General features: G+C 66.3%; 53 protein-coding genes and 1 pseudogene (1 of these 54 cut by a window edge). 16 read left to right on the forward strand and 38 right to left on the reverse strand.

Annotated features, from left to right (window positions below; translation table 11 throughout):
* The 4 genes and pseudogenes from CF68_RS38535 to rng all read left to right on the forward strand — a co-directional run.
* Nucleotides 1–350, forward strand: a pseudogene (locus CF68_RS38535) (ribosome silencing factor); the annotation flags it as partial.
* Between the two features lie 53 nt (nucleotides 351–403).
* Nucleotides 404–883, forward strand: a complete 480-nt coding sequence (rlmH, locus tag CF68_RS20410; protein WP_035822259.1) for a 23S rRNA (pseudouridine(1915)-N(3))-methyltransferase RlmH — start codon at nucleotides 404–406, stop codon at nucleotides 881–883.
* 33 nt (nucleotides 884–916) lie between these two features.
* A complete protein-coding gene (locus CF68_RS20415) occupies nucleotides 917–1,531 on the forward strand; it encodes a nucleoside triphosphate pyrophosphatase (RefSeq protein WP_035822261.1) in 615 nt (204 codons plus the stop codon).
* Nucleotides 1,532–1,618: 87 nt separating this feature from the next.
* Entirely contained in the window at nucleotides 1,619–3,085 is a 1,467-nt protein-coding gene (gene rng / locus CF68_RS20420) for a ribonuclease G (RefSeq protein ID WP_035822263.1), read from the forward strand.
* 70 nt (nucleotides 3,086–3,155) lie between these two features.
* Here the strand turns inward: rng and CF68_RS20425 are convergent, their stop codons facing one another.
* The gene (locus CF68_RS20425; protein WP_035822265.1) at nucleotides 3,156–3,467 is read right to left on the reverse strand and encodes a hypothetical protein; all 312 of its coding nucleotides are present in this window, start codon (nucleotides 3,465–3,467) and stop codon (nucleotides 3,156–3,158) included.
* Between the two features lie 269 nt (nucleotides 3,468–3,736).
* Between CF68_RS20425 and CF68_RS20430 the strand changes: the two genes are divergently transcribed.
* Nucleotides 3,737–4,252 (forward strand): hypothetical protein, encoded by a 516-nt coding sequence (locus CF68_RS20430; protein ID WP_035822267.1) that lies wholly within the window; start codon nucleotides 3,737–3,739, stop codon nucleotides 4,250–4,252.
* A 12-nt stretch (nucleotides 4,253–4,264) separates the two neighbouring features.
* Here the strand turns inward: CF68_RS20430 and CF68_RS20435 are convergent, their stop codons facing one another.
* Nucleotides 4,265–4,855 carry a peroxidase-related enzyme gene (locus CF68_RS20435; protein WP_035822428.1) on the reverse strand — a complete coding sequence of 197 codons (591 nt, stop codon included), beginning with the start codon at nucleotides 4,853–4,855 and terminating at the stop codon, nucleotides 4,265–4,267.
* A 181-nt stretch (nucleotides 4,856–5,036) separates the two neighbouring features.
* Here CF68_RS20435 and waaC point away from each other — a divergent pair, with 181 nt between their 5' ends.
* Nucleotides 5,037–6,023, forward strand: a complete 987-nt coding sequence (gene waaC, locus CF68_RS20440; protein ID WP_035822269.1) for a lipopolysaccharide heptosyltransferase I — start codon at nucleotides 5,037–5,039, stop codon at nucleotides 6,021–6,023.
* A gap of 58 nt (nucleotides 6,024–6,081) precedes the next feature.
* On the opposite strand, the gene msbA is transcribed toward waaC, so the two are convergent.
* Nucleotides 6,082–7,812, reverse strand: coding sequence for a lipid A export permease/ATP-binding protein MsbA (gene msbA, locus CF68_RS20445; RefSeq protein WP_200872576.1), 1,731 nt, complete (start codon nucleotides 7,810–7,812; stop codon nucleotides 6,082–6,084).
* Nucleotides 7,813–7,903: 91 nt separating this feature from the next.
* Nucleotides 7,904–8,677: a glycosyltransferase family 25 protein gene (locus CF68_RS20450; protein WP_035822274.1), complete on the reverse strand. Its 774-nt coding sequence runs from the start codon at nucleotides 8,675–8,677 to the stop codon at nucleotides 7,904–7,906.
* Between the two features lie 299 nt (nucleotides 8,678–8,976).
* Between CF68_RS20450 and CF68_RS20455 the strand changes: the two genes are divergently transcribed.
* Both CF68_RS20455 and CF68_RS20460 read left to right on the forward strand, forming a co-directional pair.
* Nucleotides 8,977–9,756: a glycosyltransferase family 2 protein gene (locus tag CF68_RS20455; protein ID WP_035822276.1), complete on the forward strand. Its 780-nt coding sequence runs from the start codon at nucleotides 8,977–8,979 to the stop codon at nucleotides 9,754–9,756.
* 38 nt (nucleotides 9,757–9,794) lie between these two features.
* On the forward strand, nucleotides 9,795–10,868 hold the full coding sequence (locus CF68_RS20460) for a glycosyltransferase family 4 protein (protein ID WP_035822279.1): 1,074 nt from the start codon (nucleotides 9,795–9,797) through the stop codon (nucleotides 10,866–10,868).
* Nucleotides 10,869–10,887: 19 nt separating this feature from the next.
* Here CF68_RS20460 and dnaE read toward each other — a convergent pair whose 3' ends face one another.
* Nucleotides 10,888–14,400 (reverse strand): DNA polymerase III subunit alpha, encoded by a 3,513-nt coding sequence (gene dnaE, locus CF68_RS20465; RefSeq protein ID WP_035822430.1) that lies wholly within the window; start codon nucleotides 14,398–14,400, stop codon nucleotides 10,888–10,890.
* 207 nt (nucleotides 14,401–14,607) lie between these two features.
* On the opposite strand from dnaE, the gene CF68_RS20470 reads away from it, so the two are divergent.
* On the forward strand, nucleotides 14,608–15,456 hold the full coding sequence (locus CF68_RS20470) for a sulfurtransferase (protein ID WP_035822281.1): 849 nt from the start codon (nucleotides 14,608–14,610) through the stop codon (nucleotides 15,454–15,456).
* A gap of 12 nt (nucleotides 15,457–15,468) precedes the next feature.
* Here CF68_RS20470 and CF68_RS20475 read toward each other — a convergent pair whose 3' ends face one another.
* The 5 genes from CF68_RS20475 to rpsP all read right to left on the reverse strand — a co-directional run bounded on the left by CF68_RS20475 (nucleotide 15,469) and on the right by rpsP (nucleotide 18,586).
* Nucleotides 15,469–16,149 carry a CoA pyrophosphatase gene (locus tag CF68_RS20475; protein WP_035822284.1) on the reverse strand — a complete coding sequence of 227 codons (681 nt, stop codon included), beginning with the start codon at nucleotides 16,147–16,149 and terminating at the stop codon, nucleotides 15,469–15,471.
* 153 nt (nucleotides 16,150–16,302) lie between these two features.
* Nucleotides 16,303–16,695 (reverse strand): 50S ribosomal protein L19, encoded by a 393-nt coding sequence (gene rplS / locus CF68_RS20480; protein WP_013955882.1) that lies wholly within the window; start codon nucleotides 16,693–16,695, stop codon nucleotides 16,303–16,305.
* Nucleotides 16,696–16,770: 75 nt separating this feature from the next.
* Entirely contained in the window at nucleotides 16,771–17,553 is a 783-nt protein-coding gene (gene trmD / locus CF68_RS20485) for a tRNA (guanosine(37)-N1)-methyltransferase TrmD (protein WP_035822286.1), read from the reverse strand.
* 43 nt (nucleotides 17,554–17,596) lie between these two features.
* Nucleotides 17,597–18,220 (reverse strand): ribosome maturation factor RimM, encoded by a 624-nt coding sequence (rimM, locus tag CF68_RS20490; RefSeq protein ID WP_051591612.1) that lies wholly within the window; start codon nucleotides 18,218–18,220, stop codon nucleotides 17,597–17,599.
* 111 nt (nucleotides 18,221–18,331) lie between these two features.
* Nucleotides 18,332–18,586: a 30S ribosomal protein S16 gene (gene rpsP, locus CF68_RS20495; RefSeq protein ID WP_010812927.1), complete on the reverse strand. Its 255-nt coding sequence runs from the start codon at nucleotides 18,584–18,586 to the stop codon at nucleotides 18,332–18,334.
* A 162-nt stretch (nucleotides 18,587–18,748) separates the two neighbouring features.
* Between rpsP and CF68_RS20500 the strand changes: the two genes are divergently transcribed.
* From CF68_RS20500 to CF68_RS20510, 4 genes are all read left to right on the forward strand, one after another.
* Nucleotides 18,749–19,876, forward strand: coding sequence for a sorbosone dehydrogenase family protein (locus CF68_RS20500; protein ID WP_035822288.1), 1,128 nt, complete (start codon nucleotides 18,749–18,751; stop codon nucleotides 19,874–19,876).
* Between the two features lie 153 nt (nucleotides 19,877–20,029).
* On the forward strand, nucleotides 20,030–20,431 hold the full coding sequence (locus CF68_RS20505; protein ID WP_035822290.1) for a hypothetical protein: 402 nt from the start codon (nucleotides 20,030–20,032) through the stop codon (nucleotides 20,429–20,431).
* 298 nt (nucleotides 20,432–20,729) lie between these two features.
* Nucleotides 20,730–20,885, forward strand: a complete 156-nt coding sequence (locus CF68_RS37755; RefSeq protein ID WP_013955876.1) for a hypothetical protein — start codon at nucleotides 20,730–20,732, stop codon at nucleotides 20,883–20,885.
* A gap of 136 nt (nucleotides 20,886–21,021) precedes the next feature.
* The gene (locus CF68_RS20510; RefSeq protein WP_035822293.1) at nucleotides 21,022–21,513 is read left to right on the forward strand and encodes an NINE protein; all 492 of its coding nucleotides are present in this window, start codon (nucleotides 21,022–21,024) and stop codon (nucleotides 21,511–21,513) included.
* A gap of 430 nt (nucleotides 21,514–21,943) precedes the next feature.
* Here the strand turns inward: CF68_RS20510 and CF68_RS20515 are convergent, their stop codons facing one another.
* On the reverse strand, nucleotides 21,944–23,164 hold the full coding sequence (locus tag CF68_RS20515) for a PA0069 family radical SAM protein (protein WP_235205839.1): 1,221 nt from the start codon (nucleotides 23,162–23,164) through the stop codon (nucleotides 21,944–21,946).
* Between the two features lie 11 nt (nucleotides 23,165–23,175).
* Entirely contained in the window at nucleotides 23,176–23,679 is a 504-nt protein-coding gene (locus tag CF68_RS20520) for an Lrp/AsnC ligand binding domain-containing protein (RefSeq protein WP_035822295.1), read from the reverse strand.
* A gap of 108 nt (nucleotides 23,680–23,787) precedes the next feature.
* On the opposite strand from CF68_RS20520, the gene CF68_RS20525 reads away from it, so the two are divergent.
* The gene (locus CF68_RS20525) at nucleotides 23,788–25,092 is read left to right on the forward strand and encodes a D-amino acid dehydrogenase (protein ID WP_035822298.1); all 1,305 of its coding nucleotides are present in this window, start codon (nucleotides 23,788–23,790) and stop codon (nucleotides 25,090–25,092) included.
* A 77-nt stretch (nucleotides 25,093–25,169) separates the two neighbouring features.
* On the opposite strand, the gene CF68_RS20530 is transcribed toward CF68_RS20525, so the two are convergent.
* The 8 genes from CF68_RS20530 to CF68_RS20565 all read right to left on the reverse strand — a co-directional run bounded on the left by CF68_RS20530 (nucleotide 25,170) and on the right by CF68_RS20565 (nucleotide 33,400).
* Nucleotides 25,170–26,954 carry an acyl-CoA dehydrogenase gene (locus CF68_RS20530; protein ID WP_035822300.1) on the reverse strand — a complete coding sequence of 595 codons (1,785 nt, stop codon included), beginning with the start codon at nucleotides 26,952–26,954 and terminating at the stop codon, nucleotides 25,170–25,172.
* A 98-nt stretch (nucleotides 26,955–27,052) separates the two neighbouring features.
* Entirely contained in the window at nucleotides 27,053–27,988 is a 936-nt protein-coding gene (locus CF68_RS20535) for an electron transfer flavoprotein subunit alpha/FixB family protein (protein WP_013955866.1), read from the reverse strand.
* A gap of 18 nt (nucleotides 27,989–28,006) precedes the next feature.
* A complete protein-coding gene (locus tag CF68_RS20540; RefSeq protein ID WP_035822303.1) occupies nucleotides 28,007–28,756 on the reverse strand; it encodes an electron transfer flavoprotein subunit beta/FixA family protein in 750 nt (249 codons plus the stop codon).
* 218 nt (nucleotides 28,757–28,974) lie between these two features.
* A complete protein-coding gene (locus CF68_RS20545) occupies nucleotides 28,975–29,772 on the reverse strand; it encodes a MetQ/NlpA family ABC transporter substrate-binding protein (protein ID WP_010812939.1) in 798 nt (265 codons plus the stop codon).
* A gap of 46 nt (nucleotides 29,773–29,818) precedes the next feature.
* The gene (locus tag CF68_RS20550) at nucleotides 29,819–30,472 is read right to left on the reverse strand and encodes a methionine ABC transporter permease (RefSeq protein WP_035822305.1); all 654 of its coding nucleotides are present in this window, start codon (nucleotides 30,470–30,472) and stop codon (nucleotides 29,819–29,821) included.
* On the reverse strand, nucleotides 30,462–31,496 hold the full coding sequence (locus CF68_RS20555; protein WP_035822307.1) for a methionine ABC transporter ATP-binding protein: 1,035 nt from the start codon (nucleotides 31,494–31,496) through the stop codon (nucleotides 30,462–30,464). Before CF68_RS20555 ends, CF68_RS20550 begins: the two co-directional genes overlap by 11 nt.
* A 167-nt stretch (nucleotides 31,497–31,663) precedes the next feature.
* The gene (locus CF68_RS20560) at nucleotides 31,664–32,464 is read right to left on the reverse strand and encodes an enoyl-CoA hydratase (protein ID WP_200872575.1); all 801 of its coding nucleotides are present in this window, start codon (nucleotides 32,462–32,464) and stop codon (nucleotides 31,664–31,666) included.
* A 12-nt stretch (nucleotides 32,465–32,476) separates the two neighbouring features.
* On the reverse strand, nucleotides 32,477–33,400 hold the full coding sequence (locus CF68_RS20565) for a histone deacetylase family protein (protein ID WP_035822312.1): 924 nt from the start codon (nucleotides 33,398–33,400) through the stop codon (nucleotides 32,477–32,479).
* A gap of 149 nt (nucleotides 33,401–33,549) precedes the next feature.
* On the opposite strand from CF68_RS20565, the gene mltB reads away from it, so the two are divergent.
* On the forward strand, nucleotides 33,550–34,656 hold the full coding sequence (gene mltB, locus CF68_RS20570) for a lytic murein transglycosylase B (protein WP_035822314.1): 1,107 nt from the start codon (nucleotides 33,550–33,552) through the stop codon (nucleotides 34,654–34,656).
* A gap of 70 nt (nucleotides 34,657–34,726) precedes the next feature.
* On the opposite strand, the gene cysM is transcribed toward mltB, so the two are convergent.
* From cysM to cmk, 11 genes are all read right to left on the reverse strand, one after another.
* Nucleotides 34,727–35,629 carry a cysteine synthase CysM gene (gene cysM, locus CF68_RS20575; protein ID WP_010812945.1) on the reverse strand — a complete coding sequence of 301 codons (903 nt, stop codon included), beginning with the start codon at nucleotides 35,627–35,629 and terminating at the stop codon, nucleotides 34,727–34,729.
* Nucleotides 35,630–35,764: 135 nt separating this feature from the next.
* Nucleotides 35,765–37,066, reverse strand: a complete 1,302-nt coding sequence (locus tag CF68_RS20580) for a solute carrier family 23 protein (protein WP_035822436.1) — start codon at nucleotides 37,064–37,066, stop codon at nucleotides 35,765–35,767.
* A gap of 237 nt (nucleotides 37,067–37,303) precedes the next feature.
* Complete coding sequence (locus tag CF68_RS20585) at nucleotides 37,304–37,684, reverse strand: helix-hairpin-helix domain-containing protein (protein WP_051591609.1); 381 nt, start codon at nucleotides 37,682–37,684, stop codon at nucleotides 37,304–37,306.
* Between the two features lie 155 nt (nucleotides 37,685–37,839).
* Complete coding sequence (gene rfaD / locus CF68_RS20590; RefSeq protein ID WP_035822316.1) at nucleotides 37,840–38,835, reverse strand: ADP-glyceromanno-heptose 6-epimerase; 996 nt, start codon at nucleotides 38,833–38,835, stop codon at nucleotides 37,840–37,842.
* A gap of 28 nt (nucleotides 38,836–38,863) precedes the next feature.
* Nucleotides 38,864–39,811: a D-glycero-beta-D-manno-heptose-7-phosphate kinase gene (rfaE1, locus tag CF68_RS20595; protein ID WP_010812949.1), complete on the reverse strand. Its 948-nt coding sequence runs from the start codon at nucleotides 39,809–39,811 to the stop codon at nucleotides 38,864–38,866.
* Nucleotides 39,812–39,891: 80 nt separating this feature from the next.
* Nucleotides 39,892–41,274: a UDP-glucose/GDP-mannose dehydrogenase family protein gene (locus CF68_RS20600; RefSeq protein ID WP_035822319.1), complete on the reverse strand. Its 1,383-nt coding sequence runs from the start codon at nucleotides 41,272–41,274 to the stop codon at nucleotides 39,892–39,894.
* 37 nt (nucleotides 41,275–41,311) lie between these two features.
* Nucleotides 41,312–42,550: a lipopolysaccharide assembly protein LapB gene (gene lapB, locus CF68_RS20605; RefSeq protein ID WP_035822322.1), complete on the reverse strand. Its 1,239-nt coding sequence runs from the start codon at nucleotides 42,548–42,550 to the stop codon at nucleotides 41,312–41,314.
* Nucleotides 42,551–42,553: 3 nt separating this feature from the next.
* Nucleotides 42,554–42,910 (reverse strand): lipopolysaccharide assembly LapA domain-containing protein, encoded by a 357-nt coding sequence (locus tag CF68_RS20610; protein WP_035822325.1) that lies wholly within the window; start codon nucleotides 42,908–42,910, stop codon nucleotides 42,554–42,556.
* A gap of 285 nt (nucleotides 42,911–43,195) precedes the next feature.
* Nucleotides 43,196–43,615, reverse strand: a complete 420-nt coding sequence (locus CF68_RS20615; RefSeq protein WP_035822442.1) for an integration host factor subunit beta — start codon at nucleotides 43,613–43,615, stop codon at nucleotides 43,196–43,198.
* Between the two features lie 30 nt (nucleotides 43,616–43,645).
* Complete coding sequence (gene rpsA, locus CF68_RS20620) at nucleotides 43,646–45,340, reverse strand: 30S ribosomal protein S1 (RefSeq protein ID WP_010812954.1); 1,695 nt, start codon at nucleotides 45,338–45,340, stop codon at nucleotides 43,646–43,648.
* Between the two features lie 166 nt (nucleotides 45,341–45,506).
* Nucleotides 45,507–46,175, reverse strand: coding sequence for a (d)CMP kinase (gene cmk / locus CF68_RS20625; protein WP_035822328.1), 669 nt, complete (start codon nucleotides 46,173–46,175; stop codon nucleotides 45,507–45,509).
* 125 nt (nucleotides 46,176–46,300) lie between these two features.
* On the opposite strand from cmk, the gene CF68_RS20630 reads away from it, so the two are divergent.
* Nucleotides 46,301–46,537 carry a DUF2061 domain-containing protein gene (locus CF68_RS20630; RefSeq protein ID WP_035822330.1) on the forward strand — a complete coding sequence of 79 codons (237 nt, stop codon included), beginning with the start codon at nucleotides 46,301–46,303 and terminating at the stop codon, nucleotides 46,535–46,537.
* Here CF68_RS20630 and aroA read toward each other — a convergent pair.
* From aroA to gyrA, 7 genes are all read right to left on the reverse strand, one after another.
* Nucleotides 46,534–47,838, reverse strand: coding sequence for a 3-phosphoshikimate 1-carboxyvinyltransferase (gene aroA / locus CF68_RS20635; protein WP_035822332.1), 1,305 nt, complete (start codon nucleotides 47,836–47,838; stop codon nucleotides 46,534–46,536). The genes CF68_RS20630 and aroA overlap by 4 nt on opposite strands.
* A gap of 41 nt (nucleotides 47,839–47,879) precedes the next feature.
* Complete coding sequence (locus CF68_RS20640; protein ID WP_084187349.1) at nucleotides 47,880–48,776, reverse strand: prephenate dehydrogenase/arogenate dehydrogenase family protein; 897 nt, start codon at nucleotides 48,774–48,776, stop codon at nucleotides 47,880–47,882.
* 118 nt (nucleotides 48,777–48,894) lie between these two features.
* On the reverse strand, nucleotides 48,895–50,022 hold the full coding sequence (hisC, locus tag CF68_RS20645) for a histidinol-phosphate transaminase (RefSeq protein ID WP_035822338.1): 1,128 nt from the start codon (nucleotides 50,020–50,022) through the stop codon (nucleotides 48,895–48,897).
* A gap of 28 nt (nucleotides 50,023–50,050) precedes the next feature.
* Nucleotides 50,051–51,211, reverse strand: coding sequence for a prephenate dehydratase (gene pheA / locus CF68_RS20650; protein ID WP_035822341.1), 1,161 nt, complete (start codon nucleotides 51,209–51,211; stop codon nucleotides 50,051–50,053).
* Nucleotides 51,212–51,319: 108 nt separating this feature from the next.
* Nucleotides 51,320–52,477, reverse strand: coding sequence for a 3-phosphoserine/phosphohydroxythreonine transaminase (gene serC, locus CF68_RS20655; protein ID WP_051591610.1), 1,158 nt, complete (start codon nucleotides 52,475–52,477; stop codon nucleotides 51,320–51,322).
* A gap of 159 nt (nucleotides 52,478–52,636) precedes the next feature.
* On the reverse strand, nucleotides 52,637–53,200 hold the full coding sequence (locus CF68_RS20660; RefSeq protein ID WP_010812962.1) for a DUF2059 domain-containing protein: 564 nt from the start codon (nucleotides 53,198–53,200) through the stop codon (nucleotides 52,637–52,639).
* Between the two features lie 94 nt (nucleotides 53,201–53,294).
* Nucleotides 53,295–55,677, reverse strand: partial view of a DNA gyrase subunit A gene (gene gyrA, locus CF68_RS20665; RefSeq protein ID WP_035822345.1) — the 3' portion only. Its footprint extends 284 nt past the window's final position; 2,383 of the gene's 2,667 nt are visible here — the last part of the coding sequence; its start codon lies beyond the right edge, outside the window — the gene reads right to left on this strand; it ends in the stop codon at nucleotides 53,295–53,297.

The following is a 55,677-nucleotide window of genomic DNA, read 5'->3' on the forward strand; positions in this document are numbered from 1 at the left end:
ACGAGGACGAAGCTCCGGTGCGCACCGTGCGCCGCGCCAGCAACCTGCGCCCCGCCCTGGCCCGCCTGCCCGAAGGCATGAAGGAGCCGTCGCCGCCGATGGGCCATGAGGACACCGACGCCGACGCCATCGCCACCATCCGCAAGCCGGCCCGCAAGACCGCCACCAAGACGGCAGCCACCAAGACCGCCGGCACCCGCGCCGCTGCGCCGCGCAAGACCGCTGCTGGCACCACCGCGCGCAAGACTGCAACCAAGACCGCGGTCAAGAAGGCCCCGAGCAAGACCGCTGCCAGCAAGACCGCAGCAGCCAAGCCGGCCGCGCGCAAGCGCACCACCCGCTCGGCCTGAGTCCCGGCGCGCGGCCGCCCGGCGGCCGCGCAGCATGACCCGTCCCCTGCCCCATGCAACTGGTGATCGTGGCCGTCGGCCACAAGATGCCCGGCTGGATCGAAACCGGCTTCAGCGAGTACGCCAAGCGCATGCCGCCCGAGCTGCGCATCGAACTGCGCGAGGTCAAGCCCGAAGCCCGCTCGTCCAGCAACAACGCCGCCACCGTGATGCAGCGCGAAGCCGCGCGCATCGAGGCGGTGCTGGGCTCGCTGTCGAAACAGTGCCGCATCGTCGCGCTGGATGAGCGCGGGCGCGACTTCACCACCGTGCAACTGGCCGCGCAGCTGACCGACTGGCAGCGCGAGGGCGGCGACGTGGCCTTCCTGATCGGCGGCGCCGACGGGCTCGACCCGGCCCTGAAAGCCCGCGCCAGCACCCTGATCCGGCTGTCCAGCCTGACCCTGCCGCACGGCATGGTGCGAGTGCTGCTGGCCGAGCAGCTGTACCGCGCCTGGTCCGTCACACAGAACCACCCCTATCATCGGGCCTGATCCCGGCTGTCGCCGGAAGGCCCCTCCGCCGCGATGCCCGACACCTTGCACGACTATCTTTACCTCGCCTCGCAGAGCCCGCGCCGCCGCGAGCTGCTGACCCAGCTCGGCGTGCGCTACGAACTGCTGCTGGCCGATGACGACGAGGATGCCGAAGCGCTCGAGGCGGTCCAGCCCGGCGAGACCCCCGACGACTACGTCCAGCGCGTCTGCGCGCTGAAGGCCGAAGCCGCGCTGCGCCGCCGCGAACGCCGCGCGCTGCCCGATGCGCCGGTGCTGACCTCCGACACCACGGTCTGCCTGGGCGGCCGCATCCTGGGCAAACCCGCTGACGGCGCCGATGCCGCGGCCATGCTGGGCGCGCTCTCGGGCAGCACCCACCGCGTCCTGACCGCCGTGACGATCGTGTCGACCACGGGCATGCGGCATGCGCTGTCGATCTCAGAAGTCACCTTCCGCCCGATGCAGCCCGCCGAGATCGAGCGCTACGTCGCCAGCGGCGAGCCGCTCGGCAAGGCCGGTGCCTACGGCATCCAGGGCCGCGCGGCGGAGTTCGTCGAGCGGATCGCGGGCAGCTATTCAGGTATCATGGGCTTACCCTTGTTTGAGACGGCGGCGTTACTTCGCCAGGCCCATCTGCAGTTCTGAGCCGCGCCCTCCGTGCCCAGACAAGACCCGGCCCCCGCGCCGGGCCACCCTATACAGCCGGGCCACCGGCGACGCGTTTCACCCGCTATGACTGAAGACATCCTCGTCAACATCACGCCCCAAGAGACCCGCGTCGCCATCGTGCAGCAGGCCGCCGTGCAGGAACTGCATGTCGAACGCACGCTGACCCGCGGGCTGGTCGGCAATATCTACCTGGGCAAGGTGGTACGCGTGCTGCCCGGCATGCAATCGGCCTTTATCGACATCGGCCTGGAACGCGCCGCCTTCCTGCACGTGGCCGACATCTGGCATCCGCGCGATGCCGACCGCAACAATTCCACCCCGCAGCTGGCCATCGAGAAGACCCTGTTCGAAGGCCAGGCGCTGATGGTGCAGGTGATCAAGGACCCGATCGGCACCAAGGGCGCGCGGTTGTCCACCCAGGTGAGCATCGCCGGGCGCACCCTGGTGTACCTGCCGCAGGATCCGCATATCGGCATCTCGCAGCGCATCGAGGGTGAAGTGGACCGCGAGGCGCTGCGCAGCCGCGTGCAGGGCCTGGTGCCCGACGACGAGCGCGGCGGCTTTATCGTGCGCACCATCGCCGAGGAAGCGACCGACGAAGAACTCGGCAACGATATTGCCTACCTGCGCAAGATCTGGGGCGCGATCCGCCAGAACGCCACCACCCTGCCCGCGCCCAACCTGCTCTACCAGGACCTGAACCTGGCCCAGCGCGTGCTGCGCGACTTTATCAACGACGCCACCGGCGTGATCCAGATCGACTCGCGGGAGAACTACCAGATGCTGCTGGAGTTCGCCAAGGAATACACCCCGGCGGTGCTGCCGCGGCTGTCGCACTACACCGGCGAGCGCCCGATCTTCGACCTGTTCAATATCGACGCCGAGATCGAGAAGGCGCTGTCGCGCCGGGTGGACCTGAAGTCGGGCGGCTACCTGATGATCGACCAGACCGAGGCGATGACGACCATCGACGTCAACACCGGCGGCTACGTGGGCGCGCGCAACTTCGACGACACCATCTTCAAGACCAACCTGGAGGCGGCCCACACCATCGCGCGGCAGCTGCGCCTGCGCAACCTCGGCGGCATCATCATCATCGACTTCATCGATATGGAGAACGTCGAGCACCGCGACGCGGTGCTGTCCGAGCTGAAGCGAGCGCTCGCACGCGACCGCACCCGCATCACGGTCAACAGCTTCTCGCAGCTGGGCCTGGTCGAGATGACGCGCAAGCGCACGCGCGAGTCGCTGGCGCATGTGCTGTGCGAACAATGCCCGGTGTGCCAGGGCAAGGGCCAGGTCAAGACGCCGCGCACGGCCTGCTACGACATCCTGCGCGAGATCATGCGCGAGTCGCGCCAGTTCAACCCGCGCGAATTCCGCATCCTGGCCTCGCAGGAAGTGATCGACCTGTTCCTGGAAGAAGAAAGCCAGCATCTGGCGATGCTTGGCGACTTCATCGGCAAGCCGATTTCGCTGCAGGTGGAATCGACGTTCCACCAGGAGCAGTACGACATCATCCTGATGTGAAGATGCCGGCGCAGGCATGGAAAGGCCCGCTCACTGGCGGGCCTTTCTGCATTCTGGCCGGAACAAGACACTAGGGCCGGATCACGACTTGCGGGCTCACCACGAAGGCGGGTTCGGGCTGGTAATACACAGCCGGCGGCGGCTGGTACATGACCGGCCGGTCCTTGCACTTGCGCTCTTCCTTGTACTCGCCATTGTCTTTCCACTTGCGCTTGATCTTGCAATTGCCGACCCAGAACTCTTCCTTGTAGTCGCCGCCCTTGTACCGGCGCGCGTAGCGGTGATCGTCATCGTCCCAGTCGTCGTCGGCATGGGCGGCGGCGGAAATGGTGCCAAGGAGCACGGGCAATACAACGAGGGCAACAAGGGTGCGGGGCTTCATTGTGGGGGCGGCGAGCGATGGTTGAGGAAGGCTAGCACGCCGCATCCCGCATCTGTGTATCAGGCTGTTTACGAACGTAACCACGTTGCAGCGCCTGCGCCTGTCCGCTTGCGTCCGCCACCTTACGGACTCGGGGATGGTCCTACCCCAATTCCGTTTGCCATCCGCTATAACTAAGCCAAGGTAGTCAGCGGCATCCGCACGGATGCCGCGCCCGGCTTGCCGCCCCGATGCGAGGCGCGGCCCGGTCGGCAAGCAAGGAGTCCGGCATGAACGCCACGAACCATGGGGCCTGTCTGCTGGCCCTCCTGTTGTCGGTGGCGTGCGCGCCATTGCCATTGCCGATCGCCAAGCGCGCCCCCGTACCGCCACCCGAGGCGAAGGGCGAAGCGCCCGCCGCGCCCAAGGAGCGCGCCACCCCGATCGCAAACAAGACCATCAACATTGCCGCCGCCTGCAAGCGCACCGAGGAAGACGGCTTCCGCGAAGACGCGCTGATGGACGTCAGGGCCAACGAGGTGCGTGCGCTCAAGTGGAAGCTGTGGGTATCGCGGCGCGGCAGTTGCGAATTCAACCTGGCCGAGTTCCGGCAGGTCCGCGAGACCCCGCACATCGAACTGCAGGCCATCGACGGCAGCCAGTGCAAGCTGCTGGTGTGGCAGGACCCACGCCGCGTGACGCTGGCCCATAACCGCTGCGAGAAGCACTGCACGCCCGGCATCTACGAGCAGGCGTGGCCGGTGCTGTTCGACCCCAAGAGCGGGGCCTGCGCCGAGGTGCGCTGAGCCGCTGCGGCGTTACTTCGCTTTCGGCACCCGGCCCATCAGGTAGAACTCGTCGTTCGGGCGCATGCTGACGGTATTGGCCATCCGGTTCGACAGGCCGAAGAACGCCGTGATCGCGGCAATATCCCAGGCATCCTCCTCGGAAAAACCGTGCTCGCGCAGCGCGGCAAAGTCGGCATCGCCCACTTCATGCGACGCCTTGCACACCTTCATCGCAAAGTCGAGCATCGCGCGCTGGCGCGGCGGAATATCCGCCTTCAGGTAATTCACCGCCACCTGGTCCGCCACCAGCGGCTTCTTCTCATAGATGCGCAGGATCGCGCCATGCGCCACCACGCAGTACAGGCACTGGTTGGCACCGGAAGTCGCCACCACGATCATCTCGCGCTCGCCCTTGGTCAGGCCGCCCTCCTTGAGCATCAGCGCGTCGTGGTAGGCGAAGAACGCGCGGAACTCGTCGGGGCGGTGCGCCAGCGCCAGGAAGACGTTGGGGACGAAGCCGGCTTTTTCCTGGACTTCCAGGATGCGGGCGCGGATGTCGTCGGGGAGGTCGGTCAGCGCGGGGATGGGGTAGCGGCTGATGGGGAATGCCGTGTCGGACATGGTGGTCTCCTGTTGGATATGCGTCATCGATCGTGAGCTTCTGATGCAGATACTAACGGATCGGCATGGGCGTTGCGGGCGCCATGTCGCCCATGCATCGCACGGACCATGTCCGATGGTTCTCAGGCATACTACGCACCTTCCGAACCAGGCGGGCACACTGCCCGCCCTACTGTTCCTGATGAAACGTATTCTCATCGTCAAGCTGACCTCCCTCGGCGACATGGTGTTCACCCAGCCGCTGGTCGCAGACCTGCAGCGGGCCTTTCCCGGCGTCAAGATCGACTGGATCGCTGACTCATATTGCGCCGACGTGCCGCGCTGGAATCCGAATATCGAGCGTGTGATTTCCGCGCCGCTGCGCGGCTTCAAGAAGGCACGCAACTGGGCTGGCTTGCGTGCGATCTTCAGTGCGCTGCGTGAACTGCGCCGCGAGAAGTACGATGCGGTGCTGGACGTCCACGGCGTCTACAAGAGCGCCATCGTGACGTTCCTGGCACGCACCCGCAATCGCTATGGCTACCCCGTGGCAGAGTTGGGCGAGAGCGGCGCCCGCTTCGCCTACAACCATGTGTTCCAGCCATTTGTCGAAGAAGATTGCGCGCGGCAGCGGATGCGCCGCGCCGTCAGCCGCGCCTTGGGCTATGAGCTGACCAAAGAGATGAACTACGGCCTGGAGATGCCCGCAGACACGCCGGCGCCGGCCGCCAAGGGTCCGTACGCGATGCTGTTCCATGCCACCTCGAGCGAGGAAAAGAAGTGGCCGGTCGCCGACTGGATCAGCGTGGGCAGCGCGATCTCGGCGCGCGGGCTGCGCGTGCTGGTGCCCTGGGGCAACGACGCGGAGCGCAAGGAAGCCGAAACCATCGCCGCCAGCGTGCCCAACGCCGAAGTGATGCCGCGCCTGAGCATCACCGGCGTGGCGCAGATGGTAGGCAAGGCATCGCTGGTGGTTGGCATGGACACCGGCTTCGTGCATATCGCCGATGCGCTGCGCCGCCCGACCGTGATCCTGTTCACGACCACGTCGCGCCACCTGTACGGCGTCGATGCGCCGGGCCGCGCGGTCTCGCTGGGCGGCGGCGGCGTGGTGCCGCGGCGGGACCAGGTGCTGGCTGCCATCGATGAAGTGCTGGGCGTGCAGCCGCCCGTCACCTCGCCAAGCTGAGCACGAAGGAAACGACAAAGGCCGGCGCAAGCGCCGGCCTTTGTCGTTGGTAGGTCCGTTACCCTTGCTGCGTCGCGAACTGGATCCGGTGCAGCCCGGCGTACAGGCCGTTGGCCGCCAGCAGCTGCGCGTGCGTGCCCTGCTCCGCCACGCGGCCGTGGTCCAGCACGGCGATGCGGTCGGCGTTCTCGATGGTGGACAAGCGGTGCGCAATCACCAGCGTGGTCCGGCCCCTCATCAGTTCCTCCAGCGCCGCCTGCACCTGGCGCTCCGACTCCGAATCCAGTGCCGAAGTCGCCTCGTCCAGGATCAGGATTGGTGCGTCCTTGTACAGCGCCCGGGCAATCGCCAGCCGCTGGCGCTGGCCACCGGACAGCTTCATGCCGTTGTCGCCGATATTGGTGTTCAGGCCCTCCGGCAGCCCCTTGACCGTTTCCGTCAGGTAGGCGGCCGCCAGCGCGCGCTCAACGCGGGCCATGTCGATCTCGCTGTCGGATTGCGCGCCATATGCCACATTGGCGGCGACGGTGTCGTTGAACAGCACCACGTCCTGGCTGACAAAGGCAATCTGGTTGCGCAGGTCCTTCAGCGACAACTCGGTCAGCGGCGTGCCGTCCAGCAGGATGCGCCCGCCAGTGGGGTCGAAGAAGCGCGGCACCAGGTTGACCAGCGTGGTCTTGCCGCTGCCCGACGGGCCCACCAGCGCCACCACCTCGCCTGGGCTGACGCGCAGGTCGATGCCCTCCAGCGCGGCGCGCGATGCTTCACCGTAGCGGAAGCCGACTTGCTCGAAGGCCAGCTCGCCACGGGCACGACCCAGCATCTTGCCACCGTCCTGCGGCTCGATCGGTTCATCGATCAGCCGGAAGATCATCTCGGCTGCGGTGAGGCCGCGCGTCAGCGGCTGGTTGATGTCGGTCAGGTGCTTGAGCGGCGAGATCAGCAGCAGCATCGCCATCACAAAGCCGGTAAAACCGCCCACCGTGGTCTGGTTCGCCTGCGCCTGCACCATCGCAATGGTGATGATCACCGACAGCGCCAGCGCGGCCAGGAAGGCCGTGACCGGCTGGGTCAGCCCGCCGGCAACCGCCATGCGCATCGAGTAGTTCTTGAGCCGCTCGGCCACGGTGCGGAAGCGGCCCATCTCGTAGGCTTCGCCGCCGTGCAGCTTGACCACCTTGTAGCCGCCCACGGCCTCTTCCACGACATAGGCAGCGTTGTTGGTAAAGGACTGGTGATCGCGGTTGAGCTTGCGCAGCCGGCGGTTGATCTTCGACATCAGGTAGCCGATCACCGGCAGGATCACCGCCACGATCAGCGTCAGGCGCCAGTTGGTATAGAACAGGTAGATCAGCAGCGCGACAACCGTCAGCGAGTCCCGCACCAGCGTGATAAAGACGCTGGTCAGGATCTGCAGCACCTGGTTGACCTCGAAGATCACGGCATTGATCAGCGAAGCCGCCGTGTTGCGGTGGAAGAACGACGCCGGCGCCTGCAGCAGGCGCTCGAACATCTGCAGCCGCATCTTCAGCAGCACGCGGTTCGAGATCAGGTTCAGCAGGTAGCCCGAGGCAAACTGCGCCACGCCGCGGATCAGGGCCACGCCGGTCAGGATGGCGGGGACATGCCACAGCGTGCCGGCGTAGTCGCCGCCGAAACCCTTGTCGAGCAAATCATTGACGACCTTGGGAATCACCCCTTCGCTGCCCGCCACGACCGCCATGGCAAGGATGGCGCCGATGAAGATGCGCAGTTCAGGGCGCAGGTAAGACCAGAGCCGGCTGGCCATGCTGGACGGCACGGCGGCACCTGGCGAAATGGGCGGTTTGGATGTGGTCACTGATATTTCTTGTGTGTGGAGGCGGCGTGCCGGCCCGGCGCTAGCCCGGCCGCTTCTGCCGGGCTACCCGAAGGAAGGGCCTGACGATGAGCTGGAACAGGAAGCGCTGATAGACGTAGCGGCGCAGATAATAGCCGATGCTGCGCTGAGCCTTGTCGGTGGCGTCCAGGTCGGCGCGATGCGTTTCGAGCGACGAGGTCTCGGCCAGCTCGGTCAGGCCGATGCAATATGGCACCACCGCACTGACCGACACCAGGCCCTGCTTTTCGAAGGCCGACCAGTAGTCGGCCGCGCACCACATCGGCTGCAAGCCCGCCAGCAGCCGCTGCGCTGCGGCGCGCGTCACCACGTAGCCGTGCGCGCGCCACCATTCGCCATAGCGCCTGACCAGGCGTCGTTCGCCGCCGAGCCTGCGGGCACCCCAGCGGGTGTACTTGTCGACATGGGACAGCAGCACTACCTCGGCCCGGTCCGGATCCAGGCGCGACTCCAGGTCGGCCAGCACGGTTGCCAGGTCGGGGCCAGGCGAAGCATCGTCTTCCAGCACCAGCGCAAAGGCGGCGCCGTCGTCCAGCATCTGGCGGTACACACCGAGGTGGCTCAACCCGCACCCGACCTCACCCCGGCTCATGGGCCGGTAGCGCGCGGCGGCGGCGGCGGCATCGTACTTGCTGGCCAGTTCCTCCTGCGCCAGCACGCGGCCATCCACGGCCCGGAACACCTGGAACGGGATGCCAAGGCCGGCCAGCTGGCCGGAAATGCGCTCCCGGCGCTCCCGCGCGGTGTCGAGATTGATGACGTAGGCGCTGATCATGCGGCCAGCGCCTGTGGGTCAGGTCTTGCCCGGATTGCAGCCGGCAAGAGAGAGACCAGTGCTGCACGCGCAGGCAGAAGGAAGACTTCTTCCATCCCGGCAGAACGGGACAATTGTGCTCGTATCATCAATTTGAGAATCAGGAAACGGCCCGCTAGCCGACTCGGGGGCATCAGGGTGCGCGAAGGGCGTCATGCGCCAGTGCGGTAGAATACGCGGTCTCGATCCAGCGCCTGGCGCCGTGGGCGACTCCGGCGGCCCGTCGGTCTTGTCCGACCTGCGTGCCTCCCCTATGTTCCATGAGAGTCTCGGCCGTCATCATTACCAGGAATGAAGCTCACAATATCGGGCCATGCCTCGAAAGCGTGTCCTGGTGCGAAGAGGCGATTATAGTGGATTGGGCCAGCACGGATGACACGGTGGCGATTGCGCGTGCCGCTGGCGCCACTGTCATCCAGACTGAGGACTGGCCTGGGTTCGGCCCGCAGAAGAACCGCGCGGTTGACGCCGCCACCGGCGACTGGATCCTGAGTCTCGATGCCGATGAACGTGTCACGCCCGCGCTGCGCGACGAGATCCTGGGCCAGCTTGAGCGCGCCGACGCTCACGCGCTTGCGCTGCCGCGCCTGTCAGCGTTCTGCGGCACCTTCGTGCGCCACGCAGGCTGGTATCCGGACTATGTGACCCGCGTCTTCCGCAAGGGCCGCGGCCGCTTCACGGATGACCTGGTCCACGAACACCTGAAGGTGGACGACCCGGTCACCCATCTGCGCGAGCCGCTGATCCATTACAGCTACCGCACACTGTCGGACGTGCTGCGCAAGATCGACAGCTACTCCAGCGCAGGCGCGCAGCAGGCCTACGCGCGGGGCAAGCGTAGTTCGGTGGCGTCCGCCGCGGGCCACGGCCTGTGGGCCTTCATCCGGACCTACCTACTCAAGCGCGGCTTCCTGGACGGCAGTGCAGGCTTCGGCGTGGCGCTGATGAACGCACAGGCAAGCTACTACAAGTACGCCAAGCTGGCGCAGTTGCAGGCCGACGCCGATCTCAAGGCAGCAGCCCCTGAGGTCACCCGTTGAGGCGGCCGGCCGCCCCTCTCCCCTTATTCCATGCATCGATGAAAGTTGGCATCTCCTGCAATCGATTCGGCGCTGGCGGCGGCCTGGAACGCTATGCGCTCGACATCAGCCGGGCAATGGCAGGCCGCGCCGGCACCGAGGTATCGGTCTACGCGCGCCGCTTCGACGCCGGCGTGGCGCAGGCGGCCGGCATTGCCCCGCACCGGATCGTGGTGTCGTGGCTGCCCGGCAAGCTGCGCGACCGCTACTTCTCGTGGCGGCTGCAAGCGCGCCGTCCCGCGGACGAAGTGCTGATCGGCTGCAACCGCGTGCGCGGCTCCGATATCGCCATCTGCGGCGGCACCCATCGCGGCTATCTCGCCGCACGCGGCACGCCAGCGCGCCGCTCGGACCAATGGCAGATCGAACTGGAGAGTGCGCAGTATGCTGGCGCGCACCGCGTGGTGGCGCATTCGGCGCTGATGCGCCGCGAGGTGATCGAGCTGTACGGGATGCCGCCGGATCGCGTGGAACTGATCTATCCGCCGGTCGACACGCAGCGCTTCACGCCGGTGGACGCCGACGCGCGCACCGCGTTGCGCCGTGAGTTCGGTTTCGGTGACGATGAGGTCGTGTTCCTGTTCCCGTCTTCGGGCCATGCCCGCAAGGGTTTCGACCTGCTTGCCGACTATTTCTCTAAATCGGACCTGCCGATCACGCTTGCCGTGGCCGGCCGTCCGGTCGGGCGCACCATCCCGCGGGTACGGGAACTGGGCTACAGCAGCCGCATCGACGCGCTCTACCGCGCCGCGGACTTCACCATCCTGGCTTCGGGCTATGAACCGTTCGGACTGGTCGGCGTGGAATCGGTGTTGTGCGGCACGCCGCTGGTCTTTGCCGACAATATTGCCTGCCTGGAGGTGATCCGGACGCAGGCGGTGCATGCCTTCGCACGCGATCGCGCCGAGACCCTCGACCGCGCGATTCGCGCCGCGGTCGACGCAGCACGCAGCGGCCAGGGCCGGCTGGCGGATCCGATGGCGATGCTCAACTACGATCCGGGCATCGAGGCCCACGTCGACGCGCTGCTAGCGCTGGCGGCCAGCGCGCGTGCCGCCCGGCAGGCGGCCTGAGACCGCCGCTGCCGTTGGCTTATTCGTAGAGGGTGCTGACGCCGTCCGGCGACAGTGCCAGCCGCAACGCGGTCAGCGCCTCGTCGGAGGGCACCACCTTCCAGTCCGCTCCGAGCATGGCCTCGCACGAAGCCGCCGCCGACTGGTAATGGATGCGCACCGGCAGCCCCTGCGCACCGCTGGCGCGGGCCAGGTGCGGCATCAGCAGTTCACGCAAGATCCCGGTCGACGAATTCCCATTCATCGACAACCGCACGGCGCTGGCAAACTTGACGCGTGCGGCCACCAGGTCCATCACGGACTCCGCCGTAAACCTGACCCCGCCGGTAAACGTATCGTGCCGCGCATTCCCCGTGGCGATCAGCAGCTCGTCCTCGCCGAACATGTGCCGATTGGCGTCGAACAGCTCGTTGAACACCGTCATCTCGACCAGCCCGGTGCCGTCGTCCAGCGTCACGATCAGCATCTTGCCGCGCTGGGTCATCTGCGTGCGGATGCCTGAGATCACGCCGGCGATGGTCTTGCCGCGCACGTCGCGGCCGAAGCCGCCGCCGTTGCCCTGCACTTCCTTTTCCAGCGCGGCCAGCGTGCCCTTGTTGAAGCGGCGCACCTCGTCGCGGTAGGCGTCGAACAGGTGGCCGGAGAAGTAGTAGCCGAGCGCCTGCTTCTCTTCCTGCAGCGTGCGCTTGGGGCTCCAGCGCGGTTCGTCGAGCAGCTCGGGGCGGTGCGCTTCGCCGGCATCGCCCATCAGGTCGAACAGCGACACCTGGTTGGCGGACTCGGCCTTCTGCTCGGCGGCCTCCATCGCGATCGGCACCGATGCCAGCAGCTGGGCGCGGTTGTCGTTCAGGCTGTCGAAGGCGCCGGCGCGGATCAGGGCCTCGATGGTGCGACGGTTGACCTGGCGGCGGTCGACGCGCTCGCAGAAGTCGAACAGATCGGCGAAGGGCCGCTCCTCGCGCGCGCGCAGGATGTCTTCGATCGCGCCCTGGCCGCTGCCCTTGATGCCACCCAACCCGTAGCGGATGGTCTTGGGGTCGGTCGGCGCGAAGCGGTATTCGCTGGCGTTGACGTCAGGCGGCAGCACCGCGAGCTTGTTGAGCTTGCAGTCCTCGTAGAGGATCTTGACCTTGTCGGTGTCATCCATGGCCAGCGACATGTTGGCTGCCATGAATTCGGCCGGATGGTGGGCCTTGAGCCACGCGGTGTAGTACGCCAGCAGCGCGTACGCGGCCGCGTGCGACTTGTTGAAGCCGTAGCCCGCGAACTTCTCCATCAAGTCGAAGATATCGTCGGCCTGCTGCGCGGAGAGACCATTCTTGTCGGCACCTTCGCGGAACATCACGCGGTGCTGCGCCATTTCCTCGGGCTTCTTCTTGCCCATGGCGCGGCGCAGCAGGTCGGCGCCGCCAAGCGAGTAGCCGCCGATGATCTGCGCCATCTGCATCACCTGCTCCTGGTAGACCATGATGCCGTAGGTCTCTTTCAGGACAGGCTCGACGCGCGGATCGGGATACTCCACCCTTTCGCGGCCGTGCTTGCGCGCGCAGAAGCTGGGGATCAGGTCCATTGGGCCGGGGCGGTAGAGCGCCACCAGCGCGATGATGTCCTCGAAGCGGTCAGGCTTGGCGTCCTTCAGCATGCCCTGCATGCCGCGGCTTTCCAGCTGGAACACAGCGACGGTGTTGGCAGTCTTCAGGATGTCGAAGGCGGGACTGTCGTCGAGCGGGATATGGCTGCAGTTCCAGTCGGCCTTGCTGGGGTCCAGGCGGCGGATATAGCGCTCGGCCCAGTCCAGGATGGTCAGCGTGGTCAGGCCCAGAAAGTCGAACTTGACCAGGCCCGCGGCCTCGACGTCGTCCTTGTCGTACTGGCTGACCACGCCGCTCATGCCGTCGTTCTGCGCGCCCTGCGTGTACAGCGGGCAAAAGTCGGTCAGCCTGCCGGGCGCGATCAGCACGCCGCCGGCGTGCATGCCGACGTTGCGGGTCATGCCTTCGACGCGCTGCGCCAGTTCCAGCAGCTGGCGCACTTCTTCCTCGTTGTTCTCGCGCTCGGTCAGCAGCGGCTCTTCCTTCTTGGCCTCTTCGATGGTGACCAGCTTGCCCGGCTTGAACGGGATCAGCTTGGCGATACCGTCGACAAAACCGTAGCCGAGGTCGAGCACGCGACCCACGTCGCGCACCGCGGCCTTGGCCGCCATGGTGCCGAAGGTGGCGATCTGCGATACCGCGTCCTTGCCGTACTTCTCCTTCACGTACGTGATCACGCGATCGCGGCCGTGCTGGCAGAAGTCGATGTCGAAGTCAGGCATCGAGACCCGTTCCGGGTTCAGGAAACGCTCGAACAGCAGCGCGTACTTGAGCGGATCCAGGTCGGTAATGCCGAGCGCATAGGCCACCAGCGAACCGGCACCCGAGCCCCGGCCCGGACCCACCGGCACGCCGTTGTTCTTGGCCCAGTTGATAAAGTCCGCCACGATCAGGAAGTAGCCGGGGAAGCCCATCTTGATGATGGTGCCGGTCTCGAACTCCAGCCGTGCGTAGTATTCCGGGCGCTTCGATTCGCGCACCGCCTCGTCGGGGAACAGCACCGCCAGGCGCTTCTCCAGCCCGTCCTTGGCCATGTAGACGAGGTAGTCGTCCAGCGACATGCCGTCGGGCGTCGGGAACAGCGGCAGGCGCGGCTTGCCCAGCTCAAGCGTCAGGTTGCAGCGGCGCGCGATCTCGACCGCGTTCTCCAGTGCCGAGGGAATGTCCGCGAACAGCGCGCACATCTCATCCTGGGTCTTGAAGTACTGGTCGGTGGTAAAGCGCCGGGTTCGGCGCGGATTGGCCAGCAGCTCGCCCTCGGCGATGCACACGCGCGCCTCGTGCGCGGTGTAGTCGTCCGGCGTCATGAACTGCACCGGATGCGTGGCCACCACCGGCAGTTGCAGTTCCGCCGCGAGCTGCACGGCCTGCTGCACGTAGGCATCGGTGCCGGCATTGCCGGCGCGCTGCAGTTCGATGTAGAAGCGCTGCGCGAATACCGTGGACCAATGCTGTGCCGCGCGGCGCGCACCGTCGGCATTGCCGTTGGCCAGCGCCATGCCGATATCGCCACCCATTGCGCCCGACAGGGCGATCAGGCCGGTGGCCAGCGGCAGGTCGTCCTCGCCGGGTTCCAGGAACCAGGCCGGATCGATCTCGGCGCGGCCGCGGTGCTGGTTGCCCAGCCATGCGCGCGACAACAGCATGCACAGGTTCAGGTAGCCGCGGCGGTCCTGCACCAGCAGCAGCAGGCGCGACGGCTTGTCGCGGTCCTCGGCGTTGGTGAGCCAGACGTCGGCACCGACCACCGGCTTCACGCCGCCGCCGCGCGCCTCCTTGTAGTAACGGATCAGCCCGAAGGCGTTGGCGAGGTCCGTCAGGGCGAGCGCGCCCATGCCATCGGCGGCAGCGGCCTTGACGGCGTCTTCCAGGCGGACGATGCCGTCCACGATGGAGTATTCGGAATGCAGGCGGAGGTGTACGAAGCGGGGTGCGGACATGGGCGACATTGTACCGGCTCAGCCCGCTGGCATGCCTCCAATATTGCGTGCAGCCAGCGCCCCGCGGGATCATCGCAAAGCTGAATGGCGCGCTGGGGATTGCGCCTCGGCAAGCGCCGTGCGCGGTATAATTTCGCCTTTCCAATCAGGCAGTTATTGCCGGCCGTCAGCGCCTTGCCAGGCGCCGCCGTACGCGCGCAGCCTCCCATGCAGATCGTCAATATTTCCGCTTACAAATTCGTCTCGCTGGACGACATCGAGACCCTGCGCCCGGCCATGCGCGAGCGCTGCGAAGCGGCCGGCCTGAAGGGCACGATCCTGCTCGCGCCGGAAGGCATCAATATGTTCCTGGCCGGCCCGCGCGCGGCCATCGACGGTTTCATGGCCTGGCTGCACGCCGATGCGCGCTTTGCCGATATCGCGCCCAAGGAAAGCCCGTCGGAACACCAGCCCTTCAAGCGCATGCTGGTGCGCGCCAAGAAGGAAATCATCACCATGAAGATGCCGCTGATCCGCCCCGAGGAAGGCCGCGCGCCGTCAGTGCGGCCGGCCGACCTGAAGCGCTGGCTGGACCAGGGGCACGACGACGAAGGCCGCCCGGTGGTGATGCTGGACACGCGCAATGATTTCGAAGTCGCGGTTGGCACGTTCGAAGACGCCGTCGAATACGACATCGCCAAGTTCAGCGAATTTCCCGAGGCAGTGGCGGCCCACAAGGCGGAGCTGGAAGGCAAGACCGTGGTGTCGTTCTGCACCGGCGGCATCCGCTGCGAGAAGGCGGCGATCCATATGCAGGAAGCCGGTATCGAGCGCGTGTACCAGCTTGAGGGCGGCATCCTGAAGTACTTCGAGGAAGTCGGCGGCAGCCACTATCGCGGCGACTGCTTCGTCTTTGACTACCGCACCGCGCTGAACCCCAACCTGGAGCCGGCCGGTCCCAAGCAGTGCTTTGCCTGCCGCGCGGTGGTCACGCCGCAGGAGCAGCAAAGCCCGCACTACGTGGTCGGCAAGAGCTGCCCCCACTGCATCGGCAGCAAGGACCAGGCCGCAGCGTAAGAAGCCGGCGGCTCAAGCCGCCAGCAGGTGGTAAAGATTGCGCAGCATGCCCGCGGTGGCGCCCCAGATAAAGCGGTGGCCGCCGGTCTCACGCGGATAGGGCATGGCGTAGAACACCCGCTCGCCGTCGACCCAGCGGAACAGGCGCCGTTCATGGTGGGACGGGTCCATCAGGAACGCGAGCGGCACTTCGAAGACATCGGCGACTTCCGAGGCATCCGGGCGCAGCGTGAAACCGTCACGCACCAGCCCTACCACGGGGCTCACGTGGAAACCGGTGCCGGTGATGTAGTCCGGCAGCGCACCCAGCACTTCCACATAGTCGCGCGCCAGTCCCACCTCTTCTTCAGTCTCGCGCAGCGCCGTGTCGATCCGGTTGACATCCCATGACTCCTGCCGCCCGCCCGGGAAGCTGATCTGCCCGCCATGCGCGCTCAGGTTGGCATTGCGCTGCGTCAGCAGCACCGTCAGGCCGTCATGGCGCTCCACCAGCGGCACCAGCACGGCGGCGTCGCGCAGCCCGCGGCTGCGGTCATAGACGCGCGATTCATCGGTCAGCTCCGGCGCCCAGGCCGGCGGCACCCGGAAGCGGTGCCGGATAAAGTCCACCTCAAGCCGCGGCGCGCTCAGGGCGCCGTTGCGCAGGTCGGTGTCGATGACGGGGAGGGATTCGGGATCGAAGGCAGGACGCATAACATCGCAAGTATGACAGAAGCGCGCATTCTGGCGCTGCAGCAAAAGCGCCTGCCGCTTCCACCGTTTGCGCCACGCCAATGCAAAAAGGGCACCCTGGGGTGCCCTTCCTGAGGAAACGCTGGCCGGGCTGCCCCGGCCGGCATGCCCAGCTTACTGCGCAGCCTTGGCAGCGACAGCAGCCTTCGACACCAGCTTTTCCTTGATACGTGCGGACTTGCCCGAACGCTGGCGCAGGTAGTACAGCTTCGCGCGACGCACGTCGCCGCGACGCTTCACTTCGATGCCGGCGATCAGCGGCGAGTACAGCTGGAACGTACGTTCCACGCCTTCACCCGACGAGATCTTGCGCACGATAAAGGACGAGTTCAGGCCGCGGTTACGCTTGGCGATCACCACACCTTCATAGGCCTGCACGCGCTTGCGGGTACCTTCCACCACGTTCACGTTGACGATCACGGTGTCGCCAGGTGCGAATGCGGGGATGGTCTTGTTCGCGGTCAGACGCGCGATCTCTTCCTTCTCGATCTGCTCGATGATGTTCATCGTTTTTTCTCCGTAACCATCGTGCCGGCGTTGTATGCCCCAGGCATTGCCCGGGCCCCGGCAGAGGATGGGGTTTTACCTGGCGGGAGTTTCCCCCCGCCCTTCCTTCGCCGCCCATTCCGACAAGAATTTCTCGTCGGCGCGGGTCAGCAAACCTTGTTCGCGAGCGGCCTCGATCAGGTCGGGGCGCTTGCTCGCGGTGTTGGCCAGCGCCTGCTGGCGCCGCCATTTCTCGATCTCGGCGTGATGGCCCCCGAGCAGGATCTCGGGCACCCGCACGCCTTCATATTCTTCCGGCCGCGTGTAGTGCGGACAATCCAGCAGGCCGTTGACGAAACTGTCCTGCACCGCGGACTGCGCATCGCCCAGCACGCCGGGCAGATGCCGCACCACCGCGTCGATCAGCGCCATCGCCGGCAGTTCGCCGCCTGACAGCACAAAGTCGCCGAGGCTGATTTCTTCGTCCACGCGGCGGTCGATCAGCCGCTGGTCGATGGCCTCATACCGGCCGCACAGCAAGACCAGGCCTGGCCGTTCAGCCAGTTCCATCACCTTGGCATGCGACAGCGTCTTGCCCTGCGGCGACATCAGCACCACATGCGGCTTTGGCACGCCGGCCTGCGCCTGCGCCGCCACCGCGGCATCGATCGCGTCATCCAGCGGCTTGGCCAGCATCACCATGCCGGGGCCGCCGCCGTAAGGACGATCATCGATGGTGCGGTAGTTGTCGACCGTGAAATCACGCGGATTCCAGGTACGCAAGCCATAGCGCTGCTGCTTGGCCGCCCGGCTGGTAATGCCCCAGTCGGTCAGCGCGCGAAACATGTCGGGAAACAGCGTGATCACATCGAACTGCATCCGCTCTCTCCCAATCCCAATCCTGCACCGCATGGGCACAGGCTCAGTAGTCGAGCCCCCAGTCCACCACGATGCGCCTGCCCGCGGTATCCACCGAGCGCAGGAACGCATCGACAAACGGGATCAGCCGTTCGCCGGCCTTGCCGTCAGGGAGCACGCAGGCCACCTGCAGGATCTGGTGGGCACCGTTGTCGATCAGCCCGGACACCTCGCCCAGCAACTCGCCTTGCTCGTTGCTGACGGTGCAGCCGATCAGGTCGACCCAGTAGAACTCATCTTCTTCCGGCGCGGGAAAATCCGCACGCCGGATCCACACGCGACGGCCCTTGAGCGCTTCCGCAAGATTGCGGTCGGCCACGCCGGACGCTTGCGCCACGACGGTGCCGCTGTGCTCGCGCGACTGCGCGATCTTTACGCAGACGGGCTGGGCACGCGACGCATCGGCCGCCACCAGCCCCGCCTGCGGCGGTGCCAGCAACCACCAGCGGCGGGCATGCAGCAGGGCCGAAGCATCATCGGCATGCGGCAAGACCTTGATCCAGCCACGGATGCCGTAGGCAGCGCCAATATAGCCGACCTCCACCAGGTCTTCCGGCAGGGGGTCGGCATACAGGAGCGCCGCGGGCAGTTTGCAAGCCTTTTGCGGCTCGCCCTGGGGCTGAACCAGCGGTCGGTTCAGCGGCCGGGCGGCGCCCTGCTTTCGTTCAGTCACGTGTGCAATAAGAACGCGCCCGGCCGGCCGTAAAAACGGTTCGACGGGGCGCGCTGCAGGCGACTATCAGGCAGCAGCCTTGGCGGCGCCTTGCTTGACCAGGCGGGCAACGGTCGGCGACAGCTGGGCGCCAACGCCTTGCCAGTAGGCCAGGCGGTCTTGCGCCAGGCGCAGGCCTTCTTCACCTTCCGTAGCCAGCGGGTTGTAGAAACCAACGCGCTCAATGAAACGACCATCGCGACGGTTGCGCGAGTCGGTGGCGACGATGTTGAAGAACGGGCGCTTCTTGCTGCCGCCGCGAGCCAGACGGATAACGACCATGGAATGATTCCTCAGAAAACGGGGTGTTCGAGGACGTTCGAACACGAAACGCAAGAGTATAGCCCAATTACCGAGGCCAAACAAACACTTAGGTGAACTTAGGTGATTGACGCGCGCCTGCCGCGCAGGCATCGTGGTAAAAACCGCGACAGGAGGCCCGACATGCGCCCGGTTCTGCACTTCATGGCACGCACCGTACGGCCTACGTCCCTGCTCGCCATTGTACTGCTGGCAGGCACCGGGTCCGCACCGGCCGCCCTGCCGCTGGACCAGGTCCGGCTGCCGCCTGGTTTCCGCATCGAGGTGCTGACGCAGGACGTGCCAGGCGCACGCGCCATGGCGATGTCGCCGTCGGGCACGCTCTTCGTCGGCTCGCGCAGCGAAGGCAAGGTCTACGCGGTGACCGACGCGCTGGGGGCCCGGCCGCGCGTGCGCACGGTCGCCACCGGGCTGCGCATGCCGGTCGGCGTGGCCTTGCACGACGGCAGCCTGTATGCGTCCTCGGTGTCGAAGATCGTGCGGATCGACCATGTCGAGGCCAGCCTCGACAAGCCGCCGGCACCAACGGTGGTGAGCGACCGCTTCCCGACGGACGGGCACCACGGCTGGAAATTCATCGCCTTCGGTCCCGACGGCTACCTCTACGTGCCGGTCGGCGCGCCATGCAATATCTGCGCGCCCGACGAGAACCGCTACGCCAACATCATGAAGATGAAGCCCGACGGCAGCGACCTGCAGGTGGTGGCACGCGGCGTGCGCAACACCGTCGGCTTCGACTGGCACCCGGCCACGCGCGAGCTGTGGTTCACCGACAACGGCCGCGACCGCATGGGCGACGACGTGCCCGACGACGAGCTCAACCGCGCCACCGCCGCCGGCCAGCATTTCGGCTACCCGTACTGCCATGCCGGCGCGGTTGCCGATCCCGAATACGGCAGCCAGCGCCCCTGCGCCGAGTTCGTGCCGCCGGTCGCCCGCCTGGGCGCGCACGTGGCGGCCCTGGGCATGCGCTTCTACACCGGCACGCAATTCCCGGCGGCCTACCGCAACAACGTCTTCATCGCCGAGCACGGCAGCTGGGACCGCAGCGAGCCGTCCGGCTACCGCGTGGTCCGCGTGACGCTGGACGATGCCGGCAAGGCTGTGCACCAGGAGGTGTTCGCGCAAGGCTGGCTGCGCGGCGGCAGGCCGTGGGGCCGCCCGGTCGACGTCCTGGTTGCGCCGGACGGTTCGCTGCTGGTCAGCGACGATCTTGCCGGGGCCATTTACCGCATCCGCTACCGACCCTGAAACCCGCTGAAAACCCCACGGAACGGGGGTCTGGGTGGCCGAAACAATCCGTTACACCGGTAACGGGATTGGCATAGGCGCCCCGATGGCCCATGCGTACCATGAACCCATCTTCCAAAAGCAACACAGCGCGTCAGGAACCTGGGAATCCGCATGCTCACCCGCTCTCTCCTGCGCGACCTGGTGGCTGGCATCCTGGTGGCCTCGGGCCTGGTCGGCGCGGTTGCCGCCAGCCATGCCCAGGTCGCGTTCTGGCAACAAGTACGTCCCGATGGCCGCTCCGCACGGATGCAGCCGCAGCCCCGCGACGGCTGGCAGATGGCCAGCGTGCGCGCCGAGAGCCGCGAGCACGTGCAAGCCCAGATCGACCGCATGGAGGCACGCGCCCGTGCCGACGACCGCCTGAGCGGGCGCCGCGCCGCGCTGGCTGGCGCCCGCGACGATAACCGCGGCCGGGGCCAGGAACGCGACAACCCCAATGAAGCCCGCAACGACTCCCGGCCCAGCAACGTCGGCCCCGGCTGGCAGGCACGTGGCCGCGACAATAGCCGATAAAGGTCGCTGCTGACGGCTGTCGGCGCAACCCCGCCCATCGCTGCACTGCCCAACTGTCTTTCGGCTGTTCGCGGAACTCCTCCCCCGCTCCCCCTGTCTCTATTTGAGTGTGTGCCCCGCTTTCCGGGTGCCACGCACAGGCTGCCGCCCGGCGCTGTCCGGGGCTCACAGCGTGCCGTCCAGTGCAGACGGCAATCGAACTGACCTGCCTCTGCCCGACACCTCCTGCCGGACCCGATCCAGACGGCCCGGGCGCAGCCTCCAGAAAGACAAAAACAATAATTCTGTGAGGTTTATCATGTCATCCCTTCTTAGCGACCTGGCCGAACACGCCGGCCAGTTATCGCTGTCAATCCTGTTCATGGGCATCCTGACCCTGGTCCTCTACGGCGAAACCCATATCAGCGAGCACGCGGTGGCCTTCCTGGACGGCCTGCAGTCCGGCTGGCATTAGCGCCGTCCTGCGCGTCTTCTGACGCACTTCCCTTTCTTGCGCTGACTGCCGGCGTACAATGTGGGCCGGCCGGTACCCGTGTGCCGCCGCTCCCGTGCCGGTGCATTGCCGGCCCGCAACCGCCGGATATCCGACCATGCCTGCAGCCACGCCAGCCCGCCCTGCCCCCACGCTCGCCTCGCCGCCCGCCCGCGGCAAATCGAAGCTGCTGACCGTGGCGCTGGCGTTCCTGTGCGGCAGCCTGGGCGCGCATCGCTTCTACCTGGGCGGCCTGCGCGACCCGTATGGCTGGGCGCACCTGCTGGCGCTGCTGGCGGGCGCGATCGGCGTGACCTCGATGGCGACCGGCGCGGGCACCCCGGCGCTGAACTGGACCTTCGCCGTCGCCGGCGGAACCTCCGTCATCAGCGCCTTCCTGGCGGCCATCGTCTACGGGCTGCGCCCGGACGACAAATGGGACGCACGCTTCAACCCGCACGGCAAACCCACGCGCTCGGGCTGGCCGGTGGTGATCCTGGTGATCCTGTCGCTGCTGATCGGCACCGGCTTGCTGATGGCCGGTCTGGCGATCAGTTTCCAGACCTTCTTCGAATCGCAGGTCGAGGCCGCCCGCGCGTTGTCGCAATAGCGGCCACGGCAGCAGTGCCGATCTGGGCAGTGTCTCCCAGCCGGCACCTGGTACCGCCCAAGACCCGGGCATTCGTCGATTTCTTCGCCGGGCGCTTCGGCAACCCGCCCTACTGGGACCGGCCCGGTACCTGGAGCGCGCTGCGCGCTTGCGCACGATCAAGGCCGGCGTAAACGGCGGCTCCCCTTTCTGCCAATTCGCCCATACTGGTAGAGCCGTCCGATTCCGGCGGCGTCACGCGCGGCGGGGCCACGCCCGCGCGCAAAGGAGCAAGCATCGACATGCCAACCTATGAGGAAGGACGCCTGGCGGCGATCGCTGTCAGGCTGGCGCTGTCCTCTGGACTGCCGCCATCGAGCGCGAAGGCCGCGCTGGAACTCGCCAGCAGCATGATCGGCGACCAGCTGGCCACCGAGCGCGCTCAGATGACTCAGAACAGCGAACCCTGCGGATCGTCCTTGCCGCGGGGCCCCCTGACTGGCGGGCGGAAACGCGACGCATCCAGCTCGAACCGGTTGTAACGGAACCCTAGCCGTTCGGCGGCCTTGTAGAAACGCTGGCGCAGCAAGTCCGCCCACACGCCCGTACCGCGCATGCGCGAGGCAAAGCTGGCATCGTAGGCTTTGCCCTCGCGCATGTCGCGCACGCGGTTCATCACCCGTTCCGCGCGCTCGGGAAAATGCGCCAGCAGCCATTCCTCGAACAGCGGCCGCACTTCCCAGGGCAGCCGCAGCACGATGTAGTTTGCATAGACGGCGCCCGCTTTGTGCGCCGCTTCCAATACACGCTCCAGGTCGGGTTCGGTGATGAACGGGATCACCGGGGCGATGCTCACACCCACCGGGATGCCCGCGTCGGTCAGCGTGCGGATGGTGCGCAGCCGGCGTGACGGCGTCGCCGCGCGCGGCTCCAGTGTGCGCGCGATGCCGGCGTCCAGCGTGGTGATGGTGACCGCCGCCACCGCCAGCCGCTTCGCCGCCATCGGCGCGAGCAGGTCGATATCGCGCTCGATCAGCGACGACTTGGTGATCAGCGCCACCGGGTGGTCGCACTCGCTCAGAACCTCCAGCAGGCCGCGCGTGATGCGATGTTCGCGCTCGATCGGCTGGTAGGCGTCGGTGTTGACGCCCAGCGCGATGGTCTCGCAGCGGTACGACGGCCGTGCCAGCGCCTCGCGCAGCCGCTCCGCGGCATTGGTTTTGGCATAAAGCTGCGTTTCAAAGTCCAGCCCCGGCGACAGGTCCAGGTAGGCGTGCGTCGGGCGGGCGAAGCAGTAGATGCAGCCGTGCTCGCAACCGCGGTAGGGGTTGAGCGAGACATCGAACGGGATGTCGGGCGATGCATTGCGCGTCAGGACCGAACGGGCGCGCTCGATATGGACTTCCGTGCGCAGCGGCGGCAGCGGGGCGGCTTCCGGCGACGGTGCGGCCTCGATGGTAAGCGGTGCGTCTTCCGGTGCACTGCCCCAGCCATCGTCGAACGCCTCACGCTGGTCGCGCTCGAAACGCCCCTGCAGGTTGCTCACGGCGCCCCGGCCCTTGCGCGCCACCGGCGGCCGCGGGCCTGCCTGCGGCGCGAGCGCGTCCGGGTCGGCATCGGGCCGCGTCGGGCGGCTGCTGGCAGGCTTGGGTTTCTGCGGGGGGCGCTCCATGCTGGCCTTGGTCACACTGACTGGCTCTTCTCCTCGACGGAAATCGCCAGTGTCTCCTTGATCTCTTCCATCACCACATAGCTCTTCGACTGCGCTGCGCCGGGCAGCTGCAGCAGGATATCGCCCAGCAGCCGGCGGTATTCGCCGATCTCGCGGATGCGTGCCTTGATCAGGTAGTCGAAATCGCCCGAGACCAGGTGGCATTCCAGCACTTCCGGGATGCGCAGCACCTCGCGCCGGAACTGCTCGAACATATTGCCCGACTTGTTGCCCAGCGAGATCTCGACGAACACCAGCAGCGCGCTCCCCAGCAGCGCCGGGTTCAGCCGCGCGTAGTAGCCCATGATGACACCATCGCGCTCCAGGCGCTTGACGCGCTCGATGCAGGGCGTGATGGTCAGCCCGACCGCCTCGGCCAGGTCCTTCATCGACATCCTGCCGTCGCTTTGCAGCGCCATCAGGATCTTGCGGTCGAGCCGGTCGAGGGTGCGGGTCGGCTGGCGGCTCGTTCTCATGAGTTTTTCCTGTTTTCCTGAGAAATTCGATAACAATGACTGGATTGGATTCAATAGTATAGAGATAAATCCTCTATCAACTTGTTATCGCAGTTGGAGCCCCCGGACATGCGCGTTCTCGTACTCGGCAGTGGCGTTATTGGCGTCACCAGTGCGTGGTATCTGGCCAAGGCCGGTCACGAAGTGACCATTGTCGACCGCGAGGCCGGGCCCGCGCTCGGCACCAGCTTCGCCAACGCCGGGCAGATCTCGCCCGGCTATGCGTCGCCGTGGGCGGCGCCGGGCGTACCGCTGAAGGCGATCAAGTGGATGTTCCAGGAACACGCGCCGCTCAGCATCCGTCCGGACGGCACCCTGTTCCAGCTGCAGTGGATGTGGCAGATGCTGCAGAACTGCAGCGCCGAACGCTACGCCGTCAACAAGGAGCGCATGGTGCGGCTGGCCGAATACAGCCGCGACTGCATCCGCGCGCTGCGCGCGGAGACGGGCATCGCTTATGAAGGCCGCCAGCAAGGCACGCTGCAGGTGTTCCGCACCGACGAGCAGTTGCAGGGCGCGGCCAAGGACATCGCCGTGCTGGAAGAAGCCGGCGTGCCCTATCAGTTGCTTTCGCGCGACGAACTCGCCGCGAGCGAACCGGCGCTGGCCGCCGTCCGCCACAAGCTGGCCGGCGGCCTGCGCCTTCCCAACGATGAAACCGGCGACTGCGCGCTGTTTACGCAACGGCTCGCAGGCATGGCCCAGATGCTGGGCGTGAAGTTCCTGTACAACCGCTCGATCGACAGCCTGATGACTCAGGGCGATGCCGTCACTGGCGCCGTGGTCGACGGCCAGCCGATGGACGCCGACCTGGTGGTGGTGGCGCTGGGCAGCTGGACGACGCAACTGGTCAAGCCGTTCCTGCGTGGCATGTCCAACCTGCCGGTGTACCCGCTCAAGGGCTTCTCGATCACGGTGCCGCTGAGCGATCCGTCGCGCAGTCCGGTGTCCACCGTGCTGGACGAAACCTACAAGGTTGCCATCACCCGCTTCGACGACCGCATCCGGGTGGGCGGCATGGCGCAGATCGTCGGCTACGACCGCAGCCTGGATCCGGCCAAGCGCCGCACGCTCGAGCATGTGGTGACCGACCTGTTCCCGGGCGCCGGTGATGTCAGCCGCGCCACTTTCTGGACCGGCCTGCGCCCGATGACGCCGGACGGTACGCCCATCGTCGGCCCGACCCAGGTGCGCGGCCTGTGGCTGAACACCGGCCACGGCACGCTCGGCTGGACCATGGCCTGCGGCTCGGGCAAGCTGCTCTCGGACCTGGTCTCGGGCACGTCGCCGGCGATCCGCGCCGACGACCTGTCGGTGGGCCGCTACCTGAAGCCGACGCGCCATCACCTGGCGCACAGGCCGGCCACTGCCTGAAGCGGGCGCTGTCTCGATAAGTAAAAAGGGCGACCCCGCGGGGTCGCCCTTTTTCTTTCCGGTGACTGTCAGGCCGCTCAGAACTGCTCGGCCGTCATCGCATTCACCGGTGCCGCACCACTGACGACGGCATCGCGCAATGCCGACGCCTGCGACAGGATGTGCTCGGCGAAGAAATGCGCGGTCGCGATCTTGGCATCGTGGAAGGCAGGATCCTCGGCGCGCTTGGCATCGGCAGCCAGCATCGCACGGCCGAACTGCCAGCCGGAGAACACGATGCCGCACAGCTTCAGGTAAGGCACGCTGCCGGCAAAGACGGCATTCGGGTCCGACTTGGCATTGGCCACGACAAACGCCACCACGTCTTCCAGCGCCGCGCGGCCCTTGGCCAGTTGCGCCTGCACCGCGCTGAACCCGGCGCAGCTGTGCTTGCCCAGCGCAGCCTCGGTCTCGGCGATCTGCGCGCAGATCGCGCGCGCCACGGCGCCGCCGTCGCGCACGGTCTTGCGGCCGATCAGGTCGTTGGCCTGGATTGCCGTGGTGCCTTCGTAGATCGGCAGGATGCGCGCATCGCGGTAGTGCTGCGCCGCGCCGGTCTCCTCGATAAAGCCCATGCCGCCGTGCACCTGCACGCCCAGGCTGGTGACATCGATCGACAGCTCGGTGCTCCAGCCTTTCACCACCGGCACCAGGAACTCGTAGAAGGCCTGGTTCTGCTGGCGCACGGCTTCGTCGGGATGCTGGTGCGCCGCGTCGCTGGCGGCCGCGGCCACGTAGGCCACGGCGCGCGCGCCTTCGGTCAGCGCGCGCATGGTCATCAGCATGCGCTTGACGTCAGGGTGGTGGATGATGGTCACCGCCTCGCGCGCCGAACCATCGACCGGGCGGCTCTGCACGCGCTCGCGCGCAAAGGCCACCGCCTGCTGGTAGGCGCGTTCGGACACGGCGATGCCCTGCATGCCGACCGAGAAGCGTGCCGAGTTCATCATGATGAACATGTACTCGAGGCCACGGTTCTCTTCGCCGACCAGCGTGCCGATGGCACCGCCATGGTCGCCGAACTGCAGCACGGCCGTGGGGCTCGCCTTGATGCCCAGCTTGTGCTCGATCGAGACGCAATGCACGTCGTTGCGCTCACCGGTGCTGCCGTCGGCGTTGACCATGAACTTCGGCACGATGAACAGCGAGATGCCCTTGACGCCCTCGGGCGCGGTGGGCGTGCGGGCCAGCACGAGATGGACGATGTTCTTCGCCATGTCGTGCTCGCCGTAGGTGATGAAGATCTTGGTGCCGAACACCTTGTAGGTGCCATCGCCCTGCGGCTCGGCACGGGTGCGCACCGCGGCCAGGTCCGAACCGGCCTGCGGCTCGGTCAGGTTCATGGTGCCGGTCCACTCGCCCGAGATCAGCTTGGGCAGGAAGGTGGCCTTCTGTTCATCCGTGCCGGCGGTCAGCAGCGCCTCGATGGCACCGTCGGTCAGCAGCGGGCACAGCGCGAACGACAGGTTCGCGGTGTTCAACATCTCGTTGCAGGCAGTGGCGACCAGCTTGGGCAGGCCCTGGCCGCCAAACTCCTGCGGATGCAGCACGCCCTGCCAGCCGCCCTCGCCGAACTGGCGGAAGGCCTCCTTGAAGCCGGGCGTGGTGGTGACCACGCCGTCCTTCCAGCTGCTCGGGTCCAGGTCGCCGGCGCGGTTCAGCGGCGCGACCACCTGCTCGTTGAACTTGGCGGCTTCGTCCAGCACCGCCTCGGCCGTTTCCGGCGTGGCTTCCTCGAAGCCCGGCAGTTTGCTGACGGCCTCAAGCCCGGCCAGCTCGTTCATGACGAACAGCATGTCCTTGATCGGCGCACGGTAAGTCATCGATGTCTCCCAACATGTATGAAAAAGCCGTTCGCGGGTCACCCCCGGAACGGCTCGTACTTGCTACCCGTGCCGGCCGCCGCGCGGCCGGCGAGGCATCAGCCCAGTGCTGCCACCAGCTCCGGCACCACGGTGTTCAGGTCGCCCACCAGGCCGTAGTCGGCCACGGAGAAGATCGGGGCTTCGGCATCCTTGTTGATCGCGACGATCACCTTGGAGTCCTTCATGCCGGCCAGATGCTGGATCGCGCCGGAGATGCCGACGGCGATGTACAGCTGCGGCGCGACGATCTTGCCGGTCTGGCCGACCTGGTAGTCGTTCGGCACGAAGCCAGCGTCCACGGCGGCGCGCGAGGCACCCAGCGCGGCGCCCAGCTTGTCGGCCAGCGGCGTCAGCACCTTGGTGTAGTTCTCACCCGAACCCACGCCACGGCCACCCGAGACGATGATCTTGGCGGCGGTCAGTTCCGGGCGGTCGCTCTTGGCCACTTCGCGCGAAACAAACTGCGAAACACCTGCGTCGGCCACGGCCGGCAGGGTTTCAACGGCGGCCGAGCCACCTTCGGCGGCAGCGGCGTCGAAGGCGGTGCCGCGCACGGTGATGACCTTGATCTTGTCTTCCGACTTGACCGTGGCGATGGCGTTGCCGGCGTAGATCGGGCGCTCGAACGTGTCCGGGGCGTCGACCTTGGAGATTTCCGAGATCTGGGCCACGTCCAGCTTGGCAGCCACGCGCGGCAGGATGTTCTTGCCGTACGGGGTGGCCGGAGCCAGGATGTGCGAGTAGTCGTTGGCGATGGCCAGCGCCTGCTCGGCCACGTTCTCGGCCAGGCCGTCACCGAAGTACGGTGCGTCGGCCAGCAGGACCTTGGTCACGCCGGCGATCTTGGCGGCGGCGTCAGCCGCGGCCTTGGCGTTGGAACCAGCCACCAGCACGTGCACGTCGCCGCCGCACTGGGCTGCGGCGGTCACGGTGTTCAGCGTGGCGGCCTTGATGGATTGATTGTCGTGTTCAGCAATGACGAGTGCAGTCATGTTATTTCTCCCCCGCGCTCAGATAACCTTGGCTTCGTTCTTCAGCTTCTGCACCAGCGTCGCGACGTCCGGCACCATCACACCCGCGCTGCGCTTGGCAGGCTCGACCACCTTCAGGGTCGACAGGCGCGGCTTGACGTCGACGCCGAGGTCTTCCGGCTTGACGATATCGAGCTGCTTCTTCTTGGCCTTCATGATGTTGGGCAGCGTCACGTAGCGCGGCTCGTTCAGGCGCAGGTCGGTCGTGACCACGGCCGGCAGCTTGAGCGACAGCGTTTCCAGGCCGCCATCGACTTCACGCGTCACCGAGGCCTTGCCGTCGGCAACCACCACCTTCGAGGCGAACGTGGCTTGCGGCAGGCCAGCCAGCGCGGCCACCATCTGGCCGGTCTGGTTGGAGTCGTCGTCGATGGCCTGCTTGCCCAGGATCACCAGTTGCGGCTGTTCCTTGTCGATCAGCGCCTTCAGCAGCTTGGCCACGGCCAGCGGTTGCAGGTCTTCGTTCGATTCCACCAGGATGCCGCGGTCGGCACCGATGGCCATCGCGGTGCGCAGGGTTTCCTGGCACTGCGTGACACCGCACGAGACGGCGATCACTTCGGTGACAACGCCGGCTTCCTTCAGGCGCACGGCCTCTTCCACGGCGATTTCGTCGAAGGGGTTCATGCTCATCTTCACGTTGGCCAGATCGACGCCACTGCCGTCCGGCTTGACGCGGACCTTGACGTTGTAATCCACCACCCGCTTGACTGCGACGAGTACTTTCATGCGCTCACTCCACTGATAGCTGATAGTCAGAAATTTTGTTCGCTCGTCATTATAACCACCGGGTTGGCGGCTCTCCTGTTTTTCGAACGATCGTACTATTTTATCGGCAAAATGATGCCGGGCATAGCCCGGCAGATCCCAGCCGTCCAGCGATTGTGCCGCAAACCGGGGCTTGCGGGCATCGTCTGATTGGATGAAAACCTCAAAGTGACGTCGGCTTACCAGGCGGTAATGACCGAGTCCTTGAAGGTCGATGTGACGTATTGCTTGATTTCCGGCGAGTGGTAGGCCTTCACCAGCTTGGCCACCCAGGGCTTGCTCTTGTCGGCCTCGCGGATCGCGATCAGGTTGGCGTACGGACCCTTCGGGCCTTCGATGGCGATGGCGTCCTTGACGGGCGACAGGCCGGCCGATTCCGCGTAGTTGCCGTTGATGGCGGCGGCATCCAGGTCATCCAGCGAGCGCGGCAGCTGCGCGGCGTCCAGCTCGACGATGCGGATCTTCTTCGGGTTCTCAACGATGTCCAGCGGCGTCGCCTTCAGGCCGGCGTTGGGCTTGAGCTTGATCACGCCCTTGCTCTGCAGCAGCAACAGGCCGCGCCCGCCGTTGGTGGGATCGTTAGGCACGCCCACGCGCGCGCCCTGCTTGAGCTGGTCGAGCGACTTGATCTTCTTGGAGTACACGCCCATCGGGAAGGTCACCGTATAGGCGATATGCGTGAACTTGTAGCCGCGGTCCTTGATCTGGGCCTCCAGGTACGGCAGGTGCTGGTAGCTGTTGGCGTCCAGGTCGCCGGCAGCCAGCGCGGCGTTGGGCTGGATGTAGTCGCTGAACTCGACCACCTGGATGTTCAGGCCGTCCTTGGCGGCGACCTTCTTCACCTGTTCCATGATCTGGGCGTGCGGGCCGCCGGTCACGCCGATCTTGATCGGCTTTTCCTGGGCGACGGCGCCAGTGGCCAGCGTTGCGCCGATCGCGGCGCCGAGAATCCATTGCAGCAGGTTGCGACGTTGCATGTTATGCGTTCCTGTTTCAGAAAAAAATTGGCTTGGCGGTGGCTGATTAACGGTGGCTGATGCGGCGGACAAGCCAGTCGCCGAAACTCTGCACGGCCTGCACGAACACGATCAGGATCACCACCACCGCCACCATGACCTCGGTGATATAGCGCTGGTAGCCGTAGCGGATGCCCAGGTCGCCCAGGCCGCCGCCGCCGATCGCGCCGGCCATGGCCGAATAGCCGACCAGGCTGACAAAGGTAATGGTCAGGCCGGCGACGATGCCGGGCATGGCCTCGGGCAGCAGCACCTTCCACACGATCTGGCGGGTGGTGGCACCCATCGACTGGGCGGCCTCGACCAGGCCCTTGTCGACCTCGCGCAGCGCGCTTTCCACCAGGCGCGCGATAAAGGGGACCGCCGCGATGGTCAGCGGCACGATCGCCGCGGTGGTGCCGATCGACGACCCGACGATAAAGCGCGTGAACGGGATCACCACCACCAGCAGGATGATGAACGGGATCGAGCGCACCGCATTGACCACCACGCCGATGCCGCGGTTGAACAGCGGGTGCGACAGCACGCCTCCGCGGTTGGTCAGGTGCAGCAGCACGCCCAGCGGCACGCCCAGCAGCGAGCCGACCGCGCCCGAGATCGCCACCATCAGCAGGGTCTCGTTGAACGAGGTCAGGAACAGGTCAAACATTTCAGACCACATGCTCGAACTCCTCCACCACGACGCCTTGCGCCTGCAGGTATTCCATCGCCGCCTTCACGTCGGCCAGTTCGCCCGTGGCCATGATCGCCAGCGAGCCGAAGGCCTGGCCCTGGATCTCGTCGATATGGCCGTGCAGGATGTTGAAGTCCAGCCCGTAGCGGCGGATCGCCTGGGCCAGCACCGGCTGGTCCACGCCCTCGCCGGTGAAGGCCAGGCGGTAAACGTGGTCGCGGCCGTTGCCCAGCCGGCTCTCCACGCGCTTGAGCACGCTGGCCGGCAGTTCCTGCGAGATGACGTCGCCGATCATGGCGCGCGTGACGTCGTGCTGCGGGCGCAGGAATACGTCGATCACGCGCCCGGTCTCCACCACCTGGCCGGCCTCAAGCACGGCCACGCGGTCGCAGACCTGCTTGATGACTTCCATCTGGTGCGTGATCATCACGATGGTCAGCCCCAGGTCGCGGTTGATCTGCTTGAGCAGCTCCAGGATGGAGCGGGTGGTTTCCGGGTCCAGCGCGGAAGTGGCCTCGTCCGACAGCAGCACCTTGGGCTTGCTGGCCAGTGCGCGCGCAATGCCCACGCGCTGCTTCTGCCCGCCGCTGATCTGCGCCGGATAGCGGTCCTTCAGCGCCGACAGGCCCACCAGGTCCAGCAGCGGCAGCACTGTCGCGGCTATCTCAGCCTTGGGCTTGCCGGCCAGTTCCAGCGGCAGCGCCACGTTGTCGTACACCGTGCGCGACGACAGCAGGTTGAAGTGCTGGAAGATCATGCCGATCTCGCGGCGTGCCAGGCGCAGCGCGCCCGTGTCCAGCGCGGTCAGTTCCTGGCCCGCGACGATCACGCGGCCGCTCGAGGGCCGGTTCAGCAGGTTGATGGCGCGTACCAGCGTGCTCTTGCCGGCGCCGCTGCGGCCGATAATGCCGAAGACTTCGCCCGCCGCTATCGACAGGCTGACGTCCCGCAATGCATGCACGTCGCCAGACGCGCCCGGGAAGCGCTGCGACAGTCCTTGCAGTTCGATCATGGAAAGGTGACCAAAAGAAAACGGCAACAGGCGAGGGATCTCCAGCGCTGTTGCCGCTCGTTATTTTTCTGAAGCGCGTATTTTATGCGATTCGCTTCATACCATAAACGACTTTTTACCGATGTCTTTATACGTTCCCGGCATATAAGAAGGAAAAAAGTCGATTATTAGCCACGCCAGGACGGCGAGCGCTTGTCAATGAAGGCCTGCACCCCCTCCAGCGCCGACTCGTCCATCATGTTGCAGGCCATGGTCTGGCCGGCCAGCTGGTAGGCGGCCTCGATGCCCATCTCCAGCTGGCGGTAGAACAGGCCCTTGCCGGCGGCCACCGCGGCGGCCGGCTTGGCACAGATGCTGGCGGCCAGGCGCGCCACCTCTTCGTCCAGCTGGCCAGCGGGCACCACCCGGTTCACCAGCCCGCGCTCACGGGCGGTTTCGGCGTCGATCATGTCGCCGGTCAGCAGCATCTCCATGGCCTGCTTGCGGTGCAGGTTGCGCGACAGCGCCACCCCGGGCGTCGAGCAGAACAGGCCCAGGTTGACGCCGGATACCGCAAAGCGCGCATCGTCGGCGGCCACCGCGAGGTCGCACATGGCCACCAGCTGGCAGCCCGCCGCCGTGGCGATGCCCTGCACGCGCGCAAGCACCGGCTGCGGCATCTTCTGGATCGCCATCATCATGCGGGTGCAGCGGTCGAACAGGCGCCGGTAGTAGTCGTGCGACGGCGAGGCCCGCATCTCGCGCAGGTCGTGCCCGGCGCAGAAGGCCTTGCCGGCGCCGGCCAGCACCACCACGCGCACGGTGTGGTCCGACGCCAGCCGGCCGAGGGCTTCGGTCAGCGCGTCGAGCAGCCCTTCTGACAGTGCATTGAACGCCTGCGGCCGATTCATGGTCAATCGCACCACGCCCGCGGCGTCGCGCGATTCCGTCAACAGCGGCGCGTCCAAGCGCGCATCGTTCTCGGCCATGGCCATGCTCTCCTATCGTTCCAGCAGCACCTTCAGGTGCGCCAGCACGCTGCGGCCCAGCGCGCTCAGGTTGTAGCCCCCTTCCAGGCAGCTGACAATGCGGCCCTGCGCATGGGTGCGCGCAAGGTCCACCAGCTGGCCGGTGATCCAGGCGTAGTCCTGCTCAACCAGGCCCATCTGGCCCAGGTCGTCCTCGCGGTGCGCGTCAAAGCCGGCGGAGATAAACAGCATCTGCGGGCGGAACTCATTAAGCCGCGGCAACCAGATGGTCTCGACCACTTCGCGCACGGCCATGCCGTTGGAATAGGCCGGCAGCGGGATGTTGACCATATTGGGCGCGAGATGCTCGGTGCCGCTGTACGGATAGAACGGGTGCTGGAAGATGCTGCACATCATCACCTGCTCGTCGCCGCGGAATGCCGCTTCGGTGCCGTTGCCGTGGTGCACGTCGAAATCGATGATGGCCACGCGCTCCAGACCGTGCGCCCGCAGCGCGTGGCGCGCGGCGATGGCGACGTTGTTGTAGAAGCAGAAGCCCATGGCGCGATCGGGCTCGGCGTGATGGCCGGGCGGGCGCACGCAGCAGAATGCGTTCTCGAACTCGCCCGCGATCACCGCATCGGTGGCCGCCACCGCCGCGCCCGCGGCCAGCGTGGCGGCGGCAAGCGTGTGCGAGTTCATCGAGGTATCCGGATCGATCGCGTGATAGCCGCTGGCCGGGCTGGCGCGTTCGAGCGAATCGACATAGTCGGGACGGTGCACGCGCTCCAGCTGCTCGCGCGTGGCGGGCGGGGCTTCGCGGCGCTCCAGCAGCCCGTCCAGCCCGTGCGAAATCAGGTGATCCTCGATCGCCTGCAGGCGTTCCGGGCACTCCGGATGGAAATGCCCCATCTCGTGCCGCTGGAACTCGGGGTGCGTGTAATAGCCTGTCGGCATCTCTTATCGTCGCAATGTTGTCTCCAATCGCTACGTTAGCACACGCCAGCCCATGCCACCCAGCGGCGCCGGCGCGCCATGCCGTGACGGCTTGCCCGTAGTTGCCGCAGTGGCATCCGCTATACTCGGTGCGACTTGCAAAGGACATCATGACCGACACCCAGCGCTCACTGCGACGCCCCCTGCTGGGCGCCGCGCTTTCCGCTGCCGCACTCGGACTCTGCGGCCTCTCCCCCAGCCTGGTCGCCGCGGGCAAGCGCCGCGTCAGCATGCGCGAGGAAGAGATCGAACCCGGCCGCTACCGCGACAATCCGCAGACCCGCGCGTTTATCGACGAGATGGTGGCCCGCCACCGCCTTGACCACGGCATGCTGCAGGAGTGGTTTGGCCAGGCGGTCTATTCCGCCACCGTGGTGCGCCTGATCATGCCGCCCGCCACCACCGGCCGCAAAAGCTGGCGCACCTACCGCTCGCGCTTTATCGAGCCAATCCGCATCAACGCAGGCGTGCGCTTCTGGCAGGACAACCGCGACACGCTGCGCCGCGCCGAAGCCGAGTTCGGCGTGCCGGCCTCGGTCATCGTCGGCATCATCGGCGTGGAAACCATCTATGGCCGCGACATGGGCACCTTCCGCGTGCTCGATTCGCTGTCCACGCTCGCCTTCGACTACCCCGACACGCCCAACCGCGAAGCCCGCACCACGCTGTTCCGCAACCAGCTGGCGGACTACCTGCTGTGGTGCCGCGACACCCGCACCGACGTGTACTCGGTGCTGGGCTCCTTCGCGGGCGCGATCGGCATCCCGCAGTTCATGCCGACCAGCCTGCGCGAATATGCCATCGACTACGACAACAACGGCCGCATCGACCTGCGCAACAGCCCCACCGACGCCATCGGCAGTGTGGCTCGCTTCCTGCAGCTGCATGGCTGGGAGCCGGGCCGCCCGGTGGTGTGGCGCATTGCCGGCGACGCCGGCAGCCTGGGCGTCGCCACGGCGGCGGCCGACGGCGAGCCATGGCCCACGCGCACGCTCAACCAGCTGACCCGCGCCGGCCTGCGCGTGGACGAGCCGATCGACCCCGCGCGCGAAGGCGAGACCGGCGTGCTGGTGGTGGACTTGCCCACCCCCGACCAGCCGACCGAGTACCTGCTCGGCCTGCGCAACTTCTACGTGCTGACGCGCTACAACCGCAGCTTCTTCTATGCGCTGGCGGTGTACCAGCTGGGCGAGGCGGTCAAGGCGGCAATGGGCTGACGCCAGCTGCCCGCCAATGCAAAAAGGCCTCGCAATTTGCGAGGCCTTTTTGCATTGGCACCGGTTCAGGTCACGCCGGGAACACGCCGGTCGACAGGTAGCGGTCGCCGCGGTCGCACACCACGAAGACGATGGTGGCGTTCTCCACTTCCTCGGCAATGCGCAGCGCCACGCAGAGCGCGCCCGCCGCCGAAATGCCGCAGAAGATGCCCTCTTCGGACGCCATGCGCCGCGCCATGTGCTCGGCATCGCCCTGGCTCACCGGCTCGGTGCGGTCGATGTAGCTGGCATCGTAGATCTTGGGCAGATACGCCTCGGGCCACTTGCGGATGCCCGGGATGCGCGAGCCTTCGGCCGGCTGCGCGCCGATGACCTGGATCTCCGGGTTCTGTTCCTTCAGGTAGCGCGACACGCCGGTAATGGTGCCGGTGGTGCCCATCGCCGAAACGAAGTGGGTGATGCGGCCGTCGGTATCGCGCCAGATCTCCGGCCCGGTGCCCTCGTAGTGCGCCTGCGGATTGTCCGGGTTGGCGAACTGGTCGAGGATCACGCCCTTGCCGTCGCGCTCCATCGAATCCGCCAGGTCGCGGGCGTACTCCATGCCGCCCTTGACCGGGGTCAGGATGATCTCGGCACCGTAGGCCGCCATGCTCTGGCGGCGCTCGAGGCTCAGGTCCTCGGGCATGATCAGCACCATCTTGTAGCCGCGGATGGCGGCCGCCATGGCCAGCGCGATGCCGGTATTGCCGGAAGTCGCCTCGATCAGGGTGTCGCCCGGCTTGATGCGCCCGCGCGCCTCGGCCCGGGCGATCATCGACACCGCGGGGCGGTCCTTGACCGAACCGGCCGGGTTGTTGCCTTCGAGCTTGCCGAGGATCACATTGCCGCGCGCGTCGTTGGCGGCACCTGGGATGCGCTGCAGTCTGACCAGCGGCGTATTGCCGATGGTGTCTTCAATTGTCTTGTAGGCCATGGGGCGATGGGTCGCGAAAGGGGGTCGCAAACGGGGGATTCCAATTCGCCGGCCATTGTAATCCAGACACCTATCCCTCGCCGGCAGGCGGGATTTACGCTGCCGCCCGCCCGCCTGCGCCCATCCTGCCCTGGCTCAGCCTTCCTCGTGGTTGCCTTCGCCCAGCAGGTGGTACAGCAGGATGCAGCCGAAGGTGGCGGTACCGATGCCGCCCAGTGTCATGCCACCCAGCTTCAGCGTCAGGTCGCCGGCGGCCACCGTCAGCGTGGCGCCAACCGTGATCAGGTTGCGCGAGCTGGAGAAGTCCACCTTGTTCTGCACCCAGATCCGGCCCGCCGTCGCCGCGATCAGGCCGAACACGACGATGGTCAGCCCGCCGATCACCGGACCCGGGATGGTCAGGATCAGCGCACCGAACTTGGGCGAGAAGCCCAGCAGGATGGCCACCGCGGCCGCGACCACGAAGATCAGCGTCGAGTAGATCTTGGTGACCGCCATCACGCCCATGTTCTCGGCATAAGTGGTCACCCCGGTGCCGCCGCCGCTGGCCGACAGCATGGTCGCGATGCCGTCGCCGATAAAGGCACGGCCGATATACGGGTCCAGGTTGCGCCCGGTCATCACGCCGATGGCCTTGATATGGCCCAGGTTCTCCGCCACCAGCACGATCGCCACCGGGGCGATCAGCAGCATGGCGCTGAGCTCGAAGGTCGGCGCCGTGAACGCCGGCAGCCCAAACCAGCTGGCCGCCGCCACGCCCGAGAAGTCGACCGGCTTGCCCAGCCCCATCACGTTGGTGCCCAGGTAGTAGGCGAGGTAGCCGGCCAGGCCGCCGATCAGCACCGGCAGGCGCCCGATCATGCCGGGCGCACGCACCGCCACCAGCCCCACGGCCACCACCGTCAGCAGGCCCACCCAGGTATCGAGGGCCGCGCCGCTGACCGCCTTGACCGCCACCGGGGCCAGGTTCAGCCCGATCGCCGCGACGATGGCCCCGGTCACCACCGGTGGCATCAGCTTTTCGACCCAGGCGTAGCCCACCGCCTGCACGATCAGGCCGATCACCGTGTACAGCGCGCCGGCGGCGATGATGCCGCCCAGTGCCACCGGGATATTGAGGTTGGGGCCGCTGCCCGCGTAGCCGGTGGCGGCGATCACCACGGCGATGAAGGCGAAGCTGGAGCCAAGATAGCTCGGCACCCGCCCGCGCACGCACAGGAAGAAGATCAGCGTGCCGATGCCGGAAAACAGGATGGCGATATTCGGGTTGAAACCCATCAGGATCGGTGCGATGGCGGTCGAGCCGAACATCGCCACCACGTGCTGGATGCCGGCCAGCAGCGTCTGCCCGGCGGGCAGACGCTCATCCGGCCCGATCACGCCTTCGGTCTTGAGCCGCCATTGCGGCAGGAATCCCGCGTCCTCGCCATTCGCCATATTGTTCTGCTCCCTGTGGTCCGGGCTGGCCGCCTGGTCGGCAGCCGCCGCGATTGTGCCTGGTTGTTTGGTAGATGCGTGCCTGTCGGCAGCCGCGCGCGGCAGATCCTGCCAGCGCGGCGTCCGCATGATACTCCGCCGCCACGGGGCGTGCGAAGCGGCAAGGGTCTAGCACAACCCATACCAACAAGGAGAGCGCCCGGCCGCGCGACAGCCGGGCGCCAGCCCCTGCGCCTGCTAGCGCGCCGGCTTGGCGGCCGCAGCGGGCGCTGCCTTACCCGCCTTGGCCGGGGCCGCTGTCGGCGCCGCTGCTGCGGCTCCCTTCGCGCCGATGGCAAGGCCAGCGTCCTGCAGCTTCGCCACGGACTTCGGCCCGATGCCGCTGACGCGCTCGGCCAGGTCCGCGGCGTCCTTGTAGGGCCCACGCTTGTTGCGTTCGTCGATGATGTTGCGGGCGGTGGCGGCCCCCACGCCCTTGACCGAGCTCAGCGCCGCCTCGTCCGCGGTATTGACATCGACGGCGGCATACGCGGCACCGCCAGCGAACAGGCAGATGGTTGCAGCGAGGGAAACCAGGGAAAAACGCCGGGCAAATTGCCGGACCCAATGCTTGAACATAAAGGCTCTCCTTTCCTGTGGATGGTCTGAGGTACCACCCCCGCCGGGGCGGCGAGGTCAGGTCAGGATAGGGGCGGGCCACAGCGGCGGCCCATGCGGCAACAAAAGTTGACACCGGCCGCACGAAAACGTGTCGGCCGGCTGCGCGCCGATTGTCAGCCGGCGCGTTCGATCAGCCAGCGGCAGTAGCGCGCCACGCCTTCCTCGACGGACAGGAAGGGCTCGCTGTAGCCGGCGCTGCGCAGCTTCGACACATCCGACTGCGTAAAGCACTGGTACTTGCCGCGCAGCGCATCGGGGAACTTGACGTACTCGAGCAGGCCTTCCTGCACCAGTTCATCCAGCGACAGGCGCGGCTTGCCTTCGGCCTCGCGCAGGGTGTTGACCACGGTGGCGGCGATGTCGTTGAACGGCTGCGCGCGGCCGGTGCCGAGGTTGTAGATGCCGGACTTGTCCGGATGGTCAAAGAAGTGCAGGTTGACCTTGACCACGTCCTCGACCGAGATGAAGTCGCGGCTCTGCATGCCGGGGGCATAGCCGCCGTACTCGCCGAACAGCTTCACCGTGCCGTCGGCGCGGAACTGGTTGAAGTTGTGGAAGGCCACCGAGGCCATGCGGCCCTTGTGCGTTTCACGCGGGCCGTACACGTTGAAGTAGCGGAAGCCCACGATCTGCGACAGCGCCGACGGCAACCGGCGCCGCACGATCTGGTCGAACAGGAACTTGGAGTAGCCGTACACGTTCAGCGGGCGTTCGAACTCGCGGTCTTCGCGGAACACCTGCGAAGCACCGTAGGTAGCCGCCGACGACGCGTACAGGAACTGCGTGCCCTGTTCCAGGCAGCTCTCCATCAGCGACAGCGTGTAACGGTAGTTGTTCTCCATCATGTAGCGGCCGTCGGTCTCCATGGTGTCGGAGCACGCGCCTTCATGGAATACCGCCCGCACCTTGCCGAACTCGCCGCGGGCAAAGCGCGCGAGGAAGTCCTGCTTGTCCAGGTAGTCGGAGATCTCGCAGTCGACCAGGTTGTGGAACTTGTCGGCACGGGTCAGGTTGTCGACAGCGATGACGTTGGTCTCGCCGCGGTCGTTCAGGCCTTTGACGAGGTTGCTGCCGATAAAGCCAGCGGCGCCGGTGACGATAATGGTCATGGTCGGATCAGGATGGGGGCGCCACGCCTCACGGGGCGGCGCCGAACAATTCAGAATAAGAGACGACGGCGGTACCAAGCTTGCCCACCACGATGGCGCCGGCACGATTGGCATGCTGCACGGCTTCCTTGAGCGGCACGCCGGCACCCAGCATGGTGGCGAGCGTGGCGATCACGGTATCGCCCGCACCCGATACATCATAGACCTCGCGCGCCTGGGCGGAGACGTGCAGCACCTCGGCCTCGGTGTAGAGCGTCATGCCCTCTTCCGAGCGCGTCAGCAGCAGCGCCTCCAACTGCAGCCCGCGGCGCAGGTTCTGCGCGCGGATGGTCAGATCGGCCTCGGTCTTCCAGGCGCCGACCACGGCACGCATCTCGGCCCGGTTGGGGGTGATCAGGGTGGCGCCGCGGTAGCGCGAGTAGTCGTCGCCCTTGGGGTCGATCAGCACCTTGCGCCCGGCCGCGCGGCTGGCGTCGATCATGCGCGTGACGTGGGTCAGGCCGCCCTTGCCGTAATCGGACAGCACCAGCACCTGGTAGTCGTTGATCAGGGCCAGGAAGCGGTCTTGTACCGCGGCCAGCACTTCATGCGCCGGCGCGCTCTCGAAATCCACGCGCAGCAACTGCTGCTGGTGCGCCACCACGCGCAGCTTGATGGTGGTGTTGAGCTTGGGATCGCGGTGCAGGTAGGGCTGCACGTGGCTCTCGCCCAGCAGCGCCTCGAGCGTGCGGGCCGGCTCGTCGTCGCCGACCACGCCCAGCATGCCCACGCGTGCGCCCAGCGCCGCGGCATTGCGGGCCACGTTGGCGGCGCCGCCCAGGCGCTCGTCGCTGCGCTTGACCTGCACCACCGGCACCGGCGCTTCCGGCGAGATGCGTTCCACATCGCCGAACCAGTAGCGGTCCAGCATCATGTCGCCGACCACCAGGATATGGGACTGCCGGATCTGCTCCTGCGGAATGACGGTCTTGTTCATGAAGATCCTTGGCAATATCGCGACGGCCTCAGCCGTCGCGTTAGCTTATCGGTTGATGAGTCCGTTGACCCGCCGGCGCCTCATTCGTTCACGGCCTGCCGGGTCGGGCGGCCGATGGCGTGGTACTCCACGCCGGTCTCGACCATGGCCTCGGGCTCATACAGGTTGCGCCCGTCGAAGATCACCGGGGCCTTCAGGCGCCGCTTGATCTGGCCGAAGTCGGGGCTGCGGAACACCTTCCATTCAGTCACGATCACCAGCGCGTCGGCGCCGTCCAGCGCATCCATCTGGTTCTCGTGGAAACTCACGCGCGCGGCGCCGCCCGGCAGGTCGGCCAGGTCGGCATCAAGCACGCGCCGGGCTTCGGCCATCGACACCGGGTCGTGCATGCGCAGCGACGCGCCGCGCGACACCAGTTCGCGTGCCAGCACCCGCGATGGCGCCTCGCGCATGTCGTCGGTGTTGGGCTTGAAGGCGAGGCCCCACACGGCAAAGGTGCGGCCAGTCAGGTCATCGCCGAAGCGGCGCACGACCTTGTCGCCCAGCACGCGCTTCTGCGCGCCGTTGACCGATTCCACTGCTTCCAGCACGCGCATCGGCTTGCCATGGTCGGCGGCGGTGCGCATCAGCGCCTGCACGTCCTTGGGAAAGCATGAACCGCCATAGCCGGCGCCGGCATAAAGGAAGCTGTAGCCGATGCGCGGGTCCGATCCGATGCCCATGCGCACCAGTTCGATATCGGCGCCGACCTCGTCGGCCAGGTTGGCCAGCTCGTTCATGAACGAGATGCGCGTGGCCAGCATCGAATTGGCGGCGTACTTGGTGAACTCGGCCGAGCGCACGTCCATGTAGAAGGTGCGCTCGTGGTGCCGGTTGAACGGCGCGTAAAGCTGGCGCATGGTGGCCTGCGCGTGGCGGCCGGCGACGTCGGCGTTGCAGCCCAGCACGATGCGGTCCGGGCGCATGAAGTCCTCGACCGCGGCGCCCTCCTTCAGGAACTCGGGGTTCGACACCACCGAGAACTGCAGGTCTTCAAGGCTGCGCGCGGCCAGCTCCCCGCGGATCGTGGCGGCCACGCGGTCGCCGGTGCCCACCGGCACGGTGGACTTGTCGACCACGACCTTGAAGCCGGTCATATGGCGGCCGATATTGCGCGCCGCCGCCAACACGTACTTCAGGTCGGCAGAGCCGTCTTCGTCCGGGGGCGTGCCCACGGCGATGAACTGCACGTCGGCGTGCTCGACACTGGCCGCCACGTCGGTGGAAAAGGTCAGCCGCCCGGCGGCACGGTTGCGCTGGATCAGCTCCTGCAGGCCCGGCTCGTAGATCGGCACTCCGCCTGCGTTAAGCAGCGCGATCTTCTGCTCGTCCAGGTCCAGGCAGAACACGTCGTTGCCAAGTTCCGCCAGGCAGGCGCCGGTGACAAGGCCGACATAGCCGCTGCCGATGATGGTGACTTTCATAGCGTCAATTCAATTCTGTTGCACAGGCCGCCCGGGATCAGCCGAGCGTCTCGGAGCGCCGCGGGGCGTAGGTTTCCCAGCGGTTGCAACCCGGGCATTGCCAATAGAAAAGCCGGGCGCGGAAGCCGCACTCGCGGCAGGTGTAGCGCGCGAGGTTGCGCGTGCGCAGCTGCAGCAGGTCTCGGATGGCCGTGGTTTCCTGCGCTTGCTCGCCGTTGCCGTCGTTGCCCTCGGCACCCTCTGCCGGGGCATCGGCACCCGCCGGCTGCGCGGACGGGGCGCCGGCCGTGACCACCGCCGCCTGCGCCTCGAAATACTTGGTCAGCGCCAGCAGCGTGGGCTGGCGGCGCAGCTGCTCGCGCATCAGGCGCGCGGCGGCTTCCGGGCCGTTCACGTCCAGCTCTGCCTTGTAGGCGGTGTCGAGCACCTCCGGCGCCAGCTTGCCCTTGAGCAGGCCGCGCAGCCATTCCAGCGCGGCGCCCTCCTCCTGCAGGCTGGCGTAGGCCTTGACCACGCGGTCTGCCACCAGCGGCAGGAAGGATGCATCCTGCCGCTCGATGCCAAGCCAGTGGCCAAGCGCCGCGCGGGCATCGCCCGCCGCCGCGGCCACGTCGCCCAACAGGATCGGGGCGCGCACGTTGGCAGGATTCTCGGCAACGGCCTGGTTCAGCCACTTCACCGCATCTTCGGGGCGCTTGCGCTGCAGCGCGTCCTGCGCCAGCTCGCAGCAGAACTGGGCAATCTGCAGGCTGTAGCTGGTCTGCTCCAGCGTCTGCAGCTCGCGCGCGGCCTCGATCGCCTTCTGCCACTCCTTTTCCACTTCATAGAGCTCAAGCAGCACGCGCTTGGCCGACGCCGCGTACGGGCCCGACATCAGCCGGCGCAGCGATTCCTCGGCACGGTCCAGCAGGCCGGCGCGCAGGAAGTCCTCGCCCAGTTCAAACAAGGCATGCTCGCGCTCGGGTTCGGGCAGGTCGGGGCGGGTCGCCAGGTTCTGGTGCACGCGGATGGCACGCTCGGTCTCGCCGCGGCGGCGGAACAGCGCGCCCAGCGCAAAGTGCAGCTCGGTGGTTTCCGGGTCCAGCCGCGCGACCTCGATAAAGGCGTCGATGGCCTTGTCGGGTTGCTCGTTGAGCAGGAAATTGAGGCCCTTGAAATACGAGCGCGGCAAGGCGCCCTGCTCGCTGATCAGCTGGCGCACATCGAAGCGCGCCGCCATCCAGCCAAGGCCAAAGACAAGTGGCAGCGCCAGCAGCCACCAGGTTTCAAACATCATGGATCAGACCTTCGGGCCGACTACGTTATAGGGAACAGGCTTGCCGTCGCGCGGCGCGGCGGCTGCTGGCGACGTTGGCGACGGCGGCGATGCCGCCGACGCGCTCGCCTGCGCGCCGGCATCGGCCAGGGCGCGGCGCAGCCGGGCAAGCTCCATGCGCTGACGCATCAGGTTGGGCGCGATCGATGCCAGTGCCGCCACCGCGCCGAGCACGAAGGCCGCGAACAAGATCAGGATCAGCGGGGCATGCCAGACGGCGTTGAAGAACAGCTGCAGCGAGGCTTCGGCGGTATTGCGCAGCGCCAGCACGAACAGCAGCACGAATACGACGATGCGGACGATCCAGGCGAACAGTTTCATGCGGTTGGCAGCGTGTCAGCGTGACGTGGAAGCGGCACCGGCGCACTCGCGCGAGGTCCGGCAAAGACCCCGGCATTGTAACGGATACACTTCACCTATTCGGTAACCGGGCGGTAATGCGGCGCTGACGGGGGTCTAACGCGGCGGCGCCGTCAGACCCTGGCAGAGCGCCTGGGCGCGATGCGGCACCTGTATCGGCGCGCTCGCGAGGCCGGCAGCCATAGAAAAAGCGCCCCGGGGGGCGCTTTTTTCAGACAACACAAGCAGCGGGCAAAGCCCGGGCAATCAGGAGCGGACGAAATTCAGCCCGCCCTCGTGCAGCCCCGCCGGTGCGGCGGGAGCGCTGCCCTGACCTACCTTGCCCGGAACAGCCTGGGCCGTGCCGGCGGCATGACCGTTGCCATTGGCACCCGGAGGCGCCGGCTGGCTGCGGTCAACCCGTTCGCGCAATTCCTTGCCCGCCTTGAAGTGCGGCACCCGTTTTTCGGGCACCAGCACACGCTCGCCGGACTTGGGATTGCGCCCCACGCGAGGCGGACGCTTGTTCAGACCAAAACTGCCGAATCCGCGGATCTCGATGCGGTGGCCATCGGCCAGCGCATCGGACATCGCGTCGAGTATCGTTTTGACCGAGATGTCCGCGTCCCGCAGCAGCAGCTGGGGAAAGCGGGCAGCCAGTTTTTCGACGAGCTCCGACTTGGTCATGGGCATACGCGCAAGCGCGGGGGCCTGCGATTACTGGTTGTCCTGGCCGAGCTTGGCCTTCAGCAGGGCGCCGAGGTTGGTCGTGCCAGCCGTGCCGGTGTCAGCCTGGAACTTTTGCATCGCTTCCTGCTGCTCTGCGCTGTCCTTGGCCTTGATCGACAGGTTGATGTTGCGCGACTTGCGGTCGACGTTCACCACCAGGGCGGTGATCTGCTCGCCTTCCTTCAGCACGTTGCGGGCGTCTTCCACGCGGTCAGCGGAGATTTCCGAAGCACGCAGGTAGCCTTCCACATCGTCAGCCAGCTGGACCACGGCGCCCTTGGCGTCAACGGCCTTGATGGTGCCCTGAACCAGCGAACCCTTGTCGTTGGCCGAGATGAAGTTGTTGAACGGATCGCCCGACAGCTGCTTGATGCCCAGCGAGATGCGTTCCTTGTCGACGTCGATGCCCAGAACCACGGCTTCGACTTCGTCGCCCTTCTTGTACTTGCGAACGGCTTCTTCGCCAGTCTCTTGCCACGACAGGTCCGACAGGTGCACCAGGCCGTCGATGCCGCCCGGCAGGCCGATGAACACGCCGAAGTCGGTGATCGACTTGATCTGGCCGGCCAGCTTGTCGCCCTTCTTGTGGTTACGCGAGAAATCGTCCCACGGATTGGCCTTGCACTGCTTCATGCCCAGGCTGATACGACGCTTGTCTTCGTCGATATCCAGCACCATGACTTCGACTTCGTCGCCCAGCTGGACAACCTTGGACGGGGCAACGTTCTTGTTGGTCCAGTCCATTTCCGACACGTGCACCAGGCCTTCGATGCCGGCTTCGATCTCGACGAACGCGCCGTAGTCGGTCAGGTTGGTCACCTTGCCGAACAGGCGGGTGCCTTGCGGGTAGCGACGCGAGATGCCGACCCACGGATCTTCGCCCAGCTGCTTCACGCCCAGCGAGACGCGGTTCTTTTCCTGGTCGAACTTGAGGATCTTGGCGGTGATTTCCTGGCCAACCGACAGCACTTCGCTCGGGTGGCGGACACGGCGCCAGGCCAGGTCGGTGATGTGCAGCAGGCCGTCAATGCCACCCAGATCCACGAATGCGCCGTAGTCGGTGATGTTCTTGACGATACCGTTGACGATGGCGCCTTCCTTCAGGGTTTCCATCAGCTTCTGGCGCTCTTCGCCCAGGGTCGCTTCGACCACGGCGCGGCGCGACAGCACCACGTTGTTGCGCTTGCGATCCAGCTTGATGACCTTGAATTCCAGGGTCTTGCCTTCGTACGGGGTGGTGTCCTTGATCGGGCGCACGTCAACCAGCGAACCCGGCAGGAACGCGCGGATGCCGTTGACCATCACCGTCAGGCCGCCCTTGACCTTGCCGGTCACGGTACCCGAGATGATCTCGCCGTCTTCCAGCGCCTTCTCGAGGTTCAGCCACGATGCCAGGCGCTTGGCCTTGTCGCGGGAGAGGATGGTGTCGCCATAGCCGTTCTCGAGCGCATCGATGGCCACGGAGACGTAGTCGCCGGCCTGCACTTCGAGTTCGCCCTGGTCGTTCAGGAACTCCTCCACCGGCACGAATGCCTCGGACTTGAGGCCGGCATTGACGACCACGAAATTGTGGTCGATGCGCACGACTTCAGCGGAGATCACTTCGCCAGCCTTCATATTGGAGCGGGCGACGGATTCCTCGAACAGTGCGGCAAAGGATTCGTTAGTTTGCAGGTCGGACATAAACGTAAGGTGAAATCCGCAATACGCTGGCCGGCGCGACTATCGCGCTCAGTCTGCCAGTGCAGCGGGGTCAGGTTTGACACAAGCCAGCCACAAGTCTTGCCCGGGCTGGCGCCATCTGGTGCCGTCGGGGTACGCCGCTTCTACTCATGCGCCCGCATGCATCTCATGCATCGGGCAGCACAGCGGCAAACCACTCCAGCACCTGCGCCACTGCCTGGTCCACCGTCATATCGGAGGTATCCAGCAGCTTTGCATCCTCGGCGGGACGAAGCGGCGCGGCGGTGCGGGTGCGATCCCGCACATCGCGCGCCTCAAGGTCACGCAAAAGGTCTTCAATATTAGCAGAAATTCCCTTATCAATCAATTGTTTATAGCGCCTGCGAGCGCGCGCCTCAACACTTGCGGTCAGGAACACCTTGAGCGGCGCATCCGGGAAGATCACGGTGCCCATGTCGCGGCCGTCGGCCACCAGCCCCGGCAGCTTGCGGAAGCTGCGCTGCAGCTGGGTCAGCGCGTCGCGCACCGGCTGGTGCACGGCGATGGCCGAGGCCCGGTTGCCGATCGCCTCGGCGCGGATTGCCAGGCTGACTTCCTCGCCCTGCAGCCAGACCCGGTCAGGGCCGAACTTCACATCGAGGCGGGAAGCGATCTTTGCAAGGGCGTCCACGTCCGCCAGGTCAATCCCGGCGCGGTCGCTGGCCAGCGCCACGAGCCGGTACAGGGCGCCGCTGTCGAGCAGGTGAAAGCCCACGGCATCCGCGACCTTGTGCGCGACAGTGCCCTTGCCCGAGGCAGTCGGCCCGTCAATGGCGATGACGTTGACGATAGTCATTGTTTATAAAACCAAGAGAAACGATTGATTGTGAATTCAATTGAGAATTATTATCATTTGATTCATGGCACTTCGCCGCAGCCGCGGCACGGTGCCCTTTCCGTCCAGTCGCGAGGCAATCTACCATGGCAAAAACCCTGACGTTCGGCATCATGCACCTCGGCATCGCGTTCAGCGTGACGTATGCGCTGACCGGCAACCTCGCCATTAGCGGTGCCATCACCTTCATCGAGCCGGCCGTCAATACCGTGGCCCACTACTTCTTCGACCGCTACTGGGAGAAGCGCGAGCGCCGCCAGGCCAGGGCCGCCCGCGGCCACGCCCCGGCGCAGCGCGAACATGCCAACCTGGCCAGCGCTTAGCCGGTCACGCCCGCGAACACGCTGAAGTAATCCGGGAACGTCTTCGCCACACAGGCCGGATCATTGATCCGCACCGGCAGCGGCCCGAAGGCCGCCAGCGAGAAGCACATCGCCATGCGATGGTCATCATAGGTGCCAATGCCGTCGGCCGGCGTCTGCCACGGCTGCGGCGGCGTCACACGCAGGTAGTCTGCCCCTTCTTCCACGACTGCGCCGAGCTTGCGCAGTTCCGTCGCCATCGCCGCGATACGGTCCGTTTCCTTGACGCGCCAGCTGGCGATATTGGTCAGCGTGGTCGTGCCTTCTGCAAACAGCGCCGCCACCGCCAGCGTCATCGCCGCATCGGGGATATGGTTGCAGTCCAGCTCGATGCCGTGCAGGCGCCCGTCGTCGCGTTCCGTGCCGCGCACTTCGATCCAGTTGTCGCCGGCCATCACATTGGCGCCCATGCGGTTGAGCGCCTCGGCGAAGCGCACATCGCCCTGGATGCTGGCCATGCCCACGCCTTCCACCCGGACCGGGCCACCGCCGATCGCGCCGGCTGCCAGGAAATAGGAAGCGGACGACGCATCGCCCTCGACAAAGATCTCGCCTGGCGAGCGGTAAGCCGCACCCGCCGGCAGCACGAAGCGCTCCCAGCCCTGGCGCTCGACCTGGATGCCGAAGCGCGCCAGCAGGTTCAGCGTGATCTCGATATACGGCTTGGAGATCAGCTCGCCCACCACTTCGATCTCGATGCGGCCGCTGTCGGATTGCGCCATCGGCAGGCTCATCAGCAGCGCGGTCAGGAACTGGCTCGACACGTCGCCGCGCACGCGGATCGGCGCATCGATGCGAATGCCGGCCGGCTGGATATGCAGCGGCGGAAAGCCTTCATTGCCAAGGTAGTCGATCACCGCGCCCACCTGGCGCAGGCCGTCGACCAGGTCGCCGATCGGTCGCTCATGCATGCGCGGCACGCCCGACAGCTTGTAGCTGCCGCCCTGCAGCGCGAGCGCTGCGGTGAGCGGGCGGATCGCCGTGCCGGCATTGCCCATGAAGAGTTCGGCCGACTTGTTCGGGAAGTTGCCCCCGGCGCCGGTGACGATATAGTCGGCACCCTCCTGCCGCCAGGCCACGCCCAGCGTGCGCAACGCCTGCAGCATCACGCGGGTATCGTCCGAATCGAGCAGGTCGCGCACGCGGGTCTCGCCATTGGCCAGTGCGGCCAGCAGCAGCACACGGTTGGAGATGCTCTTCGAGCCCGGCAGCCGGACGGTGCCGTTGGCGCGGGTCAGGGGGCCTAGCGTCAGGTGTTCCATGGTTCTCGTGGGCGCCGGGGCGCCGCGGTCAGGCGATTGGTTCAGGGTTCGGTATGGTTGCCCGCGGCACGCTCTGCGCCCCAGGCCAGCCGGGTCTTGCTGGCGCGCGCGAAGATGCGTTCGAGCGCGTCGCCGTCGCCCTTCTCGATCTGCGCCTTCAGGTGCGCCAGCACCGACTGGTAGGTATTCAGCTCACGCAGCAGCGCGTCGCGGTTGGCCACGCAGATATCGCGCCACATCTCAGGCGACGAGGCCGCGATGCGCGTGAAATCGCGGAAGCCGCCACCGGCGAAGCCCAGCTTCAGCGCCGCATCTTCCGCATTGGCGACCTGCGCCACCAGCGCGTAAGACAGCACGTGCGGCAGGTGGCTAACCGCGGCGAACACCGCGTCGTGCTGCACCGCCGACATCACGTGGCATTCTGCGCCGGCGCTTTTCCACATGGCGCGCACCGCGGCGACATCGGCGCGCGAATTTTCCTGCAGCGGGCACAGCACGGCCTTCTTGCCAACGTACAGGTCCGGCAGCGCCGCCTCCACGCCGTTGAGCTCGCGTCCGGCGATCGGGTGTGCCGGCACGAACTGCGCGACCTTGTCGCCGAGCGCCGTCTTGGCCGCCATGATCACGTCCGACTTGGTGCTGCCGGCATCGGTGACGATGGTGCCCGGCTGCAGGTGCGGCTCCAGCGCGTGCAGCAACGCAAAGTTCTGCGCCACCGGCGCGCACAGCACGATCACGCTGGCGCCGCGCGCGGCATCCGCCAGCGTCGCGGCCTCGTCGATCACGCCAAGATCCAGCGCCTTCTGCAGCGACGCCGGCGAGCGCCCCACCCCGACCACCGTGCCCACCACGCCGGCGCGCTTGAGCGCCAGCGCGAGCGAGCCGCCGATCAGGCCGACACCGACAATGACAACACGGGAAAAATGCAATGCACTCACAATCTCAGGCCGCTAGGGGCAGTGGCTCGGACCAGGCCGAGGTAAATCGATGATTGGCAAAGCGGCAGGCAGGCAGCCCGCCGCTACACGCTGCGGAACGCCGCGATTGTAGCCGCGCTCACGCCAGCGCCCGCTCCAGCGCCGCGATGAAGGCCGCGTTCTCCCCGGCCAGGCCGATGGTCACGCGCAGCCAGCGCGGCAGGTTGTAGTTGCCCACCGGCCGCACGATCACGCCCTGCTTCAGCAACGCCAGGTTGACGCGCGCGCCGGCGCCATCGTCATCACCCACGCGTACCATCACGAAGTTGCCGGACGACGGCACGTATTCCAGTCCAAGCCGGTTGAAGGCATCGGTCAGCTGGCGCTTGCCGGCACGGTTCAGCTCGGCGCTGCGGCGCAGGAAGTCGGCGTCGCCCAGCGCGGCGATGGCCGCGGCCTGCGCCACGCTGTTGACGTTGAACGGCTGGCGGATGCGGTTCAGCAGGTCCGACAGCTCCGGCTGCGCCACCGCGTAGCCGATGCGCAGGCCCGCCAGGCCATAGGCCTTGGAGAACGTGCGCGACACCATCAGGTTCGGATAGCGGCGCACCCAGGCGAGCGAATCGTATTGCTGGTCGGCATCCAGGTATTCGTTGTACGCCTCGTCCAGCACCACCACCACGTTGGCCGGCACCCGCTGCAGGAAGGCTTCGATCTGCGCGGCCGGCACGAACGTGCCGGTCGGGTTGTTCGGGTTGGCGATAAAGACCAGGCGCGTATCCGGCGCGATCGCCGCGGCCATCGCTTCCAGGTCATGGCCGTAGTCGCGCGCGGGCACTTCGATGGCGCGTGCGCCGATCTCCTGCGTGGCCAGCGCATAGACCGCGAACGAGTACTCGGCATAGACGATCGACTGGCCCGGCTCCACCAGCGCATGCGCGGCCAGCTCCAGGATGTCGTTGCTGCCGTTGCCCAGCGTCAGCCAGTCGGCGGGCACGCCGAAGCGCGCCGACAGCGCGCCCTTCAGCGCAAAGCCGTTGGAATCCGGATAGCGGCCGAGTTCAGCCACCGCATCGGCCACCGCGCGGCGGGCCGACTCCGGCATGCCGAGCGGATTCTCATTGGAGGCGAGCTTGACGATGCCGGCCTCGTCCAGGCCGAACTCGCGCGCGACTTCCGAAATCGGCTTGCCGGCCACGTACGGCGAAATCGCCCGCACATAGCCGGGTCCGAACACCGTGCCGCATTGCTTACCCTGCTCTGCCATCTCGTCTCCTTGTTCTTGCCTGGCTGCCTTACTTGCTCGACGGATACGAGCCCAGCACCTTCAGGTAGGCCGCGTTGCGGCGCAGTTCTTCGATGGCGCGCGCCACCGCGGGCTCATGCTGGTGCCCTTCCACGTCGACGTAGAAGTAGTACTCCCACGCGCCGCTGCGCGCCGGGCGCGACTCGAAGCGGCACATCGACACGCCGTTCTCCGCCAGCGGCGCCAGGAGCTGGTACACCGCGCCGGCCTTGTTGGGTACCGACAAGATCATCGAGGTCTGGTCGCTGCCCGACGGCTCGGTCTCATAGCGGCCGATCACGGCAAAGCGCGTGCGGTTGTGCGGATCGTCCTGGATATGCGTGCGCACAATATGCAGGTGATAGCGGTTGGCGGCGGACTCGCCGGCAATCGCAGCCACGGTCGGGTCTTCGCTGGCCATGCGCGCGGCCTCGGCATTGCTCGACACCGCCTGGCGCTCCAGGTGCGGATAGTTGGCGGTCAGCCAGTGCTGGCACTGCGCCAGTGCCTGCGCATGCGCGCGCACCACCGTGACGCCCCGCATGTCAGGCGTGGATGCCATCAGGTTGTGGTGCACCTTGAGCGCGATCTCGCCGCTGATCTTCAGCGAAGTCTGCAGGAACAGGTCGAGCGTGCGCGACACCGCGCCCTCGGTGGAGTTCTCGACCGGCACCACGCCGTACTCGACCGTGCCCGCCTCGACGGCACGGAACACCTCGTCGATGCTCGGGCAAGGCACGCCCGACACCTCATGGCCGAAGTGCGCATACAGCGCCTGCTCGGAGAACGTGCCGGCCGGGCCGAGGAAAGCCACTTCCAGCGGCTTTTCCAGCCCGCGGCAGGCGGACATCACCTCGCGCCAGATCGCCGCAACGCTTTCGCCCAGCAAAGGACCGGGGTTGGCGCCCTGCACCTTGCGGATCACCTGCAGCTCACGCTCCGGGCGGAACACCGGCGCGCCGTACTTCTTCTTGACCTCGCCGACCTCGAGCGCCAGTTTCGCGCGGCGGTTCAGCATCGCCAGCAGCTCGCGGTCAACGGTGTCGATCTGCTCGCGCAGCGGGCTCAGCTCGACCGACAGCTTGCGCTCGGCTTCGCTCAGGTGGCTGTCGTTCTGCTGCTCGTTGGGCGGCGTCTCCTCGCGCGCGGGGGTGCGGTCTTGGCTTGTCATTTTGTATGAATCCGGTGGGCCGCCGGGGCGCGGCGGCCGGAGAAAAACTGACCTCTGCCTGCCGGCGCACTGTGCCTGACGTGCGCGGGCAGCCAGCGGGAATGCGCGTCAGGCGGACGTACGCTCGAACTCGCGCATGAAATCGACCAGCGCCATCACGCCTTCCAGCGGCATCGCGTTATAGATGCTGGCGCGCATGCCGCCCACGGTCTTGTGTCCCTTCAGTTGCACCAGCCCGTTGGCGCGCGCCTGCTGCAGGAACGCCTCATTGCGCGATTCGTCGCCCAGGAAGAACGGCACGTTCATGCGCGAGCGGCAGCTCGGATGGATCTCGTTGCGATAGAAATCGCTCTGGTCCAGGTAGTTGTACAGCGCCGACGCCTTGGCGATATTGCGCTGCTCGATCGCGGGCACACCGCCCTGGCGCTTGAGCCATTTGAAGACCAGGCCGGCGATATAGATCGCATAGGTCGGCGGCGTGTTGTACATCGAGTTGTGCTCGGCCACCAGGCGCCAGTTAAATGCAGACGGGCACAGCGGGTGGGCATGGCCGAGCAGGTCGTCGCGCACGATCACGATGGTGACGCCGGCCGGGCCGATATTCTTCTGCGCGCCGCCGTAGACCACCTGCACGCGCGACCAGTCGATCGGGCGCGACAGGATATGGCTGGAAGCGTCCGCCACCACGATGCGGTCGCCCTTGACCTGGCCGATATCGGGAATGTCCTGGAACTCCACGCCGACGATGGTCTCGTTGGTGCACAGGTGCACGTAGCCGGCATCGTCCGACAGCTTCCAGTCCGCAATGTCGGGGATGCTGTGGAACTTCTGCGCCTCGCTGGTGGCCGCGATATTGACCGCGCCATAGCGGCGGGCTTCCTGCTCGGTCTTGACCGACCAGGTGCCGGTGACGACAAAATCGGCCTTGGGCTGCTCGGCGCTGCGCAGCCGCATCAGGTTCAGCGGCACGATGGCGTTTTCGCCGATGGCGCCGCCTTGCAGGAACAGCACCTTGAAATTGGCGGGGATGTGCAGCAACTCGCGCAGGTCAGCAATCGCTTCGTTATGGATGCTTTCGAATTCGCGGCTGCGGTGGCTCATCTCCATCACCGAAACCCCGGTCCCGTGCCAGGACAGCATCTCCTCGGCAGCCTGTTGCAGCACTTCGGCAGGCAGCGCCGCCGGGCCTGGGGAGAAGTTGTAGACACGTTCGGCCAATGCACGCTGCATCATGCCGGCAAGAGCGGGATTCTGGGGATCGTTCATGAGACGGGGAATGGAAAAATGGCTGCCGGTGTTACCCAAGCAGCCATTATCCCTCAAACCCGCGCCCCGTTGGGCACCCGGGGCCAGGCCCCGGTGCCGCACCGGCCTGCAAGGCTGCAGGCGGGCGGCGGTCTGATTCAGTCGCGGATCACGCCAGCATCACTTCGAAGCGGCGGTGATTTCCTTCTCGGCGGCGTCGCGCATCGACTTGCCGACCTGCGGGCCGTACTTCTGCATCATCGAACCCCAGATCTCCTGGGTCGCCTTGCCCTGGTTGGCCATGAACTTCTGGCCGGTCGGCGACTTCAGGAAGGTGGTCAGGTCCTTGAGTTCCGCCGTCGAGTAGTACTTGCCAAAGGCATCGTAGTGCGCCTGGATCGCGTCCTTGCGGAAGCCATCGGTGCTGAACGCCGAACCGGCGCCGTCAACCATGCGCTGGACCGCGCCGTTCTTCTTCAGCTTTTCGACAGCGGCCTGCTTCTGCTTGTCGTTCAGGGTCTTGTTCTCGACCAGCACTTGTTCCAGCACCAGCGGAGCTTCCTGCTTGGCGCCTTGCTGCCAGTTTTCGGCCTGGCCCTTGACGGCCTGGTCTGCCTGCATGACGGAAAGCAGTTCCTTGATGGCTGCTGTCTTTTCCGCATCCTGCGCGTGGGCATGCTGCGCCATCATGAAGGTCGGAACGAAAGCGGCCAGAACAGCGATACGTCGATAGGTTTTGAGCATTGTGACTCCCTGGTAAATACGTCCGTTTTAGTCCGGACAGCCGCGAGGCGAGTTCCGGCTGGCGTCCTATTGTTGCAACAATTTACGATTTGTCTTACGGATTGGCGTCCACGTCGGCGCCGGCAGCACCTTCTGCACCGTCGGCGTCTTCAGCCTCGTCGCCACCGGCACCGTTGTCGGCATCGCTTTCGACGATGCGCTGCAGCCCGGACAACTTGGTGCCTTCGTCAACGTTGATCAGCGTGACACCCTGCGTGGCGCGGCCCATTTCGCGGATTTCGGCCACGCGGGTACGGATCAGCACGCCACCGGTGGTGATCAGCATGATCTCGTCCTCGGGCGAAACCAGTGCTGCCGCCACCACACGGCCATTGCGCTCGCTCGTCTGGATCGCGATCATGCCCTTGGTGCCGCGGCCGTGTCGAGTGTACTCAGCAATGGGGGTGCGCTTGCCGTAGCCGTTCTCGGTCGCGGTCAGCACGCTGCCGCGCACGCCCGCCTCAGCCTCTTCGGCGGTCTCGGCCGGCGCCACCAGCATGGCGATCACGGTCTGGCCGTCTTCAAGGTTCATGCCGCGCACGCCGCGCGCCTGGCGGCCCATCGGGCGCACGTCGTTCTCGTCGAAGCGCACGGCCTTGCCGGCGTCGGAGAACAGCATCACATCGTGCTGGCCATCGGTCACGGCCGCACCGATCAGGTAGTCGCCCTCGTCCAGGTCGACCGCGATGATGCCGGCCTTGCGCGGATTAGAGAACTCAGTCAGCGCGGTCTTCTTGACCGTGCCGCGGGCAGTGGCCATGAAGATGAAGTGCTCGGCGTCAAATTGCTTGACCGGCAGGATCACATTGATCTTCTCGCCTTCGGACAGCGGGAACATGTTCACGATCGGGCGTCCGCGCGAGTTGCGCGAACCCTGCGGCACTTCGTACACCTTGAGCCAGTAGAGCCGGCCGCGGTTGGAGAAGCACAGGATGTAGTCGTGGGTATTGGCCACGAACAGCGTGTCAATCCAGTCGTCTTCCTTGGTCGCTGCCGCCTGCTTGCCACGTCCGCCACGCTTTTGCGCGCGGTACTCGGAAATCGGCTGGCTCTTCATATAGCCGCTGTGCGACAGCGTGACCACCATGTCCTGCGGGGTAATCAGGTCTTCGGTGTCCAGCTCGGTCGCGTTCAGCTCGATCTGCGAACGGCGCTCATCACCGAATTCAGCGCGGATAGCGGTGAGTTCGTCGACGATGATGGCAGTAATGCGCTCCGGCCGCGCCAGGATATCCAGCAGGTCGGTGATTACCGCCATGATGTCGCGATATTCCTGGACGATCTTGTCCTGTTCGAGCCCGGTGAGGCGTTGCAGGCGCATTTGCAGGATTTCCTGCGCCTGGCCATCCGACAGCCGGTACAGGCCGTCTGCCTGCATGCCGAACACCGGCGGCAGCCCGTCCGGACGATACGAGGCGCGGCCGCCCGGGGTTTCGCCTTCGGCGCGCGCAAGCATTTCGCGGACCAGGGCCGAATCCCATGCCTTCGCCATCAGTTCCTGCTTGGCAATCGGCGGGGTCGGTGCGGCCTTGATGATGGCGATGAATTCATCGATATTCGCCAGCGCAACGGCCAGGCCTTCCAGCACGTGGCCGCGCTCGCGCGCCTTGCGCAGCTCGAACACCGTGCGGCGGGTGACGACTTCGCGCCGGTGCGCCAGGAAATACTCCAGCATCTGGCGCAGGTTCAGCAGGCGCGGCTGGCGGTCGACCAGCGCCACCATGTTCATGCCGAAGGTGTCCTGCAGCTGGGTGTTCTTATATAGGTTGTTGAGAACAACCTCAGGCACCTCGTTGCGCTTGAGCTCGATCACCACGCGCATGCCGGACTTGTCCGACTCGTCGCGGATGTCAGAGATGCCCTCGACCTTCTTTTCAGTGACCAGTTCGGCGATGCGCTCAAGCAAGGTGCGCTTGTTGACCTGGTAGGGCAGCTCGTCGACGATGATCGCCTGGCGCTGGCCGCGGTCGATGTCCTCGAAGTGCGTCTTGGCTCGCATCACCACGCGGCCGCGGCCGGTGCGATAGCCTTCGCGAACGCCCTGGATGCCATAGATAATCCCGGCGGTCGGAAAATCAGGCGCCGGAATCAATTCAATCAGTTCATCCACCGTGGCCTGCGGGTTGCGCAGCAGGTGCAGGCAACCGTCAACGATTTCATTCAGGTTATGCGGCGGGATATTGGTGGCCATGCCCACCGCAATACCGGACGAACCGTTGATTAGCAGATTGGGAATACGCGCCGGCAGAATCGAAGGCTCTTTTTCAGAGCCGTCGTAGTTGCTGTCGAAATCGACGGTTTCCTTGTCGATGTCGAACAGCATCTCGTGGGCGATTTTCGCCAGGCGGATTTCGGTATAACGCATGGCCGCGGCGTTATCGCCGTCGACCGAACCGAAATTACCCTGGCCGTCGACCAGCATGTAGCGCAGCGAGAAG

It is taken from the genome of Cupriavidus sp. SK-4 (assembly GCF_000611125.1).
GTDB classification, from domain to species: domain Bacteria; phylum Pseudomonadota; class Gammaproteobacteria; order Burkholderiales; family Burkholderiaceae; genus Cupriavidus; species Cupriavidus necator.

Excerpts from the sequence above, each read along its gene's own strand:
- CF68_RS20425 (WP_035822265.1), bottom strand. The coding sequence starts at position 3,467 with ATGAAGCCCCGCACCCTTGTTGCCCTCGTTGTATTGCCCGTGCTCCTT.
- mltB (WP_035822314.1), top strand. The coding sequence starts at position 33,550 with ATGACCGACACCCAGCGCTCACTGCGACGCCCCCTGCTGGGCGCCGCG.
- CF68_RS20435 (WP_035822428.1), bottom strand. The coding sequence starts at position 4,855 with ATGTCCGACACGGCATTCCCCATCAGCCGCTACCCCATCCCCGCGCTG.
- CF68_RS20630 (WP_035822330.1), top strand. The coding sequence starts at position 46,301 with ATGGCAAAAACCCTGACGTTCGGCATCATGCACCTCGGCATCGCGTTC.
- CF68_RS20470 (WP_035822281.1), top strand. The coding sequence starts at position 14,608 with ATGCAGATCGTCAATATTTCCGCTTACAAATTCGTCTCGCTGGACGAC.
- hisC (WP_035822338.1), bottom strand. The coding sequence starts at position 50,022 with ATGGCAGAGCAGGGTAAGCAATGCGGCACGGTGTTCGGACCCGGCTAT.
- CF68_RS20530 (WP_035822300.1), bottom strand. The coding sequence starts at position 26,954 with ATGACTTACCGTGCGCCGATCAAGGACATGCTGTTCGTCATGAACGAG.
- lapB (WP_035822322.1), bottom strand. The coding sequence starts at position 42,550 with ATGATGTTTGAAACCTGGTGGCTGCTGGCGCTGCCACTTGTCTTTGGC.
- CF68_RS20430 (WP_035822267.1), top strand. The coding sequence starts at position 3,737 with ATGAACGCCACGAACCATGGGGCCTGTCTGCTGGCCCTCCTGTTGTCG.
- CF68_RS20600 (WP_035822319.1), bottom strand. The coding sequence starts at position 41,274 with ATGAAAGTCACCATCATCGGCAGCGGCTATGTCGGCCTTGTCACCGGC.
- CF68_RS20565 (WP_035822312.1), bottom strand. The coding sequence starts at position 33,400 with ATGCCGACAGGCTATTACACGCACCCCGAGTTCCAGCGGCACGAGATG.
- CF68_RS20555 (WP_035822307.1), bottom strand. The coding sequence starts at position 31,496 with ATGATCGAACTGCAAGGACTGTCGCAGCGCTTCCCGGGCGCGTCTGGC.
- CF68_RS20415 (WP_035822261.1), top strand. The coding sequence starts at position 917 with ATGCCCGACACCTTGCACGACTATCTTTACCTCGCCTCGCAGAGCCCG.
- CF68_RS20585 (WP_051591609.1), bottom strand. The coding sequence starts at position 37,684 with ATGTTCAAGCATTGGGTCCGGCAATTTGCCCGGCGTTTTTCCCTGGTT.
- CF68_RS20450 (WP_035822274.1), bottom strand. The coding sequence starts at position 8,677 with ATGATCAGCGCCTACGTCATCAATCTCGACACCGCGCGGGAGCGCCGG.
- CF68_RS20580 (WP_035822436.1), bottom strand. The coding sequence starts at position 37,066 with ATGGCGAATGGCGAGGACGCGGGATTCCTGCCGCAATGGCGGCTCAAG.
- CF68_RS20510 (WP_035822293.1), top strand. The coding sequence starts at position 21,022 with ATGCCTGCAGCCACGCCAGCCCGCCCTGCCCCCACGCTCGCCTCGCCG.
- trmD (WP_035822286.1), bottom strand. The coding sequence starts at position 17,553 with ATGCAGTTCGATGTGATCACGCTGTTTCCCGACATGTTTCGCGCGCTG.
- CF68_RS20660 (WP_010812962.1), bottom strand. The coding sequence starts at position 53,200 with ATGCTCAAAACCTATCGACGTATCGCTGTTCTGGCCGCTTTCGTTCCG.
- CF68_RS20505 (WP_035822290.1), top strand. The coding sequence starts at position 20,030 with ATGCTCACCCGCTCTCTCCTGCGCGACCTGGTGGCTGGCATCCTGGTG.
- CF68_RS20455 (WP_035822276.1), top strand. The coding sequence starts at position 8,977 with ATGAGAGTCTCGGCCGTCATCATTACCAGGAATGAAGCTCACAATATC.
- CF68_RS20540 (WP_035822303.1), bottom strand. The coding sequence starts at position 28,756 with ATGAAAGTACTCGTCGCAGTCAAGCGGGTGGTGGATTACAACGTCAAG.
- CF68_RS20520 (WP_035822295.1), bottom strand. The coding sequence starts at position 23,679 with ATGAGAACGAGCCGCCAGCCGACCCGCACCCTCGACCGGCTCGACCGC.
- pheA (WP_035822341.1), bottom strand. The coding sequence starts at position 51,211 with ATGACAAGCCAAGACCGCACCCCCGCGCGCGAGGAGACGCCGCCCAAC.
- cysM (WP_010812945.1), bottom strand. The coding sequence starts at position 35,629 with ATGGCCTACAAGACAATTGAAGACACCATCGGCAATACGCCGCTGGTC.
- rplS (WP_013955882.1), bottom strand. The coding sequence starts at position 16,695 with ATGAACATCATCGAGCAGATCGAGAAGGAAGAGATCGCGCGTCTGACC.
- rng (WP_035822263.1), top strand. The coding sequence starts at position 1,619 with ATGACTGAAGACATCCTCGTCAACATCACGCCCCAAGAGACCCGCGTC.
- CF68_RS20545 (WP_010812939.1), bottom strand. The coding sequence starts at position 29,772 with ATGCAACGTCGCAACCTGCTGCAATGGATTCTCGGCGCCGCGATCGGC.
- aroA (WP_035822332.1), bottom strand. The coding sequence starts at position 47,838 with ATGGAACACCTGACGCTAGGCCCCCTGACCCGCGCCAACGGCACCGTC.
- rfaD (WP_035822316.1), bottom strand. The coding sequence starts at position 38,835 with ATGACCATTATCGTCACCGGCGCCGCTGGCTTTATCGGCAGCAACCTC.
- cmk (WP_035822328.1), bottom strand. The coding sequence starts at position 46,175 with ATGACTATCGTCAACGTCATCGCCATTGACGGGCCGACTGCCTCGGGC.
- rpsA (WP_010812954.1), bottom strand. The coding sequence starts at position 45,340 with ATGTCCGACCTGCAAACTAACGAATCCTTTGCCGCACTGTTCGAGGAA.
- rpsP (WP_010812927.1), bottom strand. The coding sequence starts at position 18,586 with ATGGTCGTTATCCGTCTGGCTCGCGGCGGCAGCAAGAAGCGCCCGTTC.
- CF68_RS20610 (WP_035822325.1), bottom strand. The coding sequence starts at position 42,910 with ATGAAACTGTTCGCCTGGATCGTCCGCATCGTCGTATTCGTGCTGCTG.
- CF68_RS20500 (WP_035822288.1), top strand. The coding sequence starts at position 18,749 with ATGCGCCCGGTTCTGCACTTCATGGCACGCACCGTACGGCCTACGTCC.
- CF68_RS20615 (WP_035822442.1), bottom strand. The coding sequence starts at position 43,615 with ATGACCAAGTCGGAGCTCGTCGAAAAACTGGCTGCCCGCTTTCCCCAG.
- CF68_RS20475 (WP_035822284.1), bottom strand. The coding sequence starts at position 16,149 with ATGCGTCCTGCCTTCGATCCCGAATCCCTCCCCGTCATCGACACCGAC.
- waaC (WP_035822269.1), top strand. The coding sequence starts at position 5,037 with ATGAAACGTATTCTCATCGTCAAGCTGACCTCCCTCGGCGACATGGTG.
- CF68_RS20515 (WP_235205839.1), bottom strand. The coding sequence starts at position 23,164 with ATGGAGCGCCCCCCGCAGAAACCCAAGCCTGCCAGCAGCCGCCCGACG.
- CF68_RS20460 (WP_035822279.1), top strand. The coding sequence starts at position 9,795 with ATGAAAGTTGGCATCTCCTGCAATCGATTCGGCGCTGGCGGCGGCCTG.
- CF68_RS20550 (WP_035822305.1), bottom strand. The coding sequence starts at position 30,472 with ATGTGGTCTGAAATGTTTGACCTGTTCCTGACCTCGTTCAACGAGACC.
- CF68_RS20535 (WP_013955866.1), bottom strand. The coding sequence starts at position 27,988 with ATGACTGCACTCGTCATTGCTGAACACGACAATCAATCCATCAAGGCC.
- CF68_RS20525 (WP_035822298.1), top strand. The coding sequence starts at position 23,788 with ATGCGCGTTCTCGTACTCGGCAGTGGCGTTATTGGCGTCACCAGTGCG.
- CF68_RS20560 (WP_200872575.1), bottom strand. The coding sequence starts at position 32,464 with ATGGCCGAGAACGATGCGCGCTTGGACGCGCCGCTGTTGACGGAATCG.
- dnaE (WP_035822430.1), bottom strand. The coding sequence starts at position 14,400 with ATGTCCGCACCCCGCTTCGTACACCTCCGCCTGCATTCCGAATACTCC.
- rfaE1 (WP_010812949.1), bottom strand. The coding sequence starts at position 39,811 with ATGAACAAGACCGTCATTCCGCAGGAGCAGATCCGGCAGTCCCATATC.
- rlmH (WP_035822259.1), top strand. The coding sequence starts at position 404 with ATGCAACTGGTGATCGTGGCCGTCGGCCACAAGATGCCCGGCTGGATC.
- CF68_RS37755 (WP_013955876.1), top strand. The coding sequence starts at position 20,730 with ATGTCATCCCTTCTTAGCGACCTGGCCGAACACGCCGGCCAGTTATCG.
- serC (WP_051591610.1), bottom strand. The coding sequence starts at position 52,477 with ATGAACGATCCCCAGAATCCCGCTCTTGCCGGCATGATGCAGCGTGCA.
- msbA (WP_200872576.1), bottom strand. The coding sequence starts at position 7,812 with ATGGCCAGCCGGCTCTGGTCTTACCTGCGCCCTGAACTGCGCATCTTC.